The 56,228-nt window shown below is 63.6% G+C and carries 53 protein-coding genes (1 of these 53 running past the window's edge); 28 read left to right on the top strand and 25 right to left on the bottom strand.

Annotated elements, in window-relative coordinates; genetic code table 11:
* On the top strand, positions 1-810 hold the 3' portion of the coding sequence (gene cysM, locus HFRIS_RS19560) for a cysteine synthase CysM (RefSeq protein WP_006713144.1). 93 nt of this gene lie to the left of the window's left edge; the window shows 810 of its 903 coding nt (coding positions 94-903); its start codon lies beyond the left edge, outside the window; the stop codon is at positions 808-810.
* 92 nt (positions 811-902) lie between these two features.
* Here cysM and HFRIS_RS19555 read toward each other — a convergent pair whose 3' ends face one another.
* Together HFRIS_RS19555 and HFRIS_RS19550 are read right to left on the bottom strand one after the other, a co-directional pair.
* Positions 903-1,250, bottom strand: coding sequence for a hypothetical protein (locus tag HFRIS_RS19555; RefSeq protein ID WP_006713143.1), 348 nt, complete (start codon positions 1,248-1,250; stop codon positions 903-905).
* A 339-nt stretch (positions 1,251-1,589) separates the two neighbouring features.
* Entirely contained in the window at positions 1,590-2,186 is a 597-nt protein-coding gene (locus HFRIS_RS19550) for a DUF1415 domain-containing protein (protein WP_006713142.1), read from the bottom strand.
* Between the two features lie 163 nt (positions 2,187-2,349).
* On the opposite strand from HFRIS_RS19550, the gene HFRIS_RS19545 reads away from it, so the two are divergent.
* Complete coding sequence (locus HFRIS_RS19545) at positions 2,350-2,892, top strand: YaeQ family protein (protein ID WP_006713141.1); 543 nt, start codon at positions 2,350-2,352, stop codon at positions 2,890-2,892.
* 36 nt (positions 2,893-2,928) lie between these two features.
* Here HFRIS_RS19545 and HFRIS_RS19540 read toward each other — a convergent pair whose 3' ends face one another.
* From HFRIS_RS19540 to mltB, 3 genes are all read right to left on the bottom strand, one after another.
* Positions 2,929-4,140 carry a phosphotransferase enzyme family protein gene (locus HFRIS_RS19540; protein WP_006713140.1) on the bottom strand — a complete coding sequence of 404 codons (1,212 nt, stop codon included), beginning with the start codon at positions 4,138-4,140 and terminating at the stop codon, positions 2,929-2,931.
* Between the two features lie 15 nt (positions 4,141-4,155).
* Positions 4,156-6,327: a TonB-dependent siderophore receptor gene (locus HFRIS_RS19535; protein WP_006713139.1), complete on the bottom strand. Its 2,172-nt coding sequence runs from the start codon at positions 6,325-6,327 to the stop codon at positions 4,156-4,158.
* A gap of 75 nt (positions 6,328-6,402) precedes the next feature.
* On the bottom strand, positions 6,403-7,581 hold the full coding sequence (gene mltB, locus HFRIS_RS19530; protein ID WP_006713138.1) for a lytic murein transglycosylase B: 1,179 nt from the start codon (positions 7,579-7,581) through the stop codon (positions 6,403-6,405).
* Between the two features lie 467 nt (positions 7,582-8,048).
* Here mltB and HFRIS_RS19525 point away from each other — a divergent pair, with 467 nt between their 5' ends.
* Positions 8,049-8,990, top strand: coding sequence for a histone deacetylase family protein (locus HFRIS_RS19525; RefSeq protein WP_006713135.1), 942 nt, complete (start codon positions 8,049-8,051; stop codon positions 8,988-8,990).
* Between the two features lie 33 nt (positions 8,991-9,023).
* Here the strand turns inward: HFRIS_RS19525 and HFRIS_RS19520 are convergent, their stop codons facing one another.
* A complete protein-coding gene (locus HFRIS_RS19520; RefSeq protein WP_006713133.1) occupies positions 9,024-9,905 on the bottom strand; it encodes a LysR family transcriptional regulator in 882 nt (293 codons plus the stop codon).
* 252 nt (positions 9,906-10,157) lie between these two features.
* Between HFRIS_RS19520 and HFRIS_RS19515 the strand changes: the two genes are divergently transcribed.
* The gene (locus HFRIS_RS19515; RefSeq protein ID WP_006713132.1) at positions 10,158-11,510 is read left to right on the top strand and encodes an MFS transporter; all 1,353 of its coding nucleotides are present in this window, start codon (positions 10,158-10,160) and stop codon (positions 11,508-11,510) included.
* 139 nt (positions 11,511-11,649) lie between these two features.
* Positions 11,650-12,612 (top strand): ribosome biogenesis GTPase YlqF, encoded by a 963-nt coding sequence (gene ylqF / locus HFRIS_RS19510; protein ID WP_006713131.1) that lies wholly within the window; start codon positions 11,650-11,652, stop codon positions 12,610-12,612.
* Between the two features lie 138 nt (positions 12,613-12,750).
* Here the strand turns inward: ylqF and HFRIS_RS19505 are convergent, their stop codons facing one another.
* The 3 genes from HFRIS_RS19505 to HFRIS_RS19495 form a co-directional block, all read right to left on the bottom strand.
* Entirely contained in the window at positions 12,751-13,548 is a 798-nt protein-coding gene (locus tag HFRIS_RS19505) for a MetQ/NlpA family ABC transporter substrate-binding protein (RefSeq protein WP_006713130.1), read from the bottom strand.
* 111 nt (positions 13,549-13,659) lie between these two features.
* A complete protein-coding gene (locus HFRIS_RS19500) occupies positions 13,660-14,313 on the bottom strand; it encodes a methionine ABC transporter permease (protein WP_006713129.1) in 654 nt (217 codons plus the stop codon).
* Positions 14,303-15,340 (bottom strand): methionine ABC transporter ATP-binding protein, encoded by a 1,038-nt coding sequence (locus HFRIS_RS19495; RefSeq protein ID WP_006713128.1) that lies wholly within the window; start codon positions 15,338-15,340, stop codon positions 14,303-14,305. The genes HFRIS_RS19500 and HFRIS_RS19495 overlap by 11 nt, the downstream gene beginning before the upstream one ends.
* 426 nt (positions 15,341-15,766) lie before the next feature.
* Between HFRIS_RS19495 and HFRIS_RS19490 the strand changes: the two genes are divergently transcribed.
* From HFRIS_RS19490 to HFRIS_RS19480, 3 genes are all read left to right on the top strand, one after another.
* Positions 15,767-16,009: a type II toxin-antitoxin system Phd/YefM family antitoxin gene (locus HFRIS_RS19490; RefSeq protein ID WP_006713127.1), complete on the top strand. Its 243-nt coding sequence runs from the start codon at positions 15,767-15,769 to the stop codon at positions 16,007-16,009.
* Positions 16,006-16,263: a type II toxin-antitoxin system YoeB family toxin gene (locus tag HFRIS_RS19485; protein ID WP_152486722.1), complete on the top strand. Its 258-nt coding sequence runs from the start codon at positions 16,006-16,008 to the stop codon at positions 16,261-16,263. Before HFRIS_RS19490 ends, HFRIS_RS19485 begins: the two co-directional genes overlap by 4 nt.
* A 228-nt stretch (positions 16,264-16,491) precedes the next feature.
* Positions 16,492-17,703: a porin gene (locus tag HFRIS_RS19480; RefSeq protein ID WP_006713125.1), complete on the top strand. Its 1,212-nt coding sequence runs from the start codon at positions 16,492-16,494 to the stop codon at positions 17,701-17,703.
* A gap of 350 nt (positions 17,704-18,053) precedes the next feature.
* Here the strand turns inward: HFRIS_RS19480 and groL are convergent, their stop codons facing one another.
* The 4 genes from groL to HFRIS_RS19460 all read right to left on the bottom strand — a co-directional run bounded on the left by groL (position 18,054) and on the right by HFRIS_RS19460 (position 21,109).
* On the bottom strand, positions 18,054-19,703 hold the full coding sequence (gene groL / locus HFRIS_RS19475; protein ID WP_039876549.1) for a chaperonin GroEL: 1,650 nt from the start codon (positions 19,701-19,703) through the stop codon (positions 18,054-18,056).
* Positions 19,704-19,834: 131 nt separating this feature from the next.
* Entirely contained in the window at positions 19,835-20,125 is a 291-nt protein-coding gene (gene groES / locus HFRIS_RS19470) for a co-chaperone GroES (RefSeq protein ID WP_006713122.1), read from the bottom strand.
* A 404-nt stretch (positions 20,126-20,529) separates the two neighbouring features.
* A complete protein-coding gene (locus HFRIS_RS19465) occupies positions 20,530-20,859 on the bottom strand; it encodes a type II toxin-antitoxin system YafQ family toxin (protein ID WP_006713121.1) in 330 nt (109 codons plus the stop codon).
* Entirely contained in the window at positions 20,831-21,109 is a 279-nt protein-coding gene (locus tag HFRIS_RS19460) for a type II toxin-antitoxin system RelB/DinJ family antitoxin (RefSeq protein WP_006713120.1), read from the bottom strand. The genes HFRIS_RS19465 and HFRIS_RS19460 overlap by 29 nt, the downstream gene beginning before the upstream one ends.
* A gap of 747 nt (positions 21,110-21,856) precedes the next feature.
* Here HFRIS_RS19460 and HFRIS_RS19455 point away from each other — a divergent pair.
* From HFRIS_RS19455 to HFRIS_RS19440, 4 genes are all read left to right on the top strand, one after another.
* Positions 21,857-23,002, top strand: coding sequence for a branched-chain amino acid ABC transporter substrate-binding protein (locus tag HFRIS_RS19455; protein ID WP_006713119.1), 1,146 nt, complete (start codon positions 21,857-21,859; stop codon positions 23,000-23,002).
* A 216-nt stretch (positions 23,003-23,218) separates the two neighbouring features.
* Entirely contained in the window at positions 23,219-23,737 is a 519-nt protein-coding gene (locus tag HFRIS_RS19450; RefSeq protein WP_006713118.1) for a sigma-70 family RNA polymerase sigma factor, read from the top strand.
* Complete coding sequence (locus tag HFRIS_RS19445; protein ID WP_006713117.1) at positions 23,727-24,725, top strand: FecR domain-containing protein; 999 nt, start codon at positions 23,727-23,729, stop codon at positions 24,723-24,725. The genes HFRIS_RS19450 and HFRIS_RS19445 overlap by 11 nt, the downstream gene beginning before the upstream one ends.
* Before the next feature lie 82 nt (positions 24,726-24,807).
* Positions 24,808-27,186, top strand: coding sequence for a TonB-dependent receptor (locus tag HFRIS_RS19440; RefSeq protein WP_081626887.1), 2,379 nt, complete (start codon positions 24,808-24,810; stop codon positions 27,184-27,186).
* A 210-nt stretch (positions 27,187-27,396) separates the two neighbouring features.
* Here HFRIS_RS19440 and HFRIS_RS19435 read toward each other — a convergent pair whose 3' ends face one another.
* A complete protein-coding gene (locus tag HFRIS_RS19435) occupies positions 27,397-28,326 on the bottom strand; it encodes a LysR family transcriptional regulator (RefSeq protein ID WP_006713115.1) in 930 nt (309 codons plus the stop codon).
* A 339-nt stretch (positions 28,327-28,665) separates the two neighbouring features.
* Here HFRIS_RS19435 and HFRIS_RS19430 point away from each other — a divergent pair, with 339 nt between their 5' ends.
* From HFRIS_RS19430 to HFRIS_RS19385, 10 genes are all read left to right on the top strand, one after another.
* Positions 28,666-29,538: a SphA family protein gene (locus HFRIS_RS19430; protein ID WP_006713113.1), complete on the top strand. Its 873-nt coding sequence runs from the start codon at positions 28,666-28,668 to the stop codon at positions 29,536-29,538.
* A 53-nt stretch (positions 29,539-29,591) separates the two neighbouring features.
* Positions 29,592-30,752, top strand: coding sequence for an alpha/beta hydrolase family protein (locus tag HFRIS_RS19425; RefSeq protein ID WP_006713111.1), 1,161 nt, complete (start codon positions 29,592-29,594; stop codon positions 30,750-30,752).
* A gap of 49 nt (positions 30,753-30,801) precedes the next feature.
* Entirely contained in the window at positions 30,802-31,728 is a 927-nt protein-coding gene (locus HFRIS_RS19420; RefSeq protein ID WP_006713109.1) for a VOC family protein, read from the top strand.
* Between the two features lie 20 nt (positions 31,729-31,748).
* Complete coding sequence (locus tag HFRIS_RS19415) at positions 31,749-32,087, top strand: Rieske (2Fe-2S) protein (RefSeq protein WP_006713107.1); 339 nt, start codon at positions 31,749-31,751, stop codon at positions 32,085-32,087.
* Between the two features lie 29 nt (positions 32,088-32,116).
* Positions 32,117-33,247, top strand: a complete 1,131-nt coding sequence (locus tag HFRIS_RS19410; protein ID WP_006713105.1) for an FAD-dependent oxidoreductase — start codon at positions 32,117-32,119, stop codon at positions 33,245-33,247.
* A gap of 71 nt (positions 33,248-33,318) precedes the next feature.
* Positions 33,319-34,473: an MFS transporter gene (locus HFRIS_RS19405; protein ID WP_006713102.1), complete on the top strand. Its 1,155-nt coding sequence runs from the start codon at positions 33,319-33,321 to the stop codon at positions 34,471-34,473.
* Positions 34,470-35,285, top strand: coding sequence for a cyclase family protein (locus HFRIS_RS19400; protein ID WP_006713100.1), 816 nt, complete (start codon positions 34,470-34,472; stop codon positions 35,283-35,285). Before HFRIS_RS19405 ends, HFRIS_RS19400 begins: the two co-directional genes overlap by 4 nt.
* Before the next feature lie 10 nt (positions 35,286-35,295).
* The gene (locus tag HFRIS_RS19395) at positions 35,296-35,883 is read left to right on the top strand and encodes a cupin domain-containing protein (protein WP_006713098.1); all 588 of its coding nucleotides are present in this window, start codon (positions 35,296-35,298) and stop codon (positions 35,881-35,883) included.
* Positions 35,880-36,863, top strand: a complete 984-nt coding sequence (locus tag HFRIS_RS19390) for a fumarylacetoacetate hydrolase family protein (RefSeq protein ID WP_006713096.1) — start codon at positions 35,880-35,882, stop codon at positions 36,861-36,863. The genes HFRIS_RS19395 and HFRIS_RS19390 overlap by 4 nt, the downstream gene beginning before the upstream one ends.
* Complete coding sequence (locus HFRIS_RS19385) at positions 36,860-37,825, top strand: NAD-dependent epimerase/dehydratase family protein (protein WP_006713095.1); 966 nt, start codon at positions 36,860-36,862, stop codon at positions 37,823-37,825. The genes HFRIS_RS19390 and HFRIS_RS19385 overlap by 4 nt, the downstream gene beginning before the upstream one ends.
* 26 nt (positions 37,826-37,851) lie before the next feature.
* Here the strand turns inward: HFRIS_RS19385 and HFRIS_RS19380 are convergent, their stop codons facing one another.
* The 5 genes from HFRIS_RS19380 to map all read right to left on the bottom strand — a co-directional run bounded on the left by HFRIS_RS19380 (position 37,852) and on the right by map (position 42,520).
* Entirely contained in the window at positions 37,852-39,408 is a 1,557-nt protein-coding gene (locus tag HFRIS_RS19380; RefSeq protein ID WP_006713094.1) for an EAL domain-containing protein, read from the bottom strand.
* A 228-nt stretch (positions 39,409-39,636) separates the two neighbouring features.
* Positions 39,637-40,344 carry an anti-sigma factor gene (locus HFRIS_RS19375; protein ID WP_006713093.1) on the bottom strand — a complete coding sequence of 236 codons (708 nt, stop codon included), beginning with the start codon at positions 40,342-40,344 and terminating at the stop codon, positions 39,637-39,639.
* Entirely contained in the window at positions 40,341-40,898 is a 558-nt protein-coding gene (locus HFRIS_RS19370; RefSeq protein WP_039876538.1) for a sigma-70 family RNA polymerase sigma factor, read from the bottom strand. The genes HFRIS_RS19375 and HFRIS_RS19370 overlap by 4 nt, the downstream gene beginning before the upstream one ends.
* A gap of 80 nt (positions 40,899-40,978) precedes the next feature.
* Positions 40,979-41,455: a DUF3455 domain-containing protein gene (locus HFRIS_RS19365; protein WP_233207608.1), complete on the bottom strand. Its 477-nt coding sequence runs from the start codon at positions 41,453-41,455 to the stop codon at positions 40,979-40,981.
* A gap of 267 nt (positions 41,456-41,722) precedes the next feature.
* Positions 41,723-42,520, bottom strand: a complete 798-nt coding sequence (map, locus tag HFRIS_RS19360) for a type I methionyl aminopeptidase (RefSeq protein WP_006713089.1) — start codon at positions 42,518-42,520, stop codon at positions 41,723-41,725.
* Between the two features lie 255 nt (positions 42,521-42,775).
* Here map and HFRIS_RS19355 point away from each other — a divergent pair, with 255 nt between their 5' ends.
* Entirely contained in the window at positions 42,776-43,687 is a 912-nt protein-coding gene (locus HFRIS_RS19355) for a LysR family transcriptional regulator (protein WP_006713087.1), read from the top strand.
* A gap of 59 nt (positions 43,688-43,746) precedes the next feature.
* Here the strand turns inward: HFRIS_RS19355 and HFRIS_RS19350 are convergent, their stop codons facing one another.
* From HFRIS_RS19350 to HFRIS_RS19325, 6 genes are all read right to left on the bottom strand, one after another.
* Complete coding sequence (locus HFRIS_RS19350; protein ID WP_006713084.1) at positions 43,747-44,100, bottom strand: VOC family protein; 354 nt, start codon at positions 44,098-44,100, stop codon at positions 43,747-43,749.
* Positions 44,101-44,220: 120 nt separating this feature from the next.
* Positions 44,221-45,390: an MFS transporter gene (locus tag HFRIS_RS19345; protein WP_039876534.1), complete on the bottom strand. Its 1,170-nt coding sequence runs from the start codon at positions 45,388-45,390 to the stop codon at positions 44,221-44,223.
* Positions 45,391-45,584: 194 nt separating this feature from the next.
* Positions 45,585-46,733 carry a galactonate dehydratase gene (dgoD, locus tag HFRIS_RS19340; protein WP_006713081.1) on the bottom strand — a complete coding sequence of 383 codons (1,149 nt, stop codon included), beginning with the start codon at positions 46,731-46,733 and terminating at the stop codon, positions 45,585-45,587.
* A gap of 96 nt (positions 46,734-46,829) precedes the next feature.
* Positions 46,830-47,468: a 2-dehydro-3-deoxy-6-phosphogalactonate aldolase gene (locus HFRIS_RS19335; protein ID WP_006713079.1), complete on the bottom strand. Its 639-nt coding sequence runs from the start codon at positions 47,466-47,468 to the stop codon at positions 46,830-46,832.
* Between the two features lie 40 nt (positions 47,469-47,508).
* Positions 47,509-48,477, bottom strand: a complete 969-nt coding sequence (locus HFRIS_RS19330) for a 2-dehydro-3-deoxygalactonokinase (protein WP_006713077.1) — start codon at positions 48,475-48,477, stop codon at positions 47,509-47,511.
* A 15-nt stretch (positions 48,478-48,492) separates the two neighbouring features.
* Entirely contained in the window at positions 48,493-49,467 is a 975-nt protein-coding gene (locus HFRIS_RS19325; protein ID WP_006713075.1) for an aldose 1-epimerase, read from the bottom strand.
* 536 nt (positions 49,468-50,003) lie between these two features.
* On the opposite strand from HFRIS_RS19325, the gene HFRIS_RS19320 reads away from it, so the two are divergent.
* The 5 genes from HFRIS_RS19320 (at position 50,004) to chvE (ending at position 56,044) form a co-directional block, all read left to right on the top strand.
* The gene (locus tag HFRIS_RS19320) at positions 50,004-50,978 is read left to right on the top strand and encodes an ABC transporter substrate-binding protein (RefSeq protein WP_039876531.1); all 975 of its coding nucleotides are present in this window, start codon (positions 50,004-50,006) and stop codon (positions 50,976-50,978) included.
* A 122-nt stretch (positions 50,979-51,100) separates the two neighbouring features.
* On the top strand, positions 51,101-52,654 hold the full coding sequence (locus tag HFRIS_RS19315; protein ID WP_039876529.1) for a sugar ABC transporter ATP-binding protein: 1,554 nt from the start codon (positions 51,101-51,103) through the stop codon (positions 52,652-52,654).
* Positions 52,651-53,730, top strand: a complete 1,080-nt coding sequence (locus HFRIS_RS19310; RefSeq protein ID WP_039876527.1) for an ABC transporter permease — start codon at positions 52,651-52,653, stop codon at positions 53,728-53,730. Before HFRIS_RS19315 ends, HFRIS_RS19310 begins: the two co-directional genes overlap by 4 nt.
* Positions 53,727-54,773 carry a galactofuranose ABC transporter, permease protein YjfF gene (yjfF, locus tag HFRIS_RS19305; RefSeq protein ID WP_006713071.1) on the top strand — a complete coding sequence of 349 codons (1,047 nt, stop codon included), beginning with the start codon at positions 53,727-53,729 and terminating at the stop codon, positions 54,771-54,773. Before HFRIS_RS19310 ends, yjfF begins: the two co-directional genes overlap by 4 nt.
* Positions 54,774-54,970: 197 nt before the next feature.
* Complete coding sequence (gene chvE / locus HFRIS_RS19300; protein ID WP_006713070.1) at positions 54,971-56,044, top strand: multiple monosaccharide ABC transporter substrate-binding protein; 1,074 nt, start codon at positions 54,971-54,973, stop codon at positions 56,042-56,044.
* The last annotated feature ends 184 nt before the right edge of the window (positions 56,045-56,228 follow it).

The following is a 56,228-nucleotide window of genomic DNA, read 5'->3' as shown; positions in this document are numbered from 1 at the left end:
ATCATCCTCGGCAAGCTCGAAGGCAACAACCCGGCCGGTTCGGTCAAGGACCGTGCCGCCTATTCCATGATCACCCGCGCCGAGGCGCGTGGCCAGATCAAGCCCGGCGACACCCTGATCGAAGCCACCAGCGGCAATACCGGTATCGCGCTGGCGATGGTGGCGGCCATGCGTGGCTACAAGATGGTGCTGCTGATGCCGGAGAACCTCTCCGAGGAGCGCCGCCAGAGCATGGCGGCGTATGGCGCGCGTATCGTGCTCACGCCCAAGAGCGGCGGCATGGAATACGCCCGCGACCTGGCCGAACAGATGCAGAAGAACGGCGAAGGCCTGATCCTGGACCAGTTCGCCAACCCCGACAATCCGCTGGCCCACTACGAGACCACCGGTCCCGAAATCTGGCGCGATACCAAGGGCAGCATCACCCACTTCGTCAGTGCCATGGGCACGACCGGAACCATCATGGGTGTGTCGCAATATCTGAAGGAAAAGAACCCGCAGGTGCAGATCGTCGGTGCCCAGCCGGAAGAGGGCTCGTCCATTCCGGGCATCCGCAAGTGGCCCGAGGCCTACCTGCCCAGGATTTTCGACCGTTCCCGCGTGGACCAGACCGAATCGGTCAGTCAGGCCGATGCCGAGAACATGGCCCGCAAGCTGGCCGTGACCGAGGGGCTGTTCTGCGGCATCTCGGCCGCTGGTGCCTGTGAGGTGGCAGTGCGGCTGTCGCACCAGCTGGAGAACGCGACCATCGTCTTCGTCGTCTGCGATCGCGGCGACCGCTATCTCTCTACCGGGGTGTTCCCGGCCTGACGCCGGCCGACGCATGACGCGCAATGCAAAACGGAGCCAATGGCTCCGTTTTGTTTTTGTCGCACAGTCGGGACCAGGTCCCGGGCAGTTGCTTACTCCGGCGAACCGGCGGTCGGCGCCGCGCCAGGAGCAGCACCTGGCTTCGGCTTGAACTGCTTGTCGCTGATGCGGAATTTCTCACGGCGATCACCCATCAGTTCGCGCAGCTCGCGAATGGACAGCTCGCTGACTTCATGCATGCGGATCAAGAGCGATGCACCCACCGGCAGGCGGCGGTGACGAATCTTGCTGATCACCGGCGGTGCCACTTCCAGCGCGCGTGACAGGGCTGCGTCATTCTTCAGGTGCAGCTTCTCGATCAACGCATCCAGCAGATGGTTCGGATCGTAGTTGACATGATCGGAAATGGAGTTGGTTTCAGCAGTATCGTTGGTAGTCATGATCGGGACGTTCCATTATGCAGATGTTTGTGGAAGGCTTTGCGCCTATGCATTAATTGTTTGTAAAACTGCAAAACGCGACTGACGGTATCTGAGAGCCAAGGCGATGCCTTTTTCTGCAGGATAACGAAAGCCCTATCAAAGAACGACTTCAAAACAACGCTTATCAAGTTCTCTGTTCTCTGACCAAGTGCGCTTGAGGCAGCACAACAATAATTCTATGTCTATATAGAAATAATTGCACATTTTTCATGCAGTCAGAAAATTCTATTCCACAATAGTTGCAGAAACTCATGCCCGAATTTGTAACAGATATTAACAGCATTCCTCGAAAAATTGCTAGCGTTGCCGTTTTGATACGACAAATGGCAGCATGTTCCAGCCAGTTAGCCCCAATTTCCTCAAGGTAACCATGTTTTTATCGAAGATGGCGGAGGCATCGGGGTAGGCTTCCACGGCCCTGTCGATGCTGTTTTCTCGCAACAGATGGAGGATGGGAAAAGGCGAGCGATTGCTGTAGTTCTCGATATCGTCGGGTTGCGCGTCGGCAAACTGGTAGTCCGGGTGGAAGCTGGCGATCTGCAGCACGCCGTCGAGCTCGAGTCGTTCCAGGATGCGATCGGCCCAATCCAGGAAGTCGTTGTATTCGTGGAAGTCCGCTAATGCGAGCGGAATGATGAAGAGGGTGGTGTCCACCTGTTCCGGGTCGGTCTTTGCCAGAAAGGCCAATTGCTGTTCCAGATCGGCCGCCAGGCTGTCCCAGTCCTGGCCGTGGCTGACGTGGTAGCGGACCTGGTCCTTCACATGGACCGACTTGGCAAAGGGACAAAGATTCAGACCGATGACGGCCTGTTCCAGCCAGGCGCGGGTGAGGGCGATGACGTCGTCGTCGCTGAAGGGGGGCTCGGCGGCAGTGGAGGCGGAGGTGGCGTTCATGGGGCGGCATTGTCGCATGGGCAGGCGGACACGGGCAGCCGCCGGACAGCCCAAGCCGCCACAAATGCCCACGCACCGGCCAGATCGGCTATGCTTGCCAACCTTTGGCGGCGGCCCCGTACCGGCGGCCCCGCATTTCCTTTGCAAGTACAAGACACATTCCATGGCGCTCAAATCCACCATCTTCAAGGCTGACCTGCAGATCTCCGACATGGATCGGCATTACTACCAGCAACACGCACTGACCATTGCCCGCCATCCGTCCGAGACCGACGAGCGCATGATGATCCGGGTGCTGGCCTTCGCCCTCAACGCCAGCGAGTCACTGGCCTTCGGCAAGGGACTCTCCGATACCGACGAGCCAGACCTGTGGCAGAAGGACCTGACCGGCGCCATCGAACTCTGGGTCGAAGTCGGCCAGCCCGATGACCGCGCCATCCTCAAGGCCTGTGGCCGCGCCGACCGGGTGCTGGTGTATAGCTACAGCAGCGTCTCCAATATCTGGTGGAACCAGACCGGCAGCCGCGTGGAGCGCGCCAAGAACCTGAAGGTGGTCAATATCCCGGCCGAGGCCAGCCAGGCACTGGCGGCCCTGGCGCAGCGCACCATGCAATTGCAATGCACGATCCAGGATGGTCAGGTCTGGCTGGGCGCCAATGAAGAGATGGTGTTGATCGAACCGGAAACGATCAAGGATTTTGCCTGATTCTCCACCAGGTTTGCGCGACGTGGCGCCTGTGCCTCAGCGGGCGGCCTGATTGACCGCTGCAGAAGCGCTATCCGGCTTGTGCTCCAGCGCATCGGCGCGATGCTGCAGATGCGTCAGCAGGCGCTGTCCTTCGCTGGTGTGGAACCACGCAGCGTGGCCCAGGAAATAGGTGTCATAGGCCAGCGAGGCATTCTGCGGCGACTGCGTCACGCCGTGGAAGTAATCCAGCTCGGCCAGCGCGAACTCGGCATGCACCAGCGGCAGTAGCGCCGCCAATGCGCGTGTCTGGCGCGCGTTCAGTGGTAGCACCGAGGCATATCCGTCCAGCATCGCATCCAGCAGATCCAGGTGCACCAGCTGCACCTGGCGTTGCGGGATGGCCAGCCATTCGACGATGTTGCGCTCGATGGCGGTCGCCAGGTCATGCAGCGCGCAGGTGCGGTCGCACAGGCCGAAGTCCAGTACCGTCTGCACCTGCGCCTGTTCGGTGGCATCGCTCCACAGCAGGTTGGAGGCATGCCAGTCGTTGTGGGTCCACAGCGGCGCAAATTCATCCAGATAGGGTTTCAATCCGGCGTGCCAGGGCAGCAGGTGCTGTGCCACCTCGCCCCGCCAGGGCCGGTTTTCCAGGTAATCGGCGATGGCCGGACGCTGTTCGATGTAAGCCTGCAGGGGCCGCACCGGGTCTTCCTGCGAGAAGATGGTGAAGCTCGACACCAGCGGACGCGCCGGGCGCGCCGGTGCGTCGTAGCCGGCCGAGGCCTGGTGCAGTCGCGCCAGCATCCGGCCTGCCGAATGCGCATGCTGGCCGCTGCTGAAGGGCGTCCACGACATCGCCTCACGATACAGGTCAACCCCCGGCGCCAGCGGAAATACTTCATAGGTCCAGTATTCGTCGGCCAGCGCGGTGGCGCCCTCGGCGGTGGCCAGCGCCGGGCTGACCGGCAATCCGTTCGCCTGCAGGTGCGCCACGAAGCGATGTTCCTCGGCCAGTGCGACGACATCGCGTACCCGCGCATGATGGCGCTTGACGATGACGGGCCCGCTGGCGGTCTGCATCACGCAGGCCGCCGAGAACGGGCGTGGGCTATGCCACTCCAGCCGCAGCGGCTGGCCGACCTCGGGATAGTGATGCAGCACCCGGGCCACCTCGGCGGAGGTCAGCGCCGGCCAGTCGGAGATGACCGGCTCGGCGCCCATGCCATGGCTGATGACGCGGGTGAGATGGTGCGACGCGGCTTGCATGATCGCGGTAACCGGTCAGAAATCGTACTGCAGCGACAGGCGCGCCGTACGCGGCGCACCCAGGTGCACATAACCGTCGCCCAGGTACTGGCCGGCATCCTTCCAGTAGCGCTTGTCGAAGAGGTTGTCGATGTTGGCGCGCAGGGTGGCGGTATGGCTGCCCATGCGCATGCGGTAGCGCAGGCCGGCATTGAAGACATGTACCGCCGGCAGGTTGACGCTGCCATCGCGGGTGGCGGGCTTGCTGCTGCTGTAGAGCCAGTTGCCCATCAGGTTCAGGCCTTCCACGCCGGGCAGCGCGTAATCGGCATAGACGCTGCTGCGCAGGCGCGGCACGTTGACCACCTGCTGGTCATCGTAGGCGGCGGTGCCGGTATCGCTGGCGCGTGCGCGGGTGGCGGCCACGCTGGCACCAACGGCCAGGCGCGGGCTGAGTTTGCCGCTGGCGCCCAGCTCGATGCCGGTGTTGGTCTGGCGGCCTTGCTGGACGTAGGTAAAGCCGTTGGCGCTGGAGTCCGGCTGCTGGTATTCGTAGGCCTTGCGGATACGGAACAGGGCGGCCGTCAGTGCCAGGTCAGGCGAGACTTCCCATTTCACGCCGGTTTCCAGCTGGCGTGCCACCGAGGGCGGCAAGGTGGTCGGGAAGTTGCTGACCCAGAACGGCGCGGAGGTCCCGAGGGTCAGTGTCTCTGCGTAGCTGCCATAGACCGAGAGGTTCTGCAGCGGCTTGAAGATCAGCGCCAGTTGCGGCAGGAACAGGTTGCGCGAGGTGGTGCGCGTGGCGCTGCCATCGGCACCGAAGGCCTGCTCGTTCAACCACACCTGACGGCCGCCGGCGATGGCTTGCCAGCGCTCGGAGAATTGCAGGCGGTCGCTGAAGAAGAGCGCCTTCTGGCGGCTGTCCAGGTTGCGATAGGCCGGGCCGGGAACATCGGTGGCCGGTGCCAATTCCGGTGTGCCAGTATAGATATTGCCCTCGCCCACCAACACGCTGATGCCATCGGGCTTGTCCACGGTCCGGCGCGACATCGCCAGGCCCAGCGTCAACTCGTGCTGCAGCCAGCCGGTGGCGAACTTGCCGATCATGACCGCCTGCGCTTCGTCATTGCGACGTTCGTCATTGGGGACGCGATAGTCATAGACATCGAAGTCGCCATTGGCACCGAAGGTGGTGGAAGCGAAGCTGCCGCTGCCATACGGGAAAGCCAGGTAATCATCGATCACCGCCCGGCTGCGACCGGCCTGCACGTAGCCGCGCCAGTCGGCATTGAATTCGGTATCCACGCGCAGGCGGTAGTTCAGCGCACTGTCGCGCACCGGTTGCGCCCACGATTGTGGCGTCAGCATGGTCTTGGGCGAGACGCCCGAGGGCAGGGTGGTGCCGCCCAGCAGCTGGTAGCCGGCTACCGAGTGCTGCGCCTTCTGCTGGTATTCGGCATCGAACTGCACCAGCGTCTTGGAGGACAGCGCCCAGGTCGCCGACAGCGAGGCAAAGTCGCGCCAGCCATCGCCATGGTCGACGTAGGAGTGGATGTCTTCATGCGCGGCGTTGATGCGCAGGCCGAACTGTTTCTGTTCGCCGAAGAGTACGCCCAGGTCGGCGGCCAGGTAGCGCGAGCCGTAGGAATCGGTACCCAGGGTGATCGAGCGTACATCGGCCGGGCGCTTGGTCACGTAATTGACGATGCCACCGGCGCTGCTGACACCGGCCTGCAGGCCGGCCACGCCCTTGAGGAATTCGACGCGTTCCTTGTTTTCCAGCGCGATGTTCTGTTCGCCGGTCGCCGTCAGGCCATCGATGCGATAGGCGCTGGCCGGGTCGAGCGTCACGCCACGGATGCTGAAGTTCTCGTAATAGCCCACCGGAGCGTAATTCTCGTTGATGGCGGCATCGTTCTTGACCACGTCCGAGAGCAGGCGCGATTGCTGGTCGCGCATCTGCGCGGCCGTGACCACAGCCACCGAGGCCGGGGTGTCCAGCAGCGGCGCATCGTCGAAACCGGCCACGGCGGCTGATCGAGGGCGCGCGCCATCCCTGGTCGTCCCGCTGGCGGTGACGTTGACCGTGGGCAGCGCTTCGCCCTTGTCGTCACCGACATCGGCGGCGCGGGCAGTGGCCGACAGGCCGAGCGAGGTGCCGGCCAGCGTCAGCATCAGCGTGGAGGCCAGGGGTGCAATGCGTTTCATGGTGGTTCTGATCGTGGAGGGTAGGAGAGCCGGAGCGCCGGGCGCTCCGTCGTATCGGCCAGCGTGGTCGCCGGCTCAGCGATTGCGGGCGACGGCCACGGCGCGGCCGAGGTCGGCCACCGACATCGCATAGAAGTAGCTGCGATTGTACTGTGTGATGGCGTAGAAGTTATTGGTGGCGATCCAGTACTCGGTCGGGCCGGTGCCGTTCTGCAGATCGACCAGGCCGAAGCGCTGACCGGCCGGCAGCGGCGGGGTGGAGATGCCGGCCGCGTGCAACTGGTCTTCGCTGTACTTGGCTTCCAGCCCCTGGTTGAGCATGGCTTGCCATTGCAGGTTGTCGGCCGAGACGGTGACCGGGAAGGCCACCGGTTCGCTGCGCTGCCAGCCATGCACGGACAGATAGTGGGCCACGCTGCCGATGGCATCCACCGGCGAATTGCGCAGGTCGATCTTGCCGTCGCCATCGAAGTCGACCGCGTATTCGCGGATGCTGCCGGGCATGAATTGCGGCCAGCCGATGGCGCCGGCATAGGAGCCGCGCAGCGACAGCGGATCGATACCGGCCTCGCGAGCCAGCAGCAGGGTGTTTTCCAGCTCGCCGCGGAAGAAGGCCATGCGGGCCTCGCGATTGGGCGTGTTGGGATAATCGAAGGCCAGCGTGGTGAGCGCATCCATGACGCGGAAGTTGCCGGTGTTGCGGCCGTAGATCGTTTCCACGCCGATGATGCCGACGATGATTTCCATCGGCACCCCGTATTGCGCTTCGGCGCGCGCCAGCGCCACGCCATAGGTATTCCAGAACTCGACGCCGGCATTGATGCGCACCGGTTCCACGAAGCGGGCGCGATAGGCGCTCCAGTTCTTGGGTTTGGTGCTGGGGGCCGGCTTGATCAGCTGGATGGCGCTGTCCACATAACGGGTCTTGGCGAAGAGATCGTTGAGGTCGCCCCGCTGGAACTGGTTGCGCTCGACCATCTCGTCGATGAAGCGGCCGACGTCCTTCCAGTCATTGAAGTTGACGAACTCGCCCTGATCGTCTGCCACGACTTTCTTCTTCGCCGCCGACTTTGCTGACGGCTTGGCCTTGGGCTTGGCTTTGTCGCTGCCGGCTTTTTTGTCTGCCGGCTTTTTCTGGGTTTTCTTTTCCACAGGCTTGCCGTCCTGCGCATGCGCTGCCGGCGCCAGGGCGCACAGGCCGGCGAGCAACAGGGTGGAGAGGGACGAAGTCAGGCGAGGCAGGGAGATGGGCATGAGCGGCAAGCGGTGAAGCGATCTGGTCAGCGGAGCAGGGGGCGGGACAAGCCTGCAAGTATACCGCATCGGCCCCCTTGCCCCGTGCTGGTGCATGCTGGGTGCTGCGTCCCGTACACGATACGCGACAGCGGATGTACACTGGGGCCTGTTCACATTCAATCTGCGAGATGCGTTGGCGCCAGAAGGCGGGGTGGCAAGGCGCGCGTCAGGGCTGGTGGTGGTGCCACCAGCCCTGACGTGCAACGCCGCCAGCGCGCCTTCTGGCGCCAACCCTTCGGGAGAGGCCGCCAAGCGTCGCCTGCCGTTGTTGCAGCTCCTTGCCGTAGCACCACTACGGCGCGTCGCTGCGCCTAGGCAGTCAACGCTTGGCGACCTCTCGCACTCGTAGATTGAATGTGAACAGGCCCTAGCCCGATGAGACAACCCGGCCGGCCACGGCTTGCCTGTTAGTAACAAGAGCAATAATGACCACCGCCATCTATACGCACGCCGACTGCCAGCGCCACGAAATGGGCGACTGGCACCCCGAGGCCCCCGCCCGTCTGGAGGCCATCGAAGATCAGTTGATCCTGAGCCGCATCGATCAATTCCTCGACCGCCGGGAAGCGCCGCTGGCTGATCCGGCCGAGCTGGAGCGGGTACACACGGCTGCGGCCGTGGATTACGTGCGCGAGCACTGTCATGCGCTGAGCCTGTCGGGCGAGCGCTATTACTCCATCGACGGCGAGACCCTGATCAACCGGCATAGCTGGAATGCCGCTTTGCGTGCGGCCGGCGCGGCCGTGGCGGCGACCGATGCGGTGCTGGCCGGCGAGCTGGACAACGCCTTCTGCGCCGTGCGTCCGCCCGGGCATCACGCCACGCACGACAAGGCCATGGGTTTTTGCCTGTTCAACAACGTGGCGGTGGCGGCTCGGCATGCCATCGACGTGCACGGGCTGCAGCGGGTGGCGGTGATCGATTTCGACGTGCATCACGGCAATGGCACCGAAGACATCTTTGCTCATGATCCACGGGTGCTGATGGTGAGTTTCTTCCAGCATCCTTTCTATCCCTTTTCCGGCGATGGCCCGACCGAGTCGCACATCGTCAACGTACCGGTGCCGGCCTACTCCGATGGGAGTGCGGTGCGTCAGGTGGTCACCGAGAAATGGCTGCCGGCGCTGCATGCGCATCAGCCGCAGATGATCTTCATCTCGGCCGGTTTCGATGCCCATCGCGAAGACGACATGGGCCAGATGGGGCTGGTCGAGGCCGATTACGCCTGGATCACGCGGCAGATCATGAAGATCGCCGACCAGTACGCCCAGGGCCGCATCGTCAGCTGCCTGGAGGGAGGTTATAGCCCCTCGGCGCTGGGGCGCAGCGTGGTGGCCCACCTGAAGGTGTTGGCCGACCTGGAGTGAGCCACGCGCGCGCGGCGAGGATTTGCTGGCGCGCTAGGTCGGGTGGGGCTCGTAGGCCTCATAGGCCGCGATGATCGCATCGGCCACCGCCCGCACCCGGGCGGTACGGTTCAGGTCGCTGTGCAGGACCAGCCACATGTCGTAGGGCGTGGCCCGTTCCGGCCAGATGCGCACCAGCCCGCTGGCAGCGTCGCCCACATGGATGGGCAGTTCGCCGATCCCGAATCCCGCCTGCAGGCAGTCGTACATCACCAGCCCGGTACTGACTTCCATGGCCACGTTGGCATGGACGATGGATTCGCCACAGATCTGTTCGGGCTTGTTCGGCGAGATGCTGTACGGGTAGATCACGACGTCATGCCCCTTCAAACCGCTGCCGGATTCGGGCCGCCCCCGCTTTTTCACATAGGCCTTGGACGCATACATGCCTTTGTGCAGCCGCTTGAGATGGCGCGTGATCAGGTCCGGCGCGTCCGGGCGCACCGTGCGCACGGCGATGTCGGCTTCGCGCTTGGTCAGGTTGCTCAACTGGGTGGAGGTGGTGAGCACTACCTTGATGGTGGGATGGGATTCCCGCAGCCGCTTCAGGGCCGGCAACAGGAAATGGCGCGCCGTGATGTCGGTGGCGGCCAGCCGTACCACGCCGCACAGGCGCTCGTCGATTCCCTGCATCTGCCGCTGCAGTTGCTCGGCGCCTTGCTCCATCTGGCTGGCGGCCGCTGCAGCCAGTTCGCCGGCAGGGGTGGGCACGTAGCCACCCGGGGTGCGCAGGAACAGGCGTGCGCCCAGCGATTTTTCCAGCGCGGCCAGGCGCCGGCCGACCGTGGCCTGGTCGATCTCCAGGTGCTCGGCTGCACCGCGCAGGGTACCGACGCGGTAGATGGCGAGAAAGATGCGGGCGTTGTCCCAGTCCATGAGGATGTGCTTTCCTGGAAGATGAGCTGATGCAGATTTGCATCAGCCCGCTGATTTTATACCTCTTTATTGCATCGCAGCGAACGCCTAGAATCCATCCATCGTCACTCGCCCCGGGGGTACCGGCAGCGAGTCTGCCGCTCTCCCTTGCGCCGTTCGCGCAGAAAGAATGTCATGTCTTCCGTTCCTCGTCCCCTTGGCCCGGCACCTGCCGGCCATCCCCCTGTCACCGCTTTACCCCATCGGGCTGGCTTGCTGCCACTGGTAGCGCTGGCCATCGGTTTCGTCATGGCCATGCTGGACGTGACGGTGGTCAACGTCGGTCTCTCCAATATCTCCACCAGTCTCGATGCACCGCTGTCCACCCTGGTCTGGATCGTGGACGGCTATACGCTGACTTTCGCCGCGATGCTGCTGGTGGGCGGTGCGCTGGCCGACCGCTTCGGCGCGCGCAAGCTTTACCTGACCGGCCTTTTCCTGTTCGTGCTGGCCTCGTTGCTGTGCGGGGCGGCGCCCAATGGTCCTTTCCTGGTGGCAGCACGCCTGCTGCAGGGGCTGGGTGCGGCTTTCTTCATGCCCAGTTCGCTGAGTCTGCTCAGTCACGTCTACGAGGATGATCGCGTGCGCGCCCGCATGCTGGGCGTGTGGTCGGCCACCGTCGGCCTGGCCGCCGCCGTGGGTCCGCTGGTGGGCGGCGTGCTGATCCACTGGCTGGGCTGGCGCAGCGTCTTCCTCATCAACGTGCCGGTCGGGCTGGTGGGCCTGTTGATGGCCAGGAAGCTCATCCCGCAGGTGGCCGGGCAGGCCCGTGCCCTGCATCTGTATAGCCACCTGGCCGGGGTGGTGATGCTGGCCGGGCTGTCCTTTGTGCTGATCCAGGGGCCGGTCTATGGCTGGACCTCGCCGCGCATCCTGGCCGGGCTGGCGGTGGCAGTGCTGGCCGCCGTGGCCCTGGTGCGCCACGAACTGCGCGGCGTGGCACCGCTGCTGCCCAAGGCCCTGTTCGCCACGCCGCAGTTTGCGGCCGCCAATGGCATCGGCTTCATGATCAATTTCGGGATCTACGGCAACCTGTTCTACCTGGCGCTGTTCCTGCAGCAGGGGCGCGGCGCCGACGCTCTGCAGACCGGCCTGCAACTGGTGCCGATGATGGCCGTGGTGTTCTTCGGCAACCTGATGTCGGGCCGCATGGCCGCGCATTGGGGACCGCGCGTGCCGCTGTTGCTGGGTTTGTCGGTGGGTACGGTGTTTACCGCCGTGGCCATGAGCTTCCGCCCGGACACGCCCTACTGGGTGCTGGCCGTGGTCTGCGCTGCAGCCAACCTGGGCATCAGCACGGCCATCCCCGCCATGACCACGGTGGTGATGCAGGTGGCCGGCAAGGCCCACGCCAACAGCGCGGCGGCGGCCCTGAACGCCAATCGCCAGATCGGTGCCCTGGTCGGCGTGGCCCTGATGGGCGCCATCCTGCACAGCGTGGACGGCTGGGGGCTGCGCAATGGCCTGGCCTTTGGCGTGATGGCCGTCGCTTACGGGCTGGCGCTGTGGCTGGTGTGGCGTTTCGTGGGTGTTGTCAAGGAGCAATGGGTGACCCGGCGCGCCTGAGCGCGGTGTTGTTCCCCGTCCAACAGCCTGCCCCGACTTGTGCGCGGCAGGCTGTTTTATTGGGGATTTGTTAGGGATTGGCGGGGCAGGGCCGTAAAATAGCGCCTTCAACGAAATACGCACCAGAAAGAAATCCCGCATGTCCATCCAATGGTTCCCCGGTCACATGAACTCGGCCCGCCGCAAGGCCGCCGAGAGCATGGAAAAAGTCGATATGGTCATCGAAGTGGTCGATGCCCGCCTGCCGCAGGCCAGCTGCAATCCGATGATCGAGCAGTTGCGCAATGCGCGTCAGCGTCCCTGCCTGAAGATCCTCAACAAGACCGACATGGCCGACCCGGTGGCCACGCAAGCCTGGATCGACTACTACAACAGCCAGAAGGGCGTGACCGCCGTGGCGCTGTCGTGCAAGAAGCCCTCCGACGTGGCACGCGTGCCCAAGCTGGCCATGCAGGTGGCCCCGCACCGCGGCACGGCTCTGAAGCCCCTGCGCATGATGATCATGGGCATCCCCAACGTGGGCAAGTCCACGCTGATGAATGCCTTGCTGAAAAAGCGCGTGGCAGCAGTCGGCGACGAGCCGGCCGTGACCAAGACCCAGCAGCGGCTCTATCTGGGCAACAACATGGTCCTGACCGATACCCCGGGCATGCTGTGGCCCAAGATCGAGCACCCCAGCGATGGCCTGATGCTGGCCGCCAGCCATGCGGTGGGCAGCAACGCCCTGATCGAGGAAGAGGTGGCCACCTTCCTGGCCGACCTGCTGCTGCAGCGTTATCCGCAATTGCTCAAGGCGCGCTACGGCTTCGATCCCGAGGGCATGGATGGCGTGGCCGTGGTGGAGGGCGTAGCGGCCAAGCGGGGCTTCCGTCTCAAGGGTGGCGACTACGATTTCGAAAAGGCCGCGCATACCTTCCTGCAGGATTACCGCAGTGGTGCGCTGGGGCGCATCTCGCTGGAGACCCCGGCGTCGCGTGCCGAGCTGCTGGCGACCTACCGTTCCACCGACAACCCCGATGCCCTGCCGGCCGAGGATGAGGAAGAAGAGGAAGAGGACTACGACTGGCGCAATGCGCCGGATCACCGGGAGCGCAAGGACTGAGTGCGCCTGTGCCGCTCGGTCGGCTTTCCTTCCGGCGTGCTCAAATCATATAAATGATTTGAGCACGCCGGAAAAGCAAAAAGGCCAGCGCGAAGCTGGCCTTTTCGTTTGCTGCAAGGAGGCTGCAGGGGAGGTGGATTACCAGGAGGTGATCACGGAACCCTTGTACTTTTCCAGCACGAACTTCTTCACTTCCGGGCTGTGGTAGGCCTTGACCAGCTTGGCGACCCAGGGCTTGTCCTTGTCGGCAGTACGAACGGCCAGCACGTTGGCGTAGGGACCGGTGGAGGCTTCCACGGCGATGGCGTCCTTGGTCGGCGACAGGCCGGCCGATTCGGCGTAGTTGCCGTTGATGACGGCAGCGTCGAAGTCATCCAGCGAACGCGGCAGCTGGGCAGCATCCAGTTCGATGATCTTGACCTTCTTGGGGTTCTCGACGATGTCCAGCGGGGTGGCCTTCAGACCGGCATCGGCCTTGAGCTTGATCACGCCCTTGGCCTGCAGCACCAGCAGTGCGCGACCGCCGTTGGTGGGGTCGTTGGGCACGCCGACACGGGCGCCTTGCTTGAGGTCATTGAGCGACTTGACCTTCTTGGAGTACACGCCCATCGGGAAGGTGATGGTGCTGCCGACGCTGACGAACTTGTAGCCGCGGTCCTTGATCTGCGCATCCAGGTAGGGCTGGTGCTGGTAGGAGTTGGCGTCCAGGTCGCCGGAAGCCAGGGCGGCATTGGGCTGGATGTAGTCGGTGAATTCGATGACCTTCAACTGCACGCCGTCTTTTTCCAGCAGCTTCTTGACCTGTTCCATGATCTCAGCGTGCGGACCTGCGGTCACGCCGATCTTGATCTGGTCTTCCGCGAATGCGGGGGCCGACACCAGGCCGGCGGCCAGGCCCAGGCCTGCGATGAATTGAATCAACTGACGACGTTTCATGACTTTCCTTTCAAGCTTTTTTGAAATGCGCAGCGGATAGCTGCGCGGTGTTATCGATACCGGTTGCGCGCGGCGCTCTTGGCGCGCTCTTGCTGCGCTTTTGATAGCTGTTCAGCGATGACTGAGCTTGCGCACCAGCAGGTCTCCCAGGGATTGCACCAACTGCACGAACACGATCAGGATCAGCACCACCGCCAGCATCACTTCCGGCAGGAAGCGCTGGTAGCCGTAGCGGATGCCCAGGTCGCCCAGGCCACCACCACCGATGGCGCCGGCCATGGCCGAATAGCCGACCAGGCTGACGAAGGTGATCGTGAGACCGGCGACGATACCAGCAAATGCTTCTGGTACCAAGACCTTGTAGATGATCTGCCAGGTGTTCGCACCCATGGCCTGTGCGGCTTCGACCAGGCCGTGGTCCACTTCGCGCAAGGCGGTCTCGACGAGGCGGGCGATGAAGGGCGCGGCGGCAATGGTAAGCGGCACGATGGCGGCAGCCGTACCGATGGAGGTGCCGACGAAGAAACGCGTCATCGGGATCACCGCCACCAGCAGGATGATGAAGGGGGTGGAGCGCACTGCATTGACCAGCAGGCCGGCGACGCGGTTGAAGACCGCATTGGGCAGTACGCCCTTGTCTTCGGTGATGTGCAGGGCGATGCCCAGCGGGATGCCCAGCAGCGAACCGACCAGGCCGGAAATCACCACCATCATCAGCGTCTCACCGAAGGAGCTGACGAACAGATCGATCAGTTCAGATGACATGGTTGAGCTCCTCGACGACGACGCCCTGCTCGCGCAGGTATTGCATGGCTTGGTTGATGTTTTCCTGCGAGCCGTTGGCGAGGATCGCCAGCGAGCCGAAGGCCTGGCCCTGGATCTCGTCGATCTGGCCGTGCAGGATGTTGAAATTCAGGTTGAAGCGGCGCACCGCTTCCGACAGGTGCGGCTGGTCCACATCGTTGCCGGTGAAGGCAAAGCGGAACAGGTGGTCGGTGCCCTGGCCGGCATCGGCACGGGCCAGGCGCTCGCGCAGGCGCGCCAGCACGCCCTTGGGCAGTTCGTGGGCGATGACGTCGCCGATCAGTGCACGGGTGACTTCATGGCGCGGCTGGCGGAACACCTCCAGCACCTCGCCCTGTTCGATCACCTGGCCGGCTTCCATCACGGCCACGCGGTCGCAGATGTCCTTGATGACTTCCATCTGGTGGGTGATCAGGACGATGGTCAGGCCCAGTTCCTTGTTGATCTTGTGCAGCAGTTCCAGGATGGAGCGGGTGGTTTCCGGGTCCAGCGCGGAGGTGGCCTCGTCGGAGAGCAGGACCTTCGGATCGTTGGCCAATGCGCGGGCGATGCCCACGCGTTGTTTCTGGCCGCCCGAAATCTGCGCCGGGTAACGGTCGCGCAGGGCGGTCAGGCCCACCAGTTCCAGCAGCGGCTCCACCTTGGCGGCGATCTCGGACTTGCTCTTGCCGGCCAGTTCCAGCGGCAGTGCGATATTGTCGTAGACGCTGCGCGAGGACAGCAGGTTGAAATGCTGGAAGATCATGCCGATGCCACGGCGGGCCTCGCGCAGTTGGGACGAGGACAAGGTGGTCAGGTCCTGGCCGTCCAGGATGATACGTCCGGAGGTGGGGCGGTTCAGCAGGTTCAGGGTGCGTACCAGCGTGCTCTTGCCGGCGCCGCTGCGGCCGATGATGCCGAAGACCTCGCCTTTGCGGATCGACAGTTCGACGTTGCGCACCGCTTCGACATTGCCGAATCGCTGGGTGACAGCTTGTATTTCGATCATGATGGGAACGGAAATGGCAGCGGGCCCCCGGGTGCCGGCATCCCGGCACAGCCCCTCAGGGAGACGCGCGGGCGGTCGCCGGATCACAGGTCTCCACTGCCATCGATATTTTTTATAAGAAGCCGCTATTTTAAGGCGGCAAGGTTATATAGGGAAAACAATTTTTCGCTTATGCATATAACCTCCGCGTCTTAGCATGCGACGGGAAGCCGCCTGGAGACTGGCTTCCAGGGCGGCATCGGCACTTTTCCAGGTGCTGGTTGCCGGCCTGGCACGACAAAGTCTTCGAATAAATTCTAGTAGGTGCAGCAATTTTTGCCGGGATCGTCGCCGGGCGTCCGGGGAAGCGTATCTTTTTGCGTTCTTTCAGCCCGGTGGTGGCCGGTGCGCTACGTACCGCCTGCTGCCTCGACTACACCTATTCCCATGTACGCATACCCCGTCCAGGCGCTCAATGGTCGGCTCGATGAATTGCTGGAGCTGGCCGATATCGATGAAGTCATCCTCACCCGCGACAACGCCGAAAACCTGGTGCTGGTGCGGGAATCGGTCTGGCGCGGTGTCCAGGAGGCCCTGCTCCTGCTGGGTAACGACCTCAATGCCGAGCGGCTCCTGTGCAGCCTGCAGCAGCTGCGGGCCACGTTGCTATCCGGACCATCCCCTTCGTGAACAGGCTCTGGCTTTCGCCGATGGCCCGGCAGGACCTGGCCTGGTGGCGCCGCCACGACCGTGTCACGGCCCGCGCGCTGCTGGGCCTGCTGCGACGGCTGCAGGACGACACCCCGCTGCCGGCCGTGCGCATGACCCGGTTGCCGCTGCGCCTGCCGGGCCTGTGGGCCATCCGGCTGTGCGGCGAACACCGCATCGTGATCGAGCGGATGCCGGGGATCGTCATCGTGCATCAGTGTCGATTTCATTACTGAAGCAGCAAAAAGGGACGTCCCTTTTTGTTGGCATTGGTTGCAATAAAAATACAGAATATTCTCATAAATCGACACAATTCAAATTATGAATCGATTGAGAAAATAAATACCGTTTAGATTTGCCGTAACTTCTTGAAGTCATCTTCCAAGAAGTGTGGGGGTGGCCACGCGAGATCGCGACCGGCACCCGCCAATCAACAGCAATCAAACCACTACGGAGTACTCTCTATGAAAAAGTCCATCCTGGCCCTGGCCGTGCTGGCTGCCTTCGCCGGCGCGGCGCATGCACAAAGCACTGTCACCGTCTATGGTTCGGTCGATGCCAGCCTGTCCTACACCAACAAGATCATCACTTCCGGCAAGGAAACCGGCGGTCAGGTGGCACTCGATTCCGGCCTGATGAAGGGCTCGCGCCTGGGCATCAAGGGTAGCGAAGACCTGGGCGGCGGCCTGAAGGCCGTGTTCAACATCGAGAACGGCTTCAACGTCGATACCGGCGAAGCTGGTCAGAAGGGCTTGCTGTGGGGCCGTCAGGCTTTCGTTGGCGTTTCGGGCAACTTCGGTACCATCCTGGCCGGTCGTCAGAAGGACGTCCTGGATGATATCGGCGGTATCACCTCGCCGGGTGACTTCGGCGGCGGTGTCAGCCGCATCCACTCGCTGAACCTGGACCGCACCAACGGCGAGCGCGTCAACAACTCCATCCGCTATAACTCCCCTGACTTCAACGGCTTCACCGGTAGCCTGATCTATGGCTTCGGCGAGGAGGCCGGCCGCACCGGTTCCGGTCAATCCTTCGGTCTGGGCGGCATGTACGCCAACGGCCCGCTGAACGTCGGCCTGGGTTATTTCCAGAGCAAGATGGGTGATTCCAAGAATGCCAGTGACGTCAAGGGCGCGGCAGCCTGCAACGGCCCCGGCAAGAATGGCGACACCTGCCTGAAGACCTGGACCCTGGCGGCTTCTTACCAGTTCGGCCCGGCCAAGGTCTACGGTTCGTACTCGCGCGTGAAACTGCCGCTGACCGCAGCACGTCCGGACTACAACCCGAAGGACTACAACTTCGCGATGCTGGTCGACCCGAAGCGCAAGGATCCTGCCTACAAGCCGGCAGAGAAGGCTGACTTTGCCATCGGCGGTCCCAACAACGAGTCCAGCCAGACTCTGGATGTAGGCGTGAACTACAAGCTGCTGCCGGCCCTGTCGCTGATCAGCAGTGTGCAACTGACCAGCGCCAAGTTCGTCAAGGGCTCCAACGGTCGCCTGGTGCAGTTGAACCTGGGCGCCAAGTATGACCTGTCCAAGCGCACCACGACGTATGCTGTCCTGCGCAACCTGCGTTCGAACGACATGTACAACGTCGGCACGGCCAGCGACCGCATCCCGGGCGCCAACCGCAGCCAGACCGGTCTGAATGCCGGGATGATCCACAGCTTCTAAGACGTTGGACGCCGCGCCTGCAAGGGCGCACTGTTCGAAGACCCGTGTCCCACAAGGATGCGGGTCTTTTTCATTGTGTGAATTCCTGCATCAAGCTTCCGTCCTGGAATATGGTCGGCTGGCACGACCGCTCCAGAGACAGAGCGCAGGCGACTCAGAGTTGATCGCAAATCCGGCACGACCAGCGGCAAATGCCGATCGAAAGGTAGCGCGGAGCGGAACTGCAGCGCAGAGCGGAATCGGCCACCATCCAGTGGCACCAGCACAATAAAAAACCCGCATCGTCGCCGATGCGGGTTTTCTTCTTGCAGCACAGGCCATGTCATCCATGGCCCGCAGCAGGAGGGCAATTACATCATGCCGTCCATACCGCCCATGCCGCCCATACCACCCATGCCGCCAGGCATGCCGGCCGGCTTGTCGTCAGCCACTTCGGCCACCAGGGCGTCGGTGGTCAGGATCAGGCTGGCCACGGAGGCAGCGTTCTGCAGAGCCGAACGGGTCACCTTGGCCGGATCCAGCACGCCCAGTTCCACCAGGTCACCGTAGGTGCCGTTGGAGGCGTTGTAGCCGAAGTTGCCCGAACCTTCCAGCACCTTGTTCACCACCACCGACGGCTCGTCGCCGGCGTTGAAGACGATCTGGCGCAGCGGCTCTTCGATGGCGCGCAGCACGATCTTGATACCGGCTTCCTGGTCGGGGTTGTCGCCCTTCAGGTCCTTGACGTTGGCGCGAGCGCGCAGCAGGGCCACGCCACCGCCAGGCACGACGCCTTCTTCAACGGCAGCGCGGGTAGCGTGCAGTGCATCTTCGACGCGGGCCTTCTTTTCCTTCATTTCGACTTCGGTGGCAGCGCCAACCTTGATCAGTGCAACACCGCCGGCCAGCTTGGCCACGCGCTCTTGCAGCTTTTCACGATCGTAGTCGGAAGTTGCTTCGCCGATCTGGGTGCGGATCATGGTCACGCGTGCTTCGATGCCGGCAGCTTCGCCAGCGCCGTCGATGATGGTGGTGTTTTCCTTGCCGATCTCGACGCGCTTGGCTTGGCCCAGTTCAGCCAGGGTGGCCTTTTCCAGGGTCAGGCCGACTTCTTCGGCGATCACTTGGCCACCGGTCAGGATGGCGATGTCTTCCAGCATGGCCTTGCGGCGGTCGCCGAAGCCAGGAGCCTTGACGGCAGCGGTCTTCAGGATGCCACGGATGTTGTTGACCACCAGGGTAGCCAGGGCTTCGCCTTCGACGTCTTCAGCCACGATCAGCAGCGGACGGCCAGCCTTGGCGACTTGTTCCAGCACCGGCAGCAGGTCACGGATGTTGGAGATCTTCTTGTCGAACAGCAGGATGAAGGGATTGTCCAGGGCGACGATCTGCTTCTCTTGGTTGTTGATGAAGTACGGCGACAGGTAGCCGCGGTCGAATTGCATACCTTCGACGATGTCCAGTTCGTTTTCCAGCGACTTGCCGTCTTCGACGGTGATCACGCCTTCCTTGCCGACCTTTTCCATGGCCTTGGCGATGATGTCGCCGATGTCCGCGTCGGAGTTGGCCGAGATCGAGCCGACCTGAGCGATTTCCTTGGAGGTGGTGGTGGGCTTGGACAGGTTCTTCACTTCGCCAACGATGGCGGTGACGGCCTTGTCGATACCGCGCTTCAGGTCGGTCGGGTTGAAACCGGCGGCGACGTACTTGAAGCCTTCGCGCACGATGGCCTGGGCCAGCACGGTAGCGGTGGTGGTACCGTCACCGGCGTTGTCGGAGGTCTTGGAAGCCACTTCCTTGACCAGCTGGGCACCCATGTTTTCCAGCTTGTCCTTCAGTTCGATTTCCTTGGCGACGGAAACGCCGTCCTTGGTCACGGTCGGGGCGCCGAAGCTGCGCTCCAGCACGACGTTACGACCCTTGGGGCCCAGGGTGACCTTGACTGCGTTGGCCAGGATGTTGACGCCGTTGACGATCTTGGCGCGTGCTTCATCGCCGAAAATAACTTGCTTTGCTGCCATGTTGGATTCTCCAGAAATTCGGTTCAGTTCATGTCGCCGGGCTTGTAGCTGAAAGCTGGGGCAAGCGCCGGCTGCTGTCTTGTTGCCGAGGGCCCTCTATATATGAAGATACAGACGGGCCGGATGCCGAATTACTTCTCGACGACGGCGAACAGGTCTTCTTCGCGCATGACCAGCAGTTCCTGGCCATCGACCTTCACGGCCTGGCCGGAGTACTTGCCGAACAGGACGCGGTCGCCGACCTTCACGGCCAGTTGGCGGACCTTGCCATCTTCCAGGATCTTGCCATTGCCGACGGCCAGGATTTCGCCCTGGTCCGGCTTTTCGGTCGCTGCATCAGGCAGAACGATACCGGAAGCGGTCTTGGTTTCCTGGTCGAGGCGCTTGACGATGACGCGATCGTGCAAAGGGCGAAGATTCATGAGAACTCCTTAATTTTCAATAAGTTAGCATTGATTGCGGCGAAGCCTGCAACGGTTTTCTTCCAAATGCAGCAAACCTCACCGCAAGAAAAAGGGGATTGCGCCCGGCGGGCTGTTAGCACTCTGCCGTGACGAGTGCTAAGTATAGGGATGGGCTTTGGATTTTTCAAGGCGTCAATTGCGTTCGCGATCTTAATTGATGTCTTGGTGATCAATAAGGATGACGCCGATATTCCGCTTTAAAATCAAAGACTTGTCGTCTAGTTGCAGTGAAAATTGATGGGCTGGGGGGGATAATTCTGAAAGAAATCAACAACTCTGGCCCATCGAGGGCCCCGAGGCGTCGCGCGTAGCAGTGGCCAGCCGCATGTTGTTGGTCAGTTGAAGCTTGGTCGGATGCAAGCCTACGAGAACAGGTCTGAGTGCGTCCCACTGCGCACGAATACGACCAGGCCGCTCTTGCCCGAGTCGTCCAGTGTATAGATCAGCAGGAAGTCGCCGCCGATGTGACATTCGCGATGACCTGTCCAGTCGCCGGCCAGCGAATGATCGAGCCATTCGGGCGGCAGCGGCCCGTCGTTGGCGATCAGCAGCGTCATGGCCTCTTTCAGCCGGTTCATATCGTATCGGCCGGAATGAGACAGGCGCTGCCAGTCCTTGAGGAAGTCCCTGGTGTAGTCCGACGCGCGAGGCAGCTTTGCCCGCTTACTTGCGGCTGGCTTCTTCGAGGTCATTCAGCAGAGCGTCAGCGGTTGCGAAGCGAGCGCGACGGTTCTTGATGATCTCGTTTGCCTCGGCGATGGCCAACTGACTGGCGGCGTTCGGAGCCTTGAGCGCGAACGGCAGTTCCTTGTCGGCGACGACCCGGGTGAGAAACACCCGGATAGCGTCGGAGACGGTCAGGCCCATGGAGGCCAGCGTTTCTGCTGCCTGCGCGTTGAGATCCTCGTCCACCCGAACGTGAACCATAGTGGTGGTAGCCATGACAGCCTCCTGTTGCGATTGATTGAGATACATTGTATCGCACCCTGCCGATTTTCGTAAAACTGCACTTAACGCGAGGTCTGCCGGGATAGCCGAAATGGCAAGGCGATATTTCAGCAATGTCATTACTTCGAATGCCGGCAAATTGACTGGCGCAAGTCGTGCTTACACCTCGAAACACGACATAGCGAGGGAGCAGGAAGGCTGCGGGAAACTGATTTTCTCATCTAGCGGGATGGATGCTTTGGTGAGAAATGCGCTCCCCCTGCGACCACTTGTGCGGGCGTGCAGTTTTTTTCGGTTTCACGTTCCCATTTGGTGCGAAACCCAATGCCGCGTATTAAAAAAGTGCATAAAACGTGCGATCTGTCTGAAGAACTGTACTGGTCTCCGTGCGCCGCTCCCAGCCGCACCATTACGGTGTATTCTGCCCAGCGGGGTGGATCGCGTCGTAGGAACTGCCCCGCCTGGCCTGGCGTTTCGTCCGGGCCGCTTACCTGAGGTGGCTCCGTCCCTTTTTAAGCGGGAAACACCACGGGGAGGGCTCCCGAGTCGTGATGCCATGGGGCATGGCTCGTTTTTTGCAGTAGCAGAGTCCGCAAGCAACATCCAGTCAGCAACTGGGGGTGCTGCGGTGTTGATCGTCCGGGCCTTCGTTCGCGGATGTCAGGATTGGTCAGCGCATATAACAAATGGCACAACGAACTGCGTTTTCAATCACTCTATCGGAAGTAATAGGAGCATTTCATGCAAAAAATTAAAGGGATTCCTGTCGCCACCGCCATCGTGGCAGCGTTCGCATTCGCAGGGGCTGCGCAGGCACAAGAGGTCATCAAGATCGGTCACGTCGCTCCCCTGACCGGTCCCAACGCCCACATCGGTAAGGACAACGAAAACGGCGCCCGCATGGCCGTGGACGAGCTCAATGCCAAGGGCTTCATGATCGGCGGCAAGAAAGTGACTTTCCAGCTGGTTCCCCAGGATGACGCTTCCGATCCGAAGCAAGCCACCACCGTGGCCCAGGCCCTGGTCGATGCCAAGGTCAAGGGCGTGGTCGGCCACATGAACTCGGGCACCACCATCCCCGCTTCCAAGATCTACTTCGATGCCGGCATCCCGCAAATCTCGCCGTCGGCCACCAACCCCAAGTACACCCAACAAGGCTTCAACACCGCCTTCCGCGTGGTGGCCAACGATGGCCAGCTGGGTGGCGTGCTGGGTCGCTACGCCGTCAATGAACTCAAGGGCAAGAACGTCGCCGTCATCGACGACCGTACCGCCTACGGTCAGGGCGTGGCCGAGGAATTCCGCAAGAGCGCGCTGGCTGCCGGTGCTACCGTGGTGGCGACCCAGTACACCACCGACAAGGCCACCGACTTCAACGCCATCCTGACCTCGGTCAAGTCCAAGAAGCCTGACCTGGTCTTCTTTGGCGGCATGGACGCCGTGGCCGGCCCGATGCTGCGCCAGATGGATCAGCTGGGCGTGGCTGCCAAGTTCATGGGCGGTGACGGCATCTGCACCACCGAACTGCCCAACCTGGCTGGCCCCGGTCTGAAGGACAGCGAAGTGGTCTGCGCCGAAGCTGGTGGCGTGACCGAAGCCGGCAAGAAGGCGCTGGAAGACTTCAAGGTTGCCTACAAGAAGAAGTTCAACCAGGACGTCGTGATCTACGCTCCGTACACCTACGATGCGCTGATGACCCTGGCCGATGCCATGCAGAAGGCCGGTTCTTCCGACCCCAAGGTCTACCTGCCGGAACTGGCCAAGATCCACCACAAGGGCGTGACCGGCGAAATCGCCTTCGACGCCAAGGGTGACATCCTGAACGGTACCCTGACCCTGTACACCTACAAGGGTGGCAAGCGCTCGCTGCTGAGCGTGGTCAAGTAATCAGGGAAGCGGCAGTTCTGATCCTGCCCGCCACTGTTACGGTGGACGGCAGCAAGTCAGGGCCGTACAAACCTGGACAAAGCCCCGGCCTCGTGCCGGGGCTTTGTCGTTTTTTCCATCGAATACTTCACAAGGCAGCATCAGTAAATGAAGGTTTGTTGGCGCACCGTTCTTTACGGATTATAATGAGAACAGTTCTCATTATTTTTCGCCGTCATGACCGACGTCGTCCAACCCGTTCCGCGTCACCCAGACATCGCTGGCCTCTACACCGGTCATCACCAATGGCTGCTGGGCTGGCTACGTCGTCGCACCCATGATGCGGAACTGGCCGCCGACCTGGCCCAGGACACCTTCGTGCGGGTCATGGTGTCGCGCCGCAGCTTCTATCTGGAGGAAGTACGGGCCCTGCTGGCGACCATCGCACGCGGTCTGGTGATCGATCATTTCCGTCGCTGCGCGCTGGAAGCCAGCTTCCTGGAGATGCTGGCGCAACTGCCGCCCGAGCACCTGCCTTCACCCGAGGCGCAATTGCTGGTGCTGGAAACCCTCAACGAAATCGATGCCATGCTGGCCGCATTGCCGGCCAAGGTGCGCAGCGCCTTCCTGCTGTCACAACTGGACGGCCTGGGCTATGCCGAGATCGCCGAGCGCCTGCAGGTTTCGCTCAGTTCGGTACAGCAATACATGAAGCGTGCCTTCACCGCCTGTTACAGCGTCCAATATGGCCGCTGAGATCACCGCTCCCACCGACGACATCGTCAGGACCGCCATCGACTGGATGGTGCGGCTGCAATCGGGCGCCGCCACCGCCCAGGAACACGAAGCCTGCCGCCGCTGGCGCGCCGAACAGCCGCAGCACGAACTGGCCTGGCAGCGGCTGCAGTCGTTGAGCGAGCGGGTTGCTACGCTACCGCGCACACTGGCGCATGGCAGCATCGGCGATGGTGACGCCCGCAGTCGTCATAACCGCCGCTTCGCCGTCAAGGCCCTGTGCCTGGTTGCCGGGGTAGGGCTGGTAGCCACCGGCGCCGGCATGGCCACCTCCTGGCCGGCGCTGATGGCCGAATATTCCACCCGGGTGGGCGAGCGGCGGCGTGTGCTGCTGGCCGACGGTACCGTGCTCGAACTCAACAGCGCCACCGCCATCGACACTGCCTACGACGACCAGCAGCGCCTGATCAAGCTGCATCGCGGTGAAGTGCTCATCACCACCGCCCGCGAAGAGGGCCGCTCCTATCGTCCGTTCATGGTCCACACCCGCCTGGGGCAGGCGCGTGCGCTGGGTACCCGCTTCCAGTTGCGTGACAGCGAGGCCGGCATGCGACTGGCCGTCTATGCCGGTGCGGTGGCCTTCACGGCCAGGGATGGCGTTGACAGCGTGCGCATCGATGCCGGGCAGCAGGGCATGTTCGACCGGCATGGCCTGGTCGGCAATCTGGCGCCCGCCAATGAACAGGCGCTGGCCTGGACCGACGGCGTCATCGTCGCCGACCGCATGCCGCTGGGCGAACTGGTGGCCGAGCTGGACCGTTACCTGCCCGGCAGGCTGCGCTGCGATCCGGCTGTTGCGTCGCTGCCCATCTCGGGCGTGTTCCCGCTGGACCAGCCGGCGCGCATCCTGGCCGCCATCGCGCGTACCTTGCCGGTGCAGATCGATACCTGGACTTCCTACTGGATCACCCTGCGTCCACGGGCAGCAGCCCCACGCAGCATGACGTAAAGATTTTTTGGCCAGCCTCTGCAGTTTTTTGCAGCTCGTTCGGTTTACCTGATAGCAAGCTCGCCCATCACCGTAGACCGACATGAAAACAACGACCCGTTTCCCCTCCCGTCCGACCCTCTCCAGGCTGGCCGTACTGGCTGCCCTGGCAACGCCCATGGCCACCGTCCAGGCCCAGGCCAGCGACGCCCAGCGCCAGGCCTATGATCTGCCCGCCGGCCCGCTGAACCAGGTCTTGAACAGCTTTGCGCGCCGTGCCGGCGTGCTGCTCTCGTTCGACCCCGCCGTGACCCGCGAACGCCAGAGTGCCGGCCTGTCCGGGCGCTACACCGTGGACGAGGGCTTCGCCGCCCTGTTGAGCGGCTCCAGCCTGCAGGCCGTCAAGAATGCCGACGGTGGCTACACGCTGCTGGCCCCCACCGTAGGCAGCAACGCCAATGCCGTCCTGCCCACCGTGACCATCACCGAAAGCGCCGACCCCACCGCCCCCTATGCCGGCGGCCTGGTGGCGCGGGGTGGCAGCCTGGGCGTGCTCGGCACTGCCAGCGTCATGGATACCCCGTTCAGCACCACCAACTACACCTCGCAAGGCATCGAAGACGTGCAGGCGCGCGCCATCGGCGACGTCATCGCCAACGACGCCTCGGTGCGCAACACCAATGGCAACGGTGGTTTCGGCGACAGCTACCAGATCCGTGGCTTCACCATGTCGGCCAACGATGTGGCCTTCAATGGCCTGTATGGCATGGTGCCGCTGACCCGCATGCCCATCTCCATGGTCGAGCGCATCGAAGTGCTCAAAGGTCCGGGCACCCTGATGTATGGCATGGGGCCGGCCGGCGGTGTCGGCGGCGCGGTCAACCTGATTCCCAAGCGCGCCCATGAAGACCCCATTTCCAGCGTGACGGCCACCTATCTGTCCAATTCGCAGTTCGGTCTCAAGGCCGACCTCGGCCGCCGCTTCGGTGAGAACCAGGAATGGGGCGTGCGCGTCAATGCGCTCTATGCCGACGGCAATACCGGCCTGTCCGGCAGCAATCAACAGCAGAGCATGGGGTCGGTCGGACTGGACTACAACGGCGGTCGTGTGCGCTGGAGCCTGGACGCCTATACCCAGCATGAAGATGCCCGCAACTTCCGCCCGCAATTCAGCATCAGCAGCCTGGTCATGCCGGACGCGCCCTCGGGCAAGACCAATCTGTATCCCGGCACCACGCTGCAATCGGACGACAAGGCCGCCACCACCCGCCTGGAATACGACATCAACGACCAACTGACCGCCTATGGCGCGGTCGGCTACCACGTCGCCAGTTCCGCGCAGAGCTGGCCCGGCGCCACCATCCTCAATGCACGCGGCGACACGGCCACCCTGTACAACGGCTATTACGACCAGCAGGTGACCTCCACCTCTGCCGATGTCGGCATGCGGGCGCGCTTCAATACCGGCGGCATCAAGCACACCCTGATGCTGGGCGTGAACATGCTGAACCAGCAGACCGATTATTTCTACCTCTCCGAACCCAGCAGCGTCACCTCCAACCTGTATAACCCGGTGGCCCTGCCCACCGTCACCGGCAGCCGCGGCCAGCCCACGCCGCAAAGCCAGGTGCGCCTGACCAGCGTGGCCCTGACCGATACCCTGTCGCTGGCCGATGACCGCCTGCGCCTGATCGGCGGACTGCGCCGCCAGCAGGTCTATTCGCACAGCCTGGTGGATGATAGCCAGACCTCCAACAAGACCGCCATTTCCCCGGTGCTGGGTGTGGTGGTCAAGCCGATGGAGAATGTCTCCCTCTACGCCAACTACACGACAGCCCTCAGCGCCGGCGGCTTCACCTCGGCCAGCGACGGCAATCCCAACCAACTGTTCGCGCCGTACAAATCCAAGCAGATCGAGACCGGTGCCAAGATCGACTGGGGCCGCGTGACCACCACTGCCGCCGTGTTCCAGATTGAGCAGGCCAATTCCAGCACCACCCTCGTCAATGGCATCAACACCACCACCCAGGATGGTCGCAACCGCGTGCGCGGACTGGAACTGGCGGCCTATGGCGAACTGCAGCGCGGCCTGCGCTTCAATGCCAGCGGCACCTTCTTCGACGCCAAGCAATACCACACCGACAATGGCACCAACGACGGCAAGGATGTCGGCGCCATCCCCAGCAGCAACTTCAACCTCGGGCTGGACTGGGACGCGCCCTGGCTGCAAGGCCTGGCGCTCAATACCCGCGTGACCCGCACCGGTTCGATGTGGTACAGCAATGAAAACACGCTCAAGGTGCCGGGCTGGACCCGCGTTGATATCGGTGCCCGCTACATCACCAAGGCGGCAGGGCAGGTCGTGACCTACCGCGCCAATATCGAAAACCTGTTCGACAAGAACTACTGGCTGATGCAGAACGGCTATGTGGGTACCTCGTCCGGCCGCACGCTGGTGCTGTCGGCGCAGGTCGATTTCTGACCTCACCCGCCTGCGCCGTCAGGCGCAGTGCCCAAGCCTGCACAAAAGCTCTGTCGCCCCCGGGCGGCAGGGCTTTTTTCTTGAGCCTGTTGAGCCTGTTCTGGTCCGATGACGAATATTTTTTATACGATTTATATCGCCGACCTCTTCTGCAGGATCAGGGCCGCTTGACAACGCAGTGAGTCAGGTCGCTCAGGTCGCTCAGGTCGCTCAGGTCGCTAATGTCGGTACAGCATCCATCTCCCGCGCGCTCTCCACGAATATCCGCCGCAGCCACTCGATGCCCGGATCATTGGTGCGATAGCGGTGCCACTGCATCATCTGATGCATCTCGGCCAGCGGCAACGGGCTCTCCTTGATCACCACCGGCCATTGCGGCGCCAGCTTGCGCGCCAGGCGGCCGTGCACGGTGGCAATCCGGTCCGTGCCCTGCACCAGCGCCACCGCAGAGGCAAAGCTGAAACTGGTGACTTCCACGCGCCTGGCAAAGCCCAGCTTGTTGGTCATCCACGCTTCCACCGACGAGGCATTGGCGCCCGGCGGCACCATCACCACGTGGCCCGCGTTCATGTAGCGTTCCAGCGTCAGTTCGCCGTCGGCCAGCGGGCTGTCGCGCCAGACCACGCACACGTGGCGTTCGCGAAAGACTTCTTCGGCGGGGTGGTCGGGCGTGCAGAATTCCTGCGGCAGGATCAGCAGATCGACCTCGGCACGGTCCAGAGAGCGGGGCGGGTCTTGCACCTGCGGCATCAGCGCAAAGCGGATGCCCGGCCCCTCGGCGTAGGCACGCGCCATCACCCGCGGCACCAGCACACTCAGGCTGAAGTCCGAGACCGAGATGCGGAATTCCCGTTGTGATTGCGCCGGCACGAAAGCCGGCTTGGCGGCGATCGAACCCTCGATGCGCCGCAGGACATCATTGACCGCGTCGCGCAGCACTTCGGCCCGTGGCGTGGCCTCCATGCGGCGCCCGACCTGGATCAGCAATTCATCGTCGAAATATTCGCGCAGGCGGGCCAGCGCATTGCTCATGGCCGACTGGCTCAGGTGAATCTTCTCGGCGGCGCGGCTGATGCTCAGTTCAGTCAGCAAGGCATCCAGGGCGACCAGCAGGTTGAGGTCGAGTTTGTTGAAGCGCATGGGCGTGTCTCCGTTGTTCGGGCGTGCCGGCCTTCTGTACACAGGGTGTGCGGGCGCGGTCATGTATTGATGCCGCCCATATCATGAATCAAAACAATCCATTTGATCAATATCAACCTCGAACTTAAGCTTCCCTCATCCGCTGCACGGCTCCCCGCAGATCGAAGAAAGGGCCGGCACGGCAAGCCGGCGGCGCCCTCTGCGCGCCGCTTTTGGCCTGGCCCCGAAAAGACGCCGCGATGGCGAGACAACAAGCCAGGCAGGGTAGGAGACAAGGAGACAGAAGTGAAGAGAGGATACGTACCAGTCCAGCGGCTGGCCACATGCGCCGTCCTGGGCATGCTGGGCACGGCGGCCATGCAGTCTGCGCAAGCGTTTGAAGGTGGCATCTCGCCATTCCCCACCGGGTCCACCAGTGAATACATCGCTGCGCTGCCGCCCATCCCGGGCCTGTTTGCGGTGGAGCAATTCAATTACAGCAGTGCCGACGGTCTGTACGACAACAAGGGCAACAAGCTGCCCATCCCCTTCAAGTCCCAAGCCTTCTCCGCCACCACGCGTCTGCTGGCCTCCTATGGCGTGGAATGGTTCGGCGCCAAGGTGTATTCGCAACTGGTGCTGCCGGTGGTGTCGCTGCATACCGAAGTGGCTGGCCACGGCGAAAACCACAATGGCCTGTCCAACGTCACCGTCACGCCGCTGCTGCTGCGCTGGGATGTGGCGGCCCACACCAATGTCACGTTCGGGTTCGACTTCGCACTCAAGACCGGCTCCTACAATCCCGCCCGCCCCAGCGTGGCAGTGGGCTATACCTCGTACCAGCCGGTGCTGGCGATACGCCACAACGATCCCGATGGACTGGACCTGGGCATCTCCAACCGCCTGCTCTTCAATGACAAGAACAGCGATACCAATTACCGCTCCGGCACCGCCTACGTGGCCGATTTCATCGGCGGCTGGAACTTCGGGAAGTGGAAGGTCGGCGTGACCGGTTCCTACCTGAACCAGTTCACCGACGACCGCCAGAACGGCAGCGACATCCCTGGCAATCGCATGCGCAGCTTCGCCATGGGCCCGACCGTCGCCTATAACGCCGGTCCCTTCAGCATCAACATGAATGTCCAGCGCGGTCTGTACGCCGCCAACACGGCCAAGAGCGATGCCATCTGGATCAACTTCGCCATGCCGTTGTGGCTGGGCGGCCCGCACTGAGGACCTGGGTCCGGCCCACCCCAAGCATCACTCATCATCAAAGGAGTTTCACCATGTTCCGTTACTTCCCGACGAATTATGTCTGGAATCTTTCCGTCGACCTTGCCATCGAGATGGGGGCGCGCATCGGCGAGATCGAAGCCATGTGCGCACCTCTGCAGGAGGCGGCCAGGCAGCCTGACGCCGAAGGCACGGCCGCCTTCCGCGCCACCTGGGCGGACATGGCAGAAAAGCTGTGCAGCCTCGCCGCCGAGGACGAAGTGCGCGGCCGGCTGCTCTCGGCCGGCGCCAAGTACAAGCGCGCCGCCAGCTATCTGCTGACCTGCGAACGCCTGCAGGGCCACGGTGCGCCTGGCCGGCTGGCACTGTACCGGCGCTTCCTCGAAGTGTTCCAGCGCGGCATCGCCCTGGCCGGCGACAACTGCCAGCGCGTCGAGATCCCCTATGAAGGCCAGGTGATCTCGGGCCTCTATACCCGCGCCATCGGTGTGCAGGGACCGGCACCGGTGCTGGTTCAGCTCAACGGCCTGGATTCGACCAAGGAAATGAAATACCTGGTCGGCCTGCCCGGCTGGCTGGCCGAGCGCGGCGTGTCCTCGTTGGTGATCGACCAGCCCGGCACCGGCGAAGCCCTGCGCCTGCACGGCATGACCGCGCGCTTCGATGCCGAGCACTGGGCCGCTCACGTGGTGGACTGGCTGGAGCAGCGCGATGATGTGGACCCCAAACGCATCGGTTGCGAAGGCGTTTCGCTGGGCGGCTACTACTGCCCGCGCGTGGTGGCCATGGAGCCGCGCTTTGCCTGCGGGGTGGTGTGGGGCGCCAATCACGACTGGCGCGACGTGCAGAAGCGTCGCCTGGAAAAAGAGGGCGATTTCCCCGTGCCGCATTACTGGCAGCACGTGTGCTGGGTGTGGGGCGCCAAGGACGTCGACGACTTCATGCGCATCGCCGAGGACGTGCACCTGGATGGCGTGGTCGAAAAGATCCGCGTGCCCTTCCTGGTCACCCACGGCGAAAAGGACAGCCAGATTCCGCTCAAGTGGGCGCATCGCACCTACGAACAACTGGTCAACAGCCCCAAGCGCGAATTGAAGATCTTCACCGACCGCGAAGGCGGGGTGCAGCACGCCAGTTTCGACAACTCCATCAATGCCGGCCATGTCATTGCCGACTGGGTGGCCGAGACCCTGGGTGGTCGCACCCGTGGCTGAGGCAGAACGATCACCGATGACACACAGACTGAATCACAAGGAAATCCGCATGAACATCATTGGACCCGATGCCCTGGTCTTTGGCGTGGACGATCTGCCCGCCTGCCGCCAGTACCTGCTCGACTATGGCCTGAGCGACGCCGGCGGCGACCGTTTCGAAGCCCTGGATGGCACCGCCATCGTGCTGCGTGCCCGCGACGATGCCACCCTCCCGCCGCCCATGGGTACCGCCAGCCTGTTGCGCGAAACCGTCTACGGGGTGGCCGATGCCGCCTCCCTGGACGCCATCGAAACCGAATTGCGCCGCGACCGCGAAGTCAGTCGTCGTGACGGCGTGGTACGCAGCGTGGACGACATGGGCTTTGCGCTGGCCTTCCAGCTGACCGTACGCCGCCCCCTGGTCATGCCCGCCGAACGCGTCAACGGTCCGGGCGATCCGCAGCGTGCGCCCAATCAGCTGGGCCTGCCGCCGGAACTGCCGGCCCTGCCGCGTACGCTCTCGCACGTGGTGTATTTCGTCCCTGATGCGGCCCGGGCCGAGGCCTTCTACCAGCGCCTGGGTTTCGTCTGCACCGACCGCTTCACCGGCGTGGGGCCCTTCCTGCGCCCGGCCGGCACGCAGGACCACCATACCCTCTTCATGATCCAGACCCCGCCCTTCATGAAAGGCTGCGAACACTTCACCTTCCACATGGGCGGCCCGACCGAAGTGCTGCTGGCCGGCACCCGCTTCGTCGAAAAGGGTTACCAGAGCTTCTGGGGGCCTGGCCGCCATCGTTTCGGCAGCAACTGGTTCTGGTACTTCAATTCGCCGCTGGGCTGCCACGTCGAATACGACGCCGACATGGACCTGCATGATGAGGCCTGGGCCGCCCGCGAAGTGCCAATGGGCGCGGATGCCTCGCAACTGTTCCTGTTCCAGTATCGCGAGAAATGGGCACCCAGCGGTCCGCCGCCGCCGGGCGCCGCACACTGAACCCACCGGGAGAGACGGCCATGTACCTGTGTCACGTCACGCAATTGCCCGAGGACGGCGCACGCGGTTTCGATACCGACGGGGCGGGGCAGGCCACCATCTTCCTGCTGCGCCGGGGCGAGCAGGTGCGCGCCTGGCGCGACCGCTGTCCGCACCACGGCACACCGCTGCCGTGGCGGCGCGACGCCTATCTCGACGCCAGCGGGCAGCACGTAGTCTGTGCCGCCCATGGCGCACTGTTCGATCCGCTCACCGGACTGTGCACGCTCGGTCCCTGCCTGGGCGACACGCTCACACCGGTCGCGCTGCGTATCGATGACGACGGTGGCCTGCACCTGGCCAGCGACGATCACGTTTAATTCATCAAGAAAAAGATTCAGGAGACACCATGACACTCGCAGCCCAACGCATCCTCATCATCGGCGGCGGCTTTTCCGGCATGTCCGCCGCCATCGATCTGTGCCGCCGTGGCGCCCAGGTCGATCTGGTGGAGCTCGATGCCCAGTGGCGCAACTATGGCGCCGGCATCAGTCTGGGCCCGGCCACCCTGCGTGCACTCAGGCAACTGGGCGTACTGGAAGCCTTCCTGAGCGAAGGCGCGGCCGGTGACGGCGTGCGCCTGTGCCTGCCGCACGGCCCGCAGATCGCCGAGCTGCCCACGCCGCGCCTGGCAGCACCCGATGTGCCGGGTGGCGGTGCCATCCTGCGCCCGGTACTGGCGCGCATCCTGGCCGATGCCACCCGCGCGGCGGGTGCCGACGTCCGCCTGGGTTGCACCTTCACCGCCCTGCGTGAGCAGGGCGACCAGGTCGAGGTGGAATTCACCGATGGCCAGACCCGCCGCTACGACCTGGTGATCGGCGCCGATGGCCTGTACTCCAAACTGCGCGCCCAGCTCTTTCCCGACGCGCCCAAGCCGCGCTACAGCGGCCAAGCCGTGTGGCGCGCCATCCTGCCGCGCCCGGCCGAGATCGATACCTGCACCATGTGGATGGGCCCGCGTATCAAGCCCGGCGTCAATCCGGTCTCCCGGGACGAGATGTACCTCTTCGTGACCGAGCCACGTCCGGTCAACGACCACATCGATCCATCCACCTTCGTGGCGCGCCTGCGCGGCTTGCTGGAAGACTTCAGCGCCCCGGCGCTCAAGACCATCCGCGACCAGCTCGATGACAGCGCCCGCATCATCTTCCGTCCGCTGGAAGGCCTGCTGCTGCCGCGTCCCTGGTATCAGGGACGCGTGGTGCTGATCGGCGATGCGGTACATGCCACCACGCCGCACCTGGCCTCGGGCGCCTGCATCGGCATCGAGGATGCCCTGGTGCTGGCCGACGAGCTGGCACGCAACGATAGCGTGCCGCTGGCCTTGTCGGCTTTCGAAGAGCGTCGCTGGGAGCGCTGCCGCATGGTGGTGGAGAACTCGGCGCGGCTGGGCGAGATCGAGGTGGAGGGCGGCGACAAGGACGAGCACTCCCGCATCATGCGCGAATCGCACGCGGCACTGGTGCAACCCATCTGAATGCCACCATCACCATAAAAAATAGAAACCATGAACGGCTTTGCAATCCGCGTACGACGCGAGGAGACAAGATGATCACGACCTATTCCAAGCGCGCCCTGGCTGCGCTGATGCTGGCGCACTGCGCCGGCATGATCGACCTGGTCGCGCTGCCGGTCTGGGTCGGCACGCTGGTGGCGCACTACCACTTCGATCCCCGCCAGGCCGGCCTGCTGGCCTCGTTGTTCCTGGGCGGCGCCGTGTTGGCCAGCGCCTGGCTGGCACCGCGCTTCGATCCGGATACCGCGCGCTGGAAGGCGGCCATCGGCTTCGCGCTCTCGGCGCTGCTGTTCACCGTGGCTGCGCAGACCCAGCACTACCTGCTGCTGGCCTTGCTGCATGCGGTGTGCGGCGTCACGACCGGGCTATCCCTGAGTGTCACGCATGGCACCCTCGCGCGCGGCAGCAATCCGCATCGCGGCTTTGCGCTGGTGGGTATCGCGCTGGGCGTGTTCGCCATCGTGTTCCTGGGCAGTGCGCCGCCGATCATCGCCAGCCTGGGTGGCCCTGCGCTGTTCTATCTCTTCGCCGGCGTGATGGCCGTGGGCGCGCTGGCCTGTGCCCTGGCTTTTCCGCGTGCCGAGACGGACAGCACGGCGCGCGTCGCCGCTCCCCGGCAGCCGGTGCCACGCCAGGTCTGGTTTGGTATCGCCGGCATCGCCTGCATGGGTCTGGTGCAATCCATGACCTTCAGTTTCCTGGAACGTGTCGGCAGTGATCGTGGCTTCGGCCTGCAGGCGGTGACCGGCGTACTCATCGCGCTGGGCTTCGTCAATCTCTTGCCGGCACCGCTGGCGGCCCTGCTGGAAAAACGCCTGCCCGCCCGCAGCGTGCTGATGGCCGGCCCACTGGTCCAGGCGCTGCTGGTGGTGGTGATCATGTCGTCTGCGCGCTTCCTGCCCTATGCCGCTGCCACCTCGGTATTTGCCGCCGTGATGATCTTTACCCACACCTTCGCCTTCGGCCTCATGGCCCGGCTGGACCGCGGTGGCCGCGCCATGGCTGCCACCCCCGCCATGCTGATGACGGGCGCGGCCATCGGTCCCATCCTTGGCGGCACGCTGGTGCAGGGCTGGAGCTACGCCAGCCTGGGTCCGGTGGCCGTGGTGCTGGGCCTGGCCGCATCGTTCTGTTTCTCGCGGCTGCCGCGCGCAGCCGCCATCCAACCCCAGGAGGCCCTGGCATGACCGCATCCCTGCAGGCGCGTCGCCGACATCGTTTCGTCGACCTGTCCATCTATCTCGAAAACGACGTGCTCTCCGATCCACCGCCGCTGGCGCCCAAGATCACCTACCAGAAGCATGCCGACACCTTGCCCGAATTCATGGCCATGCTGCCCGGCACCCGGCCCGAGGATTATCCCGATGGCGAGGCGGCAGCGGCCGAATGGGTCACCCTGACCACCCACAACGGCACCCACCTGGATGCACCCTGGCACTTCCATTCCACCCAGGATGCCAAGAATGGCGGTGCACGTCCTTCGATCACCATCGATGAAGTGCCGCTGGAATGGTGTTTCCAGCCGGGTGTGAAGCTGGACTTTCGCCACTTCCCGGATGGCTACGTCGCCAGCGCCGCCGACGTCGAAGCCGAACTCAAGCGCATCGGTCATGTGCTGCAGCCGCTGGACATCGTGGTGGTCAACACCCGCGCCGGATCGCGCTATGGTCATCGCGACTATCTCGGCGCCGGTTGCGGCATGGGCTATGAAGCCACCATGTACCTGCTCGAACGTGGCGTGCGCCTGACCGGCACCGATGCCTGGAGCTGGGATGCACCGTTTTCCTACACCGCCCAGCGGGTGGCCGAGACCGGCGACAAGTCCCTGATCTGGGAAGGCCACAAGGCCGGTCGCGACATCGGCTACTGCCATCTGGAAAAGTTGCACAACCTGGAAGCCCTGCCACCACACGGTTTCACCATCAGCTGCTTCCCGCACAAGATCCGGGGCGCCAGCGCCGGCTGGACACGGGCGGTGGCGATCTTTGACGCTTCCTGAAGGAACCCGGATGAATTTTCCTCCCATCTACCGCGTGGTCACCGGCCACGATGCGCAAGGCCATTCCATCGTCAGCACTGAGGGTCTGCTACCGACGGTGGTGGAAGTGGCCGCCATTCCCGGCACGCTGTTCCATGAAGTCTGGAGTACCGGCGCCACGCCCGTGCCCGTGGACAACGGCCCTGATCCCACCCTGGGCGCTCTGGTGCTCTCGCCCCCGGCGCATGGCACGCGCATGCGCTTCGTCGATATTCCGCCCGACACCGAAGAATTCCTGGCCAGTGCCAGCAGCAGGATGCACGACGCCTTCAGCCAGATCGGCGAAGCCGCTGCCTCCACGGTGCAGGCCGACTCGCCCCATCCGCTGATGCACCGGACCGAATCGGTGGACTATGGCATCGTCATCGAAGGAGAGATGACCCTGGTGCTGGAGCGTGGCGAAGTTGACCTCAAGCCCGGCAGCGTGGTCGTGCAGCGTGGCACCAACCACGCCTGGGCCAATCGCTCGGGCAAGCCTTGCCGCATGCTCTTCATTCTGGTGGATGGCCGCTATGACCCGGCCATCGCCGCGCAACTCGGTCGGGGGGATAAGCCATGAAGTTTGCCACCCTGCATGACGGCAGCGCCGATGGCACCCTGGTCCTGGTGGCGCGGGATTGGCGCAGTGCCCTGCCGGTGCCGCAGATCGCTGCCACCCTGATCGATGCCATGGCGCGCTGGGAGGACGTGCGTGCGCCCCTGGAAGCGTGCTACAGGGCCCTCAACGGAGCTCAGGTGGAGGGAGCCATCGCCTTCGACCCCCGGCAGTGCATGGCGCCACTGCCGCGCGCGCCGCAATGGCTGGATGCCTCGGCTTTCCTCAACCACGGCAGGCTGATGGAAGAAGCCTTCAAGACGCCCCCGATCCCGCATTTCGATACGGTGCCGGTGATGTACCAGGGCGCCAGTGATGACTTCCTTGGCCCGCATCAGGATGTGCCCCTGTGTTCGGAATCCGAAGGCATCGATTTCGAAGGCGAGTTCGGTGTGGTGGTCGGTCCGGTGGCCATGGGCGCCAGCCCGCAACAGGCGCAGCAGGCCGTGCGCCTGGTACTGCAGCTCAACGACTGGAGCCTGCGCGCGCTCGGCCCGCATGAGATGAAGACCGGCTTCGGCTTCCTGCAGGCTAAGCCTTCCACCGCCTTCGCACCCATCGCGGTCACCCCCGACGAACTGGGTGAGGCATGGCGCGACGGCAGGGTGCAGATGCATCTGCAGGTGCAATGGAACGGCGTGGACTTCGGCCAGCCACATGGCGGCGAGATGAATTTCTCCTTCGGCGAGCTGATCGCGCATGCCGCGCACAGTCGTCGCCTCACCGCTGGCTGCATCATCGGTTCGGGGACTGTCTCCAATGTGGCGCGCGCCGCTGGCTCCGCCTGCATCGCCGAGCGCCGCGTGATCGAAAAGATCGACCTGGGCGAGATCCGCACCGGTTTCATGCGTTTCGGTGACGAGGTGCGCATGCAGGCCCGCTACGCCGACGGCCGCGAAGGTCCCTTCGGCATCCTGCAGCAGCGCGTGGTGCAGGCGCCATGAAGGTATTGGTTACCGGTGCCGGCGGTTTCATCGGCGCGACCCTGATGCAACTGCTGCAGCAGGTGGGGCAGGCCGGGGCGCAGCGCATCACGCAGCTGGCCGCCATGGATCGGCACTTGCCGCCCACGTCGGCTGACATCGTGCGCATCGAAGGCGAGCTGCAGGATGCTGCGGTGCTGGAGCGCATCTCCCGTTTCGGCGCTGATCTCTGCTTTCACCTGGCCGCTGTGCCCGGCGGGGCGGCCGAGGCGGATCCCGCATTGAGCCGTCGCGTCAACCTGGATGCCACCCTCGACCTGTTCGAGGTGCTGGCGGCCAGGCCGGCAGCGGGCGCTGCGCCGGTGGTGGTGTATGCCAGCACCATCGCCGTCTATGGCACACCCTTGCCCGACCCGGTCACCCCGTCCACGCCCGCGCAGCCGGCACTGGTCTATGGCGCCCACAAGCGCGCCTGCGAAATTCTGCTGGCCGACGCCACGCGTCGCGGCCAGCTCGATGGTCGTTCCTTGCGGCTGCCGGGTATCGTGGCACGCCCCCGCGCCGCCTCCGGACTGGTCTCGGCCTTCATGAGCGAACTGCTGCATGCACTGGCTGCCGGCGCCCCGGTGACGCTGCCGGTCGGCCCGCAGGCTACCGCCTGGTGGATGTCGGCGCAGTGTTGCGCCGGGAATCTGCTGCATGCCGCCACCATGGACCCGACGCTGGATACCGAAGGTCATCGCGAACGCTGCTGGGCCTTGCCGGTGCTGCGGCTCTCCATGGGCGAACTGGTGGACACGCTGTCGACGCTGTATGGCGTGGACGGCCATGCGCTGGTGCGCTATGCACCGCAGGAAGGTGTGGAAGCGATCTTCGGCAGATATCCCGTGCTCGATGACTGTCGCGCACGGCAACTGGGATTGAAGGATGATGGCGACGCCCGAACGCTGGTCAGGCGGGCTCTGGCGCCCTATGCCCTATAGCCGGCCGTGGTGAGCGCCGCGGGCGGTCAGGCCGCCAGTCCCAGTTCGTTGGCGGCTTCCGGCGGGCGCTGCTGCAGCACTTCATCCAGTTCCAGCGCCTTGCTGAACAACCAGCCCTGGGCGTGGATGTCGGGGGCGATGCCGCGAATGAGCTGCAGTTGCTCGTCGGTCTCGATGCCTTCGATGACCACCTGCAGATCCAGTTCGCCGGCCAGGCGCAGCAGGTTGGGCACCACCGAACGCAGCGGCGAACCGGTACTCAGCGCACTGGTGAACAGCCGGTCGATCTTGATGCCGTCGAAGCGGGCGTAGGAAAGGTGTGAGAGATTGGCGCTGCCCGTGCCGAAGTCGTCGATCCAGATCGCAAAGCCGGCCCGCCTCAGCAATTCGATATTGTGGGTGAAGGCATCGGAGCGGATATCGGCGCGCTCGGTCACCTCCAGGTGCAATTGCCGGCGCAGGGCCGCTTGGTTGGCGGTGAGGTCCAGTGCGAAGCGGATGAAGTTGGCGTCTTCGATGTCGGCAACTTCGGTATTGATCGCCAGGATGAGATCGGGATTGGCCAGCAGCAGCTCCTGCATCTCGCGCAATGCGCGCGCGAGGACGACCTTGGCCAGGGCCGTGCAGAGCCGATTCTGCACCGCCAGCGGCACGAAGATATCGGGGCCGATTTCCGGCTCATCGGCCGGGCGCCAGCGGGCAAGCGCTTCATAGCCCTTCAGGCTCAGATCGTTGATGCAGACGATGGGCTGGTACAACAGCACGATTTCATCGTTGGCAATGCCATGCCGCAGCCGGTCCAGCACCCCCTGGTGGCGCCGGCTGCGCAGGTGGAGCAGGCAGGCCAGGGCGCCGGCGACGAAGCTGCCGGCCAGCAGCGCAATGAGTCCTCGCGGATAGAGTACCGGGTACCAGTGCAGGCGCGCCGATGCCTGTGCGCACAGCGCCAGATCGGCATTGCAGTGGGTCACGTCGATCCCCGGCAGCAGCCCGATGGCACCGTCCGGGTTGTAGCGCATGCCTTCGCGCTCAACCAGCACGTGCGTGCCGTCTGCGTTGGTGATGCGCAGCGAGACATCCTGATAGAAGCGATTGAGATCGAAGGTGGTCGGTGCGGTAAGGGCCAGGCTGCGCTGCAGGCCGACCACGTTGCTGGGGGCGTGAGTGTGCACGATGGCCTGCCCCAGCCAGATCTTGAAGCCGCGGCCGGCCTGGTAAAGCGGCTCCGGCAGCACAAACGGCTCAGCCAGCTGGCCCCATAGCGCGGTACAGCGCACCATGCCCTGGTCGACGCGTCCGAGATCGGCCACATAGCTGTTGGCGTAGGCGATATTGCGCAGCACCGCCAGGTCGTCGTCCGAGCAATGCTGGAACGGGCTGGCCTCGGCCCGACGCAGCGCATCCCCCGTGGCGCGTGCCGCATCTTCGGCGCGCTGCAGGGCCTGCAGCGACGAGGCGTCGATGTGGCGCAGCTCCGAAACGGTCAGCGCAAGCTGTGCCAGGACCAGCCCGATGAGCATGCCAAGACAGGCCCAGAGCAGGATTTTCCATGCCGACACGCGACGGAAGACTTTGCGATTCATTGATTAAAAAATAACTATCCCTGGCGCAAGCTTAATTTAAATCCGTTATGACTTATTTGGTTTTTTTCGCAGGCTGTTGTTTTGAATCGGATTTCGCTTCGATTTCCCGGCCGGCGATAGGAACCTGCCCCCTCGCTGATGCGTATCGGACTCAATTCTCGCCATTCCTCCCCCATTTTTCCGTCATCTCCCCGTGATTCCCCCTTTTTGTGACATCCACGGTGAGGTTCAGGACGTGACCTTCACGGCGCGTCCGATATAGAGGATGGGGCCGGTCGGTCGTCCGGTGGGCGAGCCGGTGTCGGGTTCCAGGGTGATTTCGAAAAGTTGATCGGCCTGCAGCGGGGGCAGTTTCTCCAGCGCCACCTGCTGCGTCCTGCCGGGCTGGACCAGCCCCAGCGATACCGGTGCGCTCCAGTTGGCGCCTTTGGTCCAGAACTGCAGGGCCTTTTCCTGCGGGATGGTAGCCACGCCCAGAGGGATCAGATTCAGGCGCCCACTGCCGCCGGTCTGGACTACCCAGCCCGGAGCCTTGTCCTGGGGCGCGACCAGTACCACCATGAAGGATGGTGCAGGACCCGGCGGCTCGGCACGCAGTACCAGCAGCGCCAGCAAGACCGAGCAGGTCAGCGCCCCAGCGGTGCTCCAGCGCCAGAAATTGACGCTCTCCCACCATTGTCGCCAGCCGCCCTGGCGGCGCACCGGCGCCGGCATCGGCAGGCTGCGTTCGATCCGCTGCCACAGGCCCGGCGAAGGTTGTTCAGGCGGCGCCAGTGCGGTCAGTGGATGCAATCTGGCTTCCCATGCATCGACCGCGGCGCGCAGGGCAGGCTCTTGCGGCAGGCGTCGTTCCACCGCCTGGCGCTGTGCCAGGTCCAGCGTGCCCAGCACATACTGGCCAGCCAGCCATTGCAGTTCGTCGTGTGATTCGTTCATCCGATGCACTCCCGCAGCGCGGCCAGGCCCCGCTTGATCCATGCCTTGACCGATCCCAGTGGCGCCTTGAGGCGTTCGGCGATTTCGGTGTGGGTGCAGCCATCGACATAGGCGTAGACGATGCTGGCGCGCTTGGCTTCGCTCAACTGCCCCAGGCAGTCTTCCAGCCGGCCGAGATCGGCCTGCCACTCGGGCGCCTGGACGGCGGGCTCATGGTGGTCGGCCAGTTCTTCCAGATCGTCGCCGGCATTGACCTCGTGCTGCAGGGCGCGCAGGCGGTTCAGCGCCGTATGGCGCACCACCGTGAAGATCCAGCCGCGCGCTGCACCCCGCGAGGGGTCGAAGCTGGCGGCGCGGGTCCAGATATTGAGGAAGGCGTCGTGCAGCACGTCCTCCGCCAGCGCTCGGTCGCGTACGATACGCAGCGCCACGCCCAGCAGATAGCGCCCCTCCTGCTGGTACAGCCTCTGCAATGCCCCGCGCTCACCAGCGGCGCAGGCGAGGAGGGTGGCTTCATGGTCGAAAGCAGGGGCGAAAGCAGGGGCGTCTGTCACGCGAAAGGATCCGGGCGCTTGTTGCCCGGCCGGAACATCCGGCCGGGATGGAGTCGATTATAGCGACGCCAGCGCCTGACTTAGTTGGCTTTCCAGAAAATATAATCGGCCTGGTAGCCCACCTTCTGCTTGGCACCGGCCTTGCTCATGTCGCAGGCCTCGGCCGGCGCCACGCCACCCCTGGTGGCGACCCGCTGGATGTAGGTGGTCTGCGTCATCGCACCCATGCCGGTGGCCGGATTGGCCTTCACCAGCTGGTACGGGATATTGCCGGTGCCGGCCGGTGCCACCGCCACCTGGGTCGCGGTCACCTTGGAGCCGTCGCTGCTCTCCCAGGTGGCCGGCGGTCCATAGTAGCGACCGACCTGCATGCCACTACGGTCCTTCAACACCGCATCCGGGCCGACGAAGGTCCATTCGAACTGGCCGGGCATGTCCTTCTTGGGGCGGCATTCATAGAGGATTTCGCCCGCGCCCACCGTCTGCAGCACCACCTTGTTGCCGGCCGGTACCTTGACGGCGTCGGGCAGGCTGTCCTGCGAATACATGGTCGACATCGGTGCGCAGGCCGCCAGCGTGAGGCTGGCCGCGGCGGCAGCGACGGTGGCGGTCCGGCCCAGGACGGGGCGCAGGGCGGACAGGTGACGCGAGAAGGGGATGGACGGGATGGAATGTTGCATGATGGGCTCCTGTAAGTTCTTGAAATGGGTCGTACCACGATCAGCTTTTCCTGCTGACATGAGTACTACCCACCAGGCGCCCGAACGGATGCAGTCCCGCGAAAATTTATTTTTCGGGCGGCTGCAAACCGTCCTGGATGGATCTCAGCTGCGCGTGGCAATGGCCGGGTAGCCTCCGCTGCCCTCTGGCCAGGGTGTGAGGATTTCATAGCCCTTGGCCGTGACCACCACCATGTGTTCCCACTGCGCCGACAACGAACCGTCGGCGGTCACCACGGTCCAGCCGTCGTCCAGTTGCTGTGTATGGCGCTTGCCGGCATTCAACATCGGTTCGATGGTGAAGATCATGCCTTCCTTGAGTGGCAGGCCGGCATTGCGCTGGCCGTAGTGCAGCACCTGCGGTTCGTCGTGATAGACGGTGCCGATGCCATGGCCGCAATATTCCCGTACCACGGAAAAACCATCCCGCTGCGCCACCGTCTGGATGGCATGGCCGACATCGCCCAGCGTGGCGCCCGGGCGCACCGCGCGGATGCCCGCGCACATCGCCTCATAGGTGGTGTTGACCAGCTTGCGCGCCGTGGCATTGGGCGAACCCACGAAATACATGCGGCTGCAGTCGCCATACCAGCCGTCCTTGATCACGGCCACGTCGATGTTGATGATGTCGCCATCCTTCAGCACCTGGCCACCGGGAATGCCATGGCAGATCACTTCGTTGACGGAACTGCAGATGGTCTTGGGGAAACCGTGATAGCCCACATTGGCCGGCGTGGCCTTTTGCACGTTGACGATATGGTCGTGGCAGATGCGGTCCAGTTCGTCGGTACTCACCCCGGCCCGGACGTGCTCGGCCACGATGTGCAGCACTTCGGCCGCCAGTTGCCCGGCCACGCGGGCCTGGGCGATTTCTGCGGCGCTGCGCAGCTTCACTTTTCTCATGCTTGTCTGATCTCGGTGTGCCACGCGCTGCGTGGCGGTCGTTCGGCCGTGTATTTTATCCGTCTCGTGCGCCGCCCGCCTCGGTTTGCGCGATCGTCGGGATTTTTCGACAAGTAATGGGTATTTTCGACCCCCGGCCTGGTCTCATTCACTTATGGGTAAAATCGATAGTTTGTACTTGATCCATCCATTTCACAGATAAACCAGATTCTCTCAACAGCAGATTTTCTCAACAGGATTTTCACCAGAGGCCATATGGAACTGAGGCAACTGCGCCAATTCGTGGCGCTGGCGGAAGAAAAGAGTTTTACCCGGGCCGCTTCGCGCTGCCATATCGTGCAATCGGCGCTGTCGTCTTCCATCCGCCTGCTGGAAGAGGAACTGGCCGCACCGCTGTTCGTGCGGACCACGCGCCGGGTCGAACTGACTGCGGCCGGCGAAGCCTTCCTCGACAGCGCCCGACGCGCATTGGGTGCGCTGGAGCAGGGCGCCACCGATGTGGCCGATGTCAATGCCATGCGACGCGGCCGCCTGTCCATCGGCACGGTGCAGAGCCTGCCTTCCTTCGTCGACCTGCCGGCCGTGCTGGCACGCTTCCATCGTCGTCATCCTGCGGTGGAGGTCCGGCTGTGCCAGGGCGCGGCGGGCGAGTTGAACGAGAAGGTGGCTTCGCGCCAGCTGGACCTGGCCGTTCTGCCCATCGAAGAAAGCGGCGAAGGCCTGCAGAGTCATATCATCGCCTGCGAAGACCTGGTGCTGGCCTGCACCCCGACCCATCGCCTGGCCAAGGCGCGCTCGGTGACACTGGAACAACTGGCCGGCGAGGATTTCGTCGATTTCGAGACTGGCCTGGGTACGCGGGCTCTGGTGGATCGCGGCTTTGCCGAAGCCGGCCTGCGCCGCCGCCTGGCCTTCGAGGTCAGCGATCTGGTGACCTTGCTGGACCTGGTGGTGCACGGACTGGGCGTGGCGCTGTTGCCGCGCGACGTGGTGCGCTCGCGCCGGGGCAAGCTGGCCACGGTCAACCTGCGCGGCGTGGAGCTGTGCTGGGAGCTGGTGGTCACCCACAAGGGTGCCGCCCGCAATGGCGCACCGGTGCTCGACGCAGCACCGGCGGCGTTTCTTGAATTGCTGATGGAACAGGCCCGGGAGCAGGGGCGGGCGTGACTTGACCGGCCTTTCCTGCCTGCACTTCGTGGTACTTGAACGCTACTGCTGCAGGGAATTTATCCGGCGCACCAGACCGCCAGTTCATAACCATCCAGGTCGCTGAAATGGAAGCGCCTGCCGCCCGGGAAGGAGAAGGTAGGGCGGGTGATGGTGGCACCGGCCGCCAGCAAGCGGTCCTGGATGGCATCCAGGTCGTCACCGTAGAGGATCACCAGTGGGCCGCCCGGACGCACCGCTTCGCCGGTGGTGAAGCCACCCTTGAGGCGGCCGTCGCTGAATTCGGTGTAGGTCGGGCCATAGTCGGTGAAGGTCCAGCCGAATACGCTGCCGTAGAAAGTCTTGCTGCGGGCGATGTCGGTGACGTTGAATTCGATGTTGTCGATCCTTAGTGCAGCAGGGGCGGGGCTCATGGTTTGCGTCATCCTGATTCAGTGGCAATGGGTAGGCCGGTAAGGCGGGCAGCACATCGCGATGGTGCCCCGTGTCAGCCGGCAGGGACCGCCACCTTAGCATGCCGGCCGGGCAGCCCCTCAGATGAAACGCCGTACCGCCTTGCCGCCGAACAGTGCCACCACCACCATCACCAGCGATACGCCCACGAAGCTCACCCGCAAGCCCAGATGTTCGGCCACGCCACCGATGAAGACCGGCCCCAGCAGCATGCCCACATAGGCGAAGCGGGCCACGGCGGCAATGCTCTCGGCGGCCGCCACGCCCGGTACCCGGGCCGCAGCCAGGAAGAAGATCGGCATCAGGTTGGCAATGCCCAGGCCCGCCAGCAGCAGCCCGGCCATGGTGGCCAGGGGTACCGGCCAGGCCGCCGCCAGGGCGATGCCGGCGGCACCGGCCGCACCGCTCCAGGCCAGGGTGCGCAGGCCGCCGATGCGGGCACGGATGCGGTCGCCAGTCAGCCGTCCGGCCGCCATGCCGGTGGAAAACGCCGCATAGCTGTAGCTGACCCAGGCCGCCGGCGACTGCGCCACGTCGCGCATGTACACCGCCGCCCAGTCATACATGCCGCCTTCACACACCAGCGCCAGGAAGGCGATGCCACCCAGCACCAGTACCATGCGGCGCGCCCGGCCATCGGCCCCGCCAGCGCCCGTGGTCTCGTCATGCGTGGCGTCGGGCAGGGCGAAGGGGCCGATGGACAAAGCCACTGCCAGTGTGCCGGACCCGACCAGCGCCGCATGGGCCAGCGGAGACAGCCCGGGCAGGGCGCCCAGCGCCGAGCCGGCGATGCCGCCGATGCTGAACATGGCGTGCAGGGTGGACATGATGGGCCGCGTGCGCTGACCCTCCACCAGCGCGGCCTGTACCGACATGGCCACATCGAAGGCGGCCATGGCGCTGCCGAACACCAGCAGCAGCGCCACCAGCATCCAGAACTGGGGTGCCAGCGGGATCAGCAACAGCGTGGCCGCATACAGGATGCCGACCTGGCGCAGGGCACGGGCGCTACCGACGCGCGCGATCCACTTGCCAGACTGGCCCATGGTCAGCAGCGCGCCCCCGGCCACGGCCAGCATGGCCAGCGACAGCACCGCGTCGGACAGCGCGAAACGCTCCTTCACCGAGGGAATCAGCACGCCCCAGGTGGCGAAGGTGGCGCCGTTGACGAAGAACTGCGCCATCGTGGCGCGGGTGGCGTTACGGCTGTGGACGGATTCGGCAGGGGAAGAGGAGGTGCCTAGCGTCATAAAAACCTGTGGAAAAAATCAAAAAGCGTGACTTTGCCAGTATTTGATTCATCTGTTAAATGGAATATTCAGATCAACTCCATCGATTCAGCAGATGAATCTACGCGTCTACGTCAGCAGTGCGGCCGAAAAAAAGCCCAGCCAGCTTGCGCCGGACCGGGCTGAGGGACTACCGAGGAGGAGGTTTTGGCTTATTACCACTCGGCAAAGCTGCCGTCCTTGTGGCGCCAGATCGGGTTGCGCCAGCGGTGGCCGACTTCGGCGCGCTGACGGACATATTCTTCGTTGATCTCGATGCCCAGGCCCGGGCCTTGCGGGATCTTGACGTAGCCGTCTTCGTAGGAAAACACGTTCTTGTCGCGGATGTAGTCGAGCAAGTCGTTGCTTTCGTTGTAGTGGATGCCCAGGCTCTGTTCCTGGATGAAGGCGTTGTAGCTGCCGGCGTCCACCTGCAGGCAGGAGGCCAGGGCGATCGGACCCAGCGGGCAGTGCAGCGCCAGCGCCACGTCGTAGGCCTCGGCCATCATGGCGATCTTGCGGGTCTCGGTGATGCCGCCGGCGTGCGAGACATCGGGCTGGATGATGTCCACGTAACCTTCGGAGAGGATGCGCTTGAAGTCCCAGCGCGAATACAGGCGTTCACCCAGGGCGATCGGGGTCGAGGTCAGGTGGGCGATTTCCTTGAGGGCCTCGTAGTTCTCCGACAGCACCGGCTCTTCGATGAACATCAGCTTGTACGGCTCCAGTTCCTTGATCAATACCTTGGCCATGGGCTTGTGTACGCGGCCGTGGAAGTCCACTCCGATGCCCACGTTGGGGCCGACCGCTTCGCGCACGGCCTGGACGTTGGCCAGGGTCAGTTCGATCTTGTCGTGGCTGTCGATGAATTGCAGTTCTTCGGTACCGTTCATCTTCACGGCGGTGAAGCCGCGTGCCACCGCATTCTTGGCCGCCGCAGCCGTATCGGCCGGCCGGTCGCCGCCGATCCAGGAATACACGCGGATGGAGTCACGCACTGCGCCACCCAGCAACTGGTGTACCGGTACACCCAGGGCCTTGCCCTTGATATCCCACAGGGCCTGGTCGATACCGGCCAGGGCGCTCATGTGGATGGCGCCGCCACGGTAGAAACCACCGCGATAGAGCACCGTCCAGTGGTCTTCGATATTGCGCGGGTCCTTGCCGATCAGGTAGTCGGCCAGTTCGTCCACGGCGGCCGAGACGCTATGGGCGCGACCTTCGACGATGGGCTCGCCCCAGCCGACGATGCCTTCGTCAGTCTCGATCTTGAGGAAGCACCAGCGCGGCGGCACGATGAAGGTAGTGATCTTGGTGATTTTCATTGTTCTGTCCGGTTATGCGTTTAATCTGTTCAGGTGAAAAATGATCGGCGTGCGATCGGTTGCAACGATGAATGTCCTGGGCCGGCAGGCGCGCGCTCAGCCCAGCGCCTTCCATGCGGTGACGAAGGCGACGGCGCGCTGGCGCACTTCCTCGGCCGACAGGCCCGGGGTGTACAGGGCCGAGCCCAGGCCGAAGCCCGATGCGCCGGCTGCGCGGAACACCGCCATGCCCTCGGGCGTGATGCCGCCCACCGGCAGCAGCGAGATGTCGCGCGAGATGACGGCACGCCAGGCCTTGACCACCTGGGGGCCGAGCTGTTCGGCCGGGAACATCTTGAGTACGTCGGCACCGTTGTCCAGGGCGGCAAAGGCCTCGGTCACGGTGGCCACGCCCGGTGCGCTGTAGAGGCCGGCATCACGGGCTGTGCGGATGACGGCGCCATCGCTGTGGGGCATGACGATCAGTTCGCCACCGGCATCCTTGACCTGCTGTACCTGCGCGGGCTTGAGGACCGTGCCGGCGCCGACGATGCAGTCGGCCGGCAGGCTCTTGCGCAGGGCGCTGATGCTCACCAGCGGGTCGGGCGAATTGAGCGGGACTTCGATGATGCGAAAGCCGCTGTCATAGAGGGCTGCGCCGATGGCTTCGGCCTCGGCATTACGCACGCCGCGCAGGATGGCGATCATGCCGGTGTTGCGCAGGGCGTCGTTGAATCGTTGGGTCTGGAGTTGCATGTTTTCTTCCGTGATGCGGTTGATGGTGACGACCTTGGCCTCAGGCGACCAGTCCGGCGTGGCGTGCCAGCACCCACAGGCCGACTTCGGTGGCGGCGTCGGCCTGGCTGACCGGTCCCAGACCGAACAGGTCCAGTGCCAGCTGGTAGCGGCGGCACAGACCGGCGTCACCGATCAGGACGATGGCCGGCGCCTGGGCCGGGTACAGGGTTTTCAGGGCGGCCAGTTCATGGCCGATCAACAGGCCCGACAGGTAGTCCGGCTGTGCCTCGGCTGCCAGTTCGCCGGTCAGCCCGAGGGTGCGGCTGCTGAAGATGTTGGAGAGCACACCGCTCTTGCCTTCCGGCCCCAGCGCCACGCGCGCCCCACGCAGGAAGGCGGCATCATCGGCGGCATCGGGCTTGTGCATGGTGCGACCGAGGATGGTGTGGGCGCACAGGGCGCCGTAGACCTCGCCGGTCATGAAGGTGTCGAAATGCTCGATGCGGCCAGCGACCACGCGCACCCACTTCGAATGGGTGCCAGGCAGGCCGATCAGCAGCTCGCGCTCATGGCGTGTCTGCAGGGCGCCGATGACCTGGGTTTCCTCGCCGCGCATCACGTTGGGCAGGGTCGAGGCCTGCAGTAGGCCCGGCACGATCCACAGCGGACGGCCCAGGCCGGTATCGACCTCGGTCAGCTTGCTGCCGATCAGGTCGGGCGAGAGCGGCACGTTCAGGTAGGCGGCTTCGCGCCAGCCCTGCTTGCTGCCGACCATGCCGGCGGCAATCAGCGGCGCCTGCGGTGCAGCCTCCAGCCAGTCGCCGCAGGCGGCTTGCAGCGCGACGCGGTAGGGCGCGTGCGCGTCCTCACCATGCTCCACGGCGGGCAGGTTCATGATGCCCCAGGGATGAGCGCGGCGCTCGATCACCTGGCCGTTGCGGTCGAAGCGGTAGCAGCGCAGCGAGGAAGTACCCCAGTCGAGGGCGATCAGGGCGCAGTCTGTTTGGATATCTTGGTGGGTCGTCATGTTCGGTGCCGGGCGTCAGCGCGCCAGGCTGGTATGGTTCGTTTCGCTGCGTGCCTGTTCCTGGGCGATGTCGCAGACCGTGAAGCGGGTCAGCAGCACCATGTCTTCGCCCGGGGCCAGCGCGATCAGGCCGGGCTGGTTGGGCTGGTGGAAGGCATCGACGGGATGGGTCACCGGCTCCAGGCAGAAGTACGGCAGGCCATTGGGCCGGAACATCAGCACGTAACCGCTGCGGTCAGTGGTGTGCATCTGCAGGCGCAGGCCGCGGGTGGGGTCTTCGATCATGGCCAGGCCGTCCCAGCCCTCAAAGCAGTTATCGATCAGGCCGCCCTGCAACAGCGCCGGGCGGTTGTAGTCCCAGCCGGCCGGCAACTGGCGGCTGAAACCGGTGGGGATGCGATCAGGTCCGGACAGCCATACGCCGCGTGCGCGGAACTGCAGACGGGTGTGAGCGTCGTGCAGGAAGTAGGGATGCAGGCCCAGGCCATAGGGCAGGGTCTCTTCGCCGGTATTGGTCACCCGCAATTCGATCTCCAGTGCATTCTCGCGCAGCGTCAGCACCTGGCGCGCATGATAGACATAGGGATTGCCGTCGCAGCGCGCCGAGTCCAGCTCCAGGGTCATGCGGTCTTCGCTCTGGGCCACGATGCTCCAGGCCTGGCGCCAGCTGTCGCCATGGATGGGAAACGGTTCGCCAGCGCGGTTGGGCTGCAGCGGGTAATGCTTGCCATCGAAATCGAAACCGCCGCCGGTGATGCGGTTGGACCAGGGCAGCAGCGGGAAGCAGGCCGTCGCGTAGAGGGCCGCCGGGTCGGCGCTCCAGGGGCGCAGCAGCGGCAGCCACTTGCGCTCGCGCTGCCATTCCCACCCGGCCAATGCCCCGCCCAGCGCGGGGAGCACGTGCAGACGCTGACGCCCTGATTGCAGGGTATGGATTTCCGGCAGCCCCTTGGAGCCTGCGCGGTTGGCATCGGTTGCTCGGGATGGCATGGTGTCTCTTATCTTGTTATGGAGTGCGGCGCGCATCAGCGTTGCGGTGGTGCGGCGTCCCGTCGTGGGGACAGCGAAGTCGTCGGCAGGAAGAAGGAGTGGGCTCACGTGGATTCGCGCTCGGTCTTCAGGCTTGCGCTTCTAAAAAAATCTGGCTGATGCTATCACCGCCCTCCGATAGGGAATAATGAAAAAAACATCGCAAACGATATCAAAATTGCGCGGCGCCTGCTGCCCGCTGCAGCACCTGCGGGCATGCGCCGGCGCGGTGCAGCGGTAGGCCGATTTTCCCCAACGATGTGCGAAACGGTATCGAAAAACATTAAAAATTCATTGGATACCTATTGGTCGCTTGCCTAATATGGAGCGCGAATCAGGGACTTCACGGCCTTCCGGGAGTACAGGGTCGTCCAGGATTTCAGCCGCACCGCGCCGCTTCCCGACTTCATACTTATAAATCAAACGCATTCCGGCGCAGCGCAACCCACGCATACAACAAAGGGAAGTCCACAATTCCCTGCCAACGGAGACTGACAATGAACTCGAAAAGAAGAGCGCTTCTGGGCGCAGCCATTTGCATGAGCCTGGGTAGCAGCGCCATGAGCCTTCCGGCTTTCGCTGCCGACAAACCGCTGACCATGGGCTTTTCCCAGGTGGGCGCCGAGAGTGAATGGCGCACCGCCAATACCGTATCCATCAAGGATGCTGCCAAGCAGGCCGGCGTCAATCTCAAATTCGCGGACGCCCAGCAGAAGCAGGAAAACCAGGTCAAGGCGATCCGCTCCTTCATCGCGCAAAAGGTGGACGTGATCGCCTTCTCGCCGGTGGTGGAATCGGGCTGGGAAACCGTGCTGCGTGAAGCCAAGGCCGCCAAGATCCCGGTCATCCTGACCGACCGTGCCGTCAACGTCACCGACAAGTCGCTGTATGTGACCTTCATCGGTTCGGACTTCGTCGAAGAAGGCCGTCGCGCCGGTCGCTGGCTGCTGGAAAAGGCCAAGTCCATGCCGGCAGGTGACATCAATATCGTCGAACTGCAGGGCACCGTCGGCTCGGCCCCGGCGATCGATCGCAAGACCGGCTTCGAGGAAGTCATCAAGGGCGAACCGCGCCTGAAGATCATCCGCTCGCAGACCGGCGACTTCACCCGTGCCAAGGGCAAGGAAGTGATGGAAGCCTTCCTCAAGGCCGAGGGCAAGAAGATCAACGTGCTCTACGCCCACAACGACGACATGGCCATCGGCGCCATCCAGGCCATCGAAGAGGCCGGCATGAAGCCGGGCAAGGACATCATCATCATCTCCATCGACGGCGTGAAGGGTGCTTTCGAAGCCATGATGGCCGGCAAGCTCAATGTGACCGTGGAATGCAGCCCGCTGCTGGGTCCGCAACTGATGCAGATCGCCAAGGACATCAAGGCCGGCAAGGAAGTGCCCAAGCGCATCACCACCGAGGAAAGCGTCTTCCCGGCCGAAGTGGCGGCCAAGGAATTCCCGAACCGCAAGTATTGAGATCGGCATGAAGGCAACACACCCGCCCTGGGATTCAGGGCGGGTGTGTCGCTGGTCGGGCGGGTCGGACCTGATGCGCATGCTGGCGCATGAGGTGTTGCGATGGTTTTGATGGAGTTGCGATGACGATGTCTGTCGGGGCGCAGGCGCGTCCCATGCTGGAATTGAGTGGTGTACACAAGGCATTCGCGGGCGTGAAGGCGCTCACCGATGTCGGCTTGCGGCTGTTCCCCGGGGAAGTGCATACCCTGATGGGACAGAACGGCGCAGGCAAGTCCACGCTGATCAAGGTGTTGACCGGCGTGCATGAGCCCGATCAGGGCAGGATCGAACTGGATGGCCGCGCCATTGCACCGGCCTCCACGCTGGAGGCCCAGGCGCTGGGCATCAGCACGGTCTACCAGGAAGTCAATCTGTGTCCCAATCTGTCGGTGGCCGAGAATATCTTCATCGGCCGCTATCCCAAGCGCTTCGGTCGGATCGACTGGAAAAGCGTCCATGCACAAGCCAGGCTGCTGCTGCAGCAGCAATTGCAGATCGATATCGATGTGGCTGCCCAGTTGTCGTCCTATCCGCTGGCGATCCAGCAGATGGTGGCGATCTCGCGTGCCCTGTCGGTATCGGCCAAGGTGCTGATCCTGGATGAGCCCACCTCCAGCCTGGACGAGGCCGAGGTGCAGCAACTGTTCAAGGTGCTGCGGCGCCTGCGCGAGCAGGGCATGGCGATTCTCTTCGTGACTCATTTCCTGGACCAGACCTACGAGATTTCGGACCGCATCACGGTACTGCGCAATGGGGTACGCGAAGGCGAATACCTGGTCGCCGACCTGTCGCGTCTGGAGCTGGTCAACAAGATGGTGGGCGTGACCGCAGTCGATCATCGCAAGGTCGAAGCCGGTGCCGAGGCCCTGGCCTCGGGGCTGTCGGCCGATGCGGCAGAGCAGGGCGAAGTCTTCCTGCAGGCCGACGGGTTCGGTCGGCGTGGCGTATTGGCGCCGCAGGACCTGGAATTGCGGCGCGGCGAAGTGTATGGCCTGTGCGGCCTGCTGGGCTCGGGACGGACCGAGATGGCGCGTCTGCTGTTTGGCGCCGACCGCGCCGATAGCGGCCAACTGCGCATCGAAGGTCGCGCCGTCAAACTCAATGTGCCGCGCGATGCGATTGCGGCCGGCATCGGCTTCTGTTCCGAGGACCGCAAGAAGGAAGGCGCGATCCTGGAATTGTCGGTGCGCGAAAACATCATCCTGGCGCTGCAGGCAAGGCAGGGCCTGTTCCGCGTACTGCCGCGCAAGCGCCAGAACCAGATTGCCAGCGATTACGTGAAATGGCTGGGCATCAAGACTGCCGACCTGGAAACCCCGATCGGCCTGCTGTCCGGCGGCAACCAGCAGAAGGCCTTGCTGGCGCGCTGGCTGGCGACCGACCCGGGCATGCTGATCCTGGATGAACCCACGCGCGGCATCGATGTGCGGGCCAAGCAGGAGATCATGGATTTCGTCATCGCCATGTGCCGCAAGGGCATGGCCATTCTTTTCATTTCCTCGGAGATTCCCGAGGCCCTGCGCTGCAGCGACCGTATGCTGGTGCTGCGCGACCGTCGTGCCTGTGGAGAATACCGTCGTGGTGAACTCGACGAGCAGACGGTCCTGCAGGTCATCGCGGGAGAGGCCGCATGAGTGCTTCCATGGATTCCAAACTGATTCCCGATGCCGCCACCCACGCTGGCGGGGCGGGCTGGACGGCGCTCTTGCGCCACCCGCTGGTACGTCCGCTGGCGGCACTGGCATTGTTGCTGCTGATCGATTTCCTGCTGGTGCCGGGCTTCTTCAGGCTGGAGATCAAGGATGGCCACCTGTATGGCGCGCTGATCGATATCGTCAACCGTGCCGCGCCGCTGATGCTGGCGGCACTGGGCATGACCCTGGTCATCGCCACGCGTGGCGTGGATATCTCGGTGGGCGCGGTGGTGGCCATTTCAGGCGCGGTCGCAGCGATCCTGATCGGCAGCAAGATGGTGGTGGTCAATGGTGTGCCGGAGTATGTGAGCAACGTACCGATGGTGTGGGCCCTGGCCGCAGCCATGGGCGCGGCATTGCTGTGCGGCGCCTGGAACGGCGTGCTGGTGGCCGGGCTGGGACTGCAGCCCATCATCGCCACGCTGATCCTGATGGTGGCCGGGCGCGGATTGGCGCAGTTGCTCACCGATGGCCAGATCGTGACGGTCTACTACAAGCCCTTCTTCTTCCTCGGCGGTGGTTACCTGTTCGGCCTGCCATTCTCGCTCTACATCGCCGTCGGCATGTTCCTGCTGCTGGCGCTGCTGATGAAGAAGACCGCCCTGGGCCTGTTCATCGAATCGGTCGGCATCAATCCGGTGGCTTCGCGCCTGGCCGGCATCCGCACGGCGGCGCTGATCTTCTTCGTCTATATGTTCTGCAGTGCCTGCGCCGGGTTGGCGGGTCTGATGATCGCGTCCAACATCAAGAGCGCCGACGCCAACAATGCCGGTCTGCTGCTGGAGCTCGATGCCATCCTGGCCGTCACCCTGGGCGGTACCTCGCTGGCCGGGGGCAAGTTCAGCCTGGTGGGCAGCGTCATCGGTGCGCTCATCATCCAGACCCTGACCTATACGATCTATTCGCTGGGGGTGCCGCCCGAGGTCAACATGGTGGTCAAGTCCATCGTGGTGTTCCTGGTCTGCCTGTCGCAGTCGCCGCAATTCCGCCGCATGTTGAGGATGTCCAAATCATGATGCTCGTTTCTTCCTTGCGGCGCGCTTCCCATGCGCCGTGGTTTACCTCCATTGTGACCGTGGTGTTGCTGGTGATCATGCTGCTTGCAGGGGCAGCAGGGTACGACGGTTTCCTGTCGCCGCAGGTGATGCTGAACCTGCTCATCGACAATGCCTTCCTGCTGGTGGTGGCCATCGGCATGAGCTTTGTCATCCTCTCCGGCGGCATCGACCTGTCGGTCGGTTCGGTGCTGGCGCTGACCACCATGGTGGCGGCCTTCCTGCTGCAGCACTGGCACTGGCCCCCGCTGCTGGTGATGGTCACGGTGCTGTTGATGGGCGCAGGCTTCGGCGCGGCCATGGGCGCGATGATCCACTACTTCAAGCTGCAGGCTTTCATCGTGACGCTGGCCGGCATGTTCCTGGCACGCGGCCTGTGCTACCTCATCAGTATCGATTCCATCACCATCGACGATCCCTTCTTCACGGCGATGTCACAGACGCGCATCGAGTTCGCCGGCCTGTTCATCTCGCCCAGTGTGGTGATCGCACTGATCGTGCTGGCCGTGGCCATCTGGATGGCGCATGGCACGCGCTTCGGCCGTGCCGTCTATGCCATTGGTGGCAGCGAAAGCTCGGCCATGCTGATGGGCTTGCCGGTGGCGCGCACCAAGGTCTTGGTGTATGCCTTCAGCGGTTTCTGCGCATCGGTGGGTGGTCTGCTGTTTTCGTTCTACATGCTGTCGGGCTATGGCCTGCATGCGCAGGGCGTGGAACTGGACGCGATTGCGGCCGTGGTCATCGGCGGCACCCTGCTCACCGGCGGCTACGGTTACGTGGCCGGCACGCTCACTGGCGTGCTCATCCTTGGCGTGATCCAGACCCTCATTGCCTTCGATGGCAGCCTCAGTTCCTGGTGGACCAAGATCTTCATCGGCGCACTGCTTTTCGTCTTTTGCGTGGCTCAACGCATCATTTCCCTGGGTGCCCTGCGCGGCAAACCGGCCGGATCGGCGAAAGCCGCGCCAGTCGGGGCTTCGGCGGGATTTTCTAAGCTTAGTTAAGATAACTTTACATAGAGGGAGTTATACCGAAAAACATATCCATTACGCTCAAAAAATCATTAGAAATGTATTGGTAAAGCAATTAATGTAGAGCCCGCAAAACAGTTGCTCTGCATGACATTCATCAGAAATCGCGGCGCTGTTTTAGAAATAACTACAACACGCCATTCCATAAATAGAGACTGGAGACTCGAAGCATGAAAATCAAATCGGTATTGACCGGGATCGCACTCGGCCTGGGCGTGACCCTGATGTCCATCAGCGCACAGGTGAGCGCACAGAGCAAGTCGCTGGTCGGCGTGGCCATGCCCACCAAGTCCTCGGCACGCTGGATCGCCGACGGCAACAACATGGTCAAGGTCCTGAAGGAAAAGGGTTACCAGACCGACCTGCAATACGCCGAAGATGACATCCCCAACCAGCTGTCCCAGATCGAGAACATGCTGACCAAGGGCGCCAAGGTGCTGGTGATCGCCGCCATCGACGGCACCACCCTGACCGACGTGCTGCAGAAGGCGGCCGACAAGGGCGTCAAGGTCATCGCCTATGACCGCCTGATCCGTGGTTCCAAGAACGTCGACTACTACGCCACCTTCGACAACTTCCAGGTCGGCGTGCTGCAGGCACAGTCGTTGGAAAAGGCCCTGGGCCTGAAGGAAGGCAAGGGTCCGTTCAACATCGAACTGTTTGGCGGTTCCTCGGACGACAACAACGCCTTCTTCTTCTACAACGGCGCCATGTCGGTCCTGAAGCCCTACATCGACAGCGGCAAGCTGGTGGTGCGCTCCAAGCAGATGGGCATGGACAAGGTCGCGACCCTGCGCTGGGATCCGGCTACCGCCCAGGCCCGTATGGATAACCTGCTGTCGGCCTTCTACACCAACGCCAAGGTCAATGCCGTGCTGTCGCCGTATGACGGCCTGTCCATCGGCATCCTGTCCTCGCTGCGCGGCGTGGGTTACGGTTCGCCGCAACAACCCTTCCCCTACGTTTCGGGTCAGGATGCAGAAGTGCCTTCGGTCAAGTCCATCATCCGTGGCGAGCAGTACTCCACCATCTTCAAGGACACCCGCGAACTGGCCAAGGTCACGGTCGGCATGGTCGATGCCGTCCTGGGTGGCAAGCAGCCCCAGATCAACGACACCAAGACCTACAACAACGGTGTGAAGGTCGTTCCGTCCTACCTGTTGAAGCCGGTCGTGGTCGACAAGTCGAACTGGAAGGAAATCCTGGTCGGCAGCGGTTACTACACCGAAGCCCAGCTGAAGTAAGCACTACCCGGGCGGCATCGATGGCATCTGCTCTGCGCCGCCCGCTGAATCTTTCGCAGCACGCATACACACAAGATCAGCATAGTCCCGCCCTGTGCGGGGCTGGGCCTGTTCACATTCAATCTGCGAGATGCGTTGCCCCCAGGAGGCGTGGTGGCAAGGCGCGCGTCAGGGCTGGTGGTGG

Origin of the sequence: Herbaspirillum frisingense GSF30 (genome assembly GCF_000300975.2) — a bacterium.
In the GTDB taxonomy this organism is placed as follows: Bacteria; Pseudomonadota; Gammaproteobacteria; order Burkholderiales; family Burkholderiaceae_D; genus Herbaspirillum; species Herbaspirillum frisingense.
Note: the sequence above shows the minus strand (reverse complement) of the source record. Positions and strands in the feature narration are given on the sequence as shown.

Coding starts and splice junctions, on each gene's coding strand:
- HFRIS_RS19555 (WP_006713143.1), bottom strand. CDS start 1,250: ATGACTACCAACGATACTGCTGAAACCAACTCCATTTCCGATCATGTC.
- HFRIS_RS19550 (WP_006713142.1), bottom strand. CDS start 2,186: ATGAACGCCACCTCCGCCTCCACTGCCGCCGAGCCCCCCTTCAGCGAC.
- HFRIS_RS19545 (WP_006713141.1), top strand. CDS start 2,350: ATGGCGCTCAAATCCACCATCTTCAAGGCTGACCTGCAGATCTCCGAC.
- HFRIS_RS19540 (WP_006713140.1), bottom strand. CDS start 4,140: ATGCAAGCCGCGTCGCACCATCTCACCCGCGTCATCAGCCATGGCATG.
- HFRIS_RS19535 (WP_006713139.1), bottom strand. CDS start 6,327: ATGAAACGCATTGCACCCCTGGCCTCCACGCTGATGCTGACGCTGGCC.
- mltB (WP_006713138.1), bottom strand. CDS start 7,581: ATGCCCATCTCCCTGCCTCGCCTGACTTCGTCCCTCTCCACCCTGTTG.
- HFRIS_RS19525 (WP_006713135.1), top strand. CDS start 8,049: ATGACCACCGCCATCTATACGCACGCCGACTGCCAGCGCCACGAAATG.
- HFRIS_RS19520 (WP_006713133.1), bottom strand. CDS start 9,905: ATGGACTGGGACAACGCCCGCATCTTTCTCGCCATCTACCGCGTCGGT.
- ylqF (WP_006713131.1), top strand. CDS start 11,650: ATGTCCATCCAATGGTTCCCCGGTCACATGAACTCGGCCCGCCGCAAG.
- HFRIS_RS19505 (WP_006713130.1), bottom strand. CDS start 13,548: ATGAAACGTCGTCAGTTGATTCAATTCATCGCAGGCCTGGGCCTGGCC.
- HFRIS_RS19500 (WP_006713129.1), bottom strand. CDS start 14,313: ATGTCATCTGAACTGATCGATCTGTTCGTCAGCTCCTTCGGTGAGACG.
- HFRIS_RS19495 (WP_006713128.1), bottom strand. CDS start 15,340: ATGATCGAAATACAAGCTGTCACCCAGCGATTCGGCAATGTCGAAGCG.
- HFRIS_RS19490 (WP_006713127.1), top strand. CDS start 15,767: ATGTACGCATACCCCGTCCAGGCGCTCAATGGTCGGCTCGATGAATTG.
- HFRIS_RS19480 (WP_006713125.1), top strand. CDS start 16,492: ATGAAAAAGTCCATCCTGGCCCTGGCCGTGCTGGCTGCCTTCGCCGGC.
- groL (WP_039876549.1), bottom strand. CDS start 19,703: ATGGCAGCAAAGCAAGTTATTTTCGGCGATGAAGCACGCGCCAAGATC.
- groES (WP_006713122.1), bottom strand. CDS start 20,125: ATGAATCTTCGCCCTTTGCACGATCGCGTCATCGTCAAGCGCCTCGAC.
- HFRIS_RS19465 (WP_006713121.1), bottom strand. CDS start 20,859: ATGACCTCGAAGAAGCCAGCCGCAAGTAAGCGGGCAAAGCTGCCTCGC.
- HFRIS_RS19460 (WP_006713120.1), bottom strand. CDS start 21,109: ATGGCTACCACCACTATGGTTCACGTTCGGGTGGACGAGGATCTCAAC.
- HFRIS_RS19455 (WP_006713119.1), top strand. CDS start 21,857: ATGCAAAAAATTAAAGGGATTCCTGTCGCCACCGCCATCGTGGCAGCG.
- HFRIS_RS19450 (WP_006713118.1), top strand. CDS start 23,219: ATGACCGACGTCGTCCAACCCGTTCCGCGTCACCCAGACATCGCTGGC.
- HFRIS_RS19445 (WP_006713117.1), top strand. CDS start 23,727: ATGGCCGCTGAGATCACCGCTCCCACCGACGACATCGTCAGGACCGCC.
- HFRIS_RS19440 (WP_081626887.1), top strand. CDS start 24,808: ATGAAAACAACGACCCGTTTCCCCTCCCGTCCGACCCTCTCCAGGCTG.
- HFRIS_RS19435 (WP_006713115.1), bottom strand. CDS start 28,326: ATGCGCTTCAACAAACTCGACCTCAACCTGCTGGTCGCCCTGGATGCC.
- HFRIS_RS19430 (WP_006713113.1), top strand. CDS start 28,666: ATGCTGGGCACGGCGGCCATGCAGTCTGCGCAAGCGTTTGAAGGTGGC.
- HFRIS_RS19425 (WP_006713111.1), top strand. CDS start 29,592: ATGTTCCGTTACTTCCCGACGAATTATGTCTGGAATCTTTCCGTCGAC.
- HFRIS_RS19420 (WP_006713109.1), top strand. CDS start 30,802: ATGAACATCATTGGACCCGATGCCCTGGTCTTTGGCGTGGACGATCTG.
- HFRIS_RS19415 (WP_006713107.1), top strand. CDS start 31,749: ATGTACCTGTGTCACGTCACGCAATTGCCCGAGGACGGCGCACGCGGT.
- HFRIS_RS19410 (WP_006713105.1), top strand. CDS start 32,117: ATGACACTCGCAGCCCAACGCATCCTCATCATCGGCGGCGGCTTTTCC.
- HFRIS_RS19405 (WP_006713102.1), top strand. CDS start 33,319: ATGATCACGACCTATTCCAAGCGCGCCCTGGCTGCGCTGATGCTGGCG.
- HFRIS_RS19400 (WP_006713100.1), top strand. CDS start 34,470: ATGACCGCATCCCTGCAGGCGCGTCGCCGACATCGTTTCGTCGACCTG.
- HFRIS_RS19395 (WP_006713098.1), top strand. CDS start 35,296: ATGAATTTTCCTCCCATCTACCGCGTGGTCACCGGCCACGATGCGCAA.
- HFRIS_RS19390 (WP_006713096.1), top strand. CDS start 35,880: ATGAAGTTTGCCACCCTGCATGACGGCAGCGCCGATGGCACCCTGGTC.
- HFRIS_RS19385 (WP_006713095.1), top strand. CDS start 36,860: ATGAAGGTATTGGTTACCGGTGCCGGCGGTTTCATCGGCGCGACCCTG.
- HFRIS_RS19380 (WP_006713094.1), bottom strand. CDS start 39,408: ATGAATCGCAAAGTCTTCCGTCGCGTGTCGGCATGGAAAATCCTGCTC.
- HFRIS_RS19375 (WP_006713093.1), bottom strand. CDS start 40,344: ATGAACGAATCACACGACGAACTGCAATGGCTGGCTGGCCAGTATGTG.
- HFRIS_RS19365 (WP_233207608.1), bottom strand. CDS start 41,455: ATGTCGACCATGTATTCGCAGGACAGCCTGCCCGACGCCGTCAAGGTA.
- map (WP_006713089.1), bottom strand. CDS start 42,520: ATGAGAAAAGTGAAGCTGCGCAGCGCCGCAGAAATCGCCCAGGCCCGC.
- HFRIS_RS19355 (WP_006713087.1), top strand. CDS start 42,776: ATGGAACTGAGGCAACTGCGCCAATTCGTGGCGCTGGCGGAAGAAAAG.
- HFRIS_RS19350 (WP_006713084.1), bottom strand. CDS start 44,100: ATGAGCCCCGCCCCTGCTGCACTAAGGATCGACAACATCGAATTCAAC.
- HFRIS_RS19345 (WP_039876534.1), bottom strand. CDS start 45,390: ATGACGCTAGGCACCTCCTCTTCCCCTGCCGAATCCGTCCACAGCCGT.
- dgoD (WP_006713081.1), bottom strand. CDS start 46,733: ATGAAAATCACCAAGATCACTACCTTCATCGTGCCGCCGCGCTGGTGC.
- HFRIS_RS19335 (WP_006713079.1), bottom strand. CDS start 47,468: ATGCAACTCCAGACCCAACGATTCAACGACGCCCTGCGCAACACCGGC.
- HFRIS_RS19330 (WP_006713077.1), bottom strand. CDS start 48,477: ATGACGACCCACCAAGATATCCAAACAGACTGCGCCCTGATCGCCCTC.
- HFRIS_RS19325 (WP_006713075.1), bottom strand. CDS start 49,467: ATGCCATCCCGAGCAACCGATGCCAACCGCGCAGGCTCCAAGGGGCTG.
- HFRIS_RS19320 (WP_039876531.1), top strand. CDS start 50,004: ATGAACTCGAAAAGAAGAGCGCTTCTGGGCGCAGCCATTTGCATGAGC.
- HFRIS_RS19315 (WP_039876529.1), top strand. CDS start 51,101: ATGACGATGTCTGTCGGGGCGCAGGCGCGTCCCATGCTGGAATTGAGT.
- HFRIS_RS19310 (WP_039876527.1), top strand. CDS start 52,651: ATGAGTGCTTCCATGGATTCCAAACTGATTCCCGATGCCGCCACCCAC.
- yjfF (WP_006713071.1), top strand. CDS start 53,727: ATGATGCTCGTTTCTTCCTTGCGGCGCGCTTCCCATGCGCCGTGGTTT.
- chvE (WP_006713070.1), top strand. CDS start 54,971: ATGAAAATCAAATCGGTATTGACCGGGATCGCACTCGGCCTGGGCGTG.